Consider the following 55,604-nt stretch of genomic DNA (forward strand, 5'->3'; position numbering starts at 1 on the left):
GTCGCAGATCAATGGCTGCGCTCACTGTATCGACCTCCACACCCGGGATCTTCTGAAGACGATGCCGATCGACAAGGTCGCCCTGGTGCCTGTTTGGGAAGAAGTTCCGCATCTTTTCACCGCGACGTACCGGGCGGCGCTCGCCTGGGCTGAGGAAGTCACCCGCGTGAGCGAGACACACGCGTCGGACGAGGCCTATGCCGCGGCCAGCGCAGCGTTCGAGGCGAAGGATTTGGTGGATCTCACCATCGCGATCGCCGCAATGAATGCGTTCAATCGGCTCGGCGCACCCTTCCGCTTGCCGGTGAAGGCACAACCCTGATCACGTTGGCGGCGCCTCCGGCGGGGGCGCCGCGACCTTCGGAAGTCCGAAATCCGGCTCCGGGCCAATGTCTGCTTCTGGCGCATCTCAGACACTTTCGTCCTACAGCAGCTTTTGCCTTATGGCGGAAGCTCGCACTGTCAGCTCTACGACTGTACACTGCACCATAGCGTCAGCCTGAGCTTCACTTAGTCTTCGCTTGGTCAGCCACACCGCGTGGAGCAAATAGGCACCCGCGCGCACACGCCTTGATCGTGAGGGCGGTGGTCGGGCGGATATCTGGGGCAGGACCGCAGCTGGGCGGCCAGTACCGCACCCGCACCAGCATGCCGTGCGTGGCACCTGTTTTGTCGTAAAATTGCTTAAGGCTGTAAGCGCCATCCTCACAACGCCAGGCACTGCGCATAGTCATCTCTTCAACGTGCACCACCTCCCGAATGCCGCGTTTTGACGGAAACGCGGCTGCCGCACATCGTGACCCATGGGGAACTGGAATTGGCTCAAGGCGGTGGGAAATCAGAACAAGAACGCGTTCGCTGGTTGGGGCGGGAAATCCTGCCCCACGAACAGGACGTTCGTGCTTGGCTGCAGCGACCTCGAAATCCACTTACCGCGGTTCCGCCGCGTTTTTGCCTGAAATGACCGGTCGGAAGTACAAAAGTGGGCGCAACTCTCCGCCAGCATTTTGGGTTGGGCCACGATAAAACCGACACCCGCCGACAACAATCTTACCGCCGAAGGCCTGAAGTCTTGGTCGATCGTCCAGAATCCCCAAACGAACGACAGCAAGCGTTTGAGAATGCCGGCGTCACGGAAATCGTATCGGGACCGAAGGCGACGGCGTTGCGTATCGCAGCGGCGCGTCGGCCCGGCATGGAAGCGTCCTTTCCGTTGCGCGATGATCGACGCTGGTCCGAGGATCGCATGATCGTCGACGCCGCCAACGATCAACCGCACGACACGGCTTTCATCGAGAAGCTTCTGACCGAATTGGCGGCGGCCTGAGGGCAGGGCGGGTTTGAGCCGGTTTCAACGTCTGGAGTCTGTTTTGTTGGGAGCAATTCCGTCGCTGGCGCGCTGATCGACGACCGCCGACCGATCACGGCGGAGCCTCGCGTCTTCGCTTTCTAAAAAGCCCCTGCATGCTCACAGACACCCGCCTTACTGTCGTCTTCCTTCATTCCCTGGGCTCGAGCCGCCACGATTGGGACGCGGTGATCGACCGGCTTGCCGATGAGGTGGTGACCGTCGCGATCGATCTTCCAGGGTTCGGGGACAGGGCGGGGGAAGGCTATGGCGATGTCCAAGCCGTGCTCGACGACCTGAGCCGCCGCCTTACCGATCTTCATCTCCCCCGCTGGATCCTTGTCGGCCACAGCATGGGCGGCAAGTTTGCGACCTTGATCGCCGCGCGGGCACGTGACGGGGCGGCGGGTCTGAGCGGGTTGCTGGGCGTGGTGCTGGTCGCCGGATCGCCACCCTCGTCGGAGCCGATGGACGAGAGCAGGCGTGCGGATATGCTGACCTGGTTCGACGATCCGACCAGGATCGAGGATCGGGGACGCCAGTTCATCGACGCCAATACCGCCGCCGGTCTGCCGCAGGCCGCCTTCGATCGGGCCCTGGCCGATTTCACTCGATCCAGCCCAGAAGCCTGGCGCGGATGGCTGGCCGAAGGATCGCGCGAGGACTGGTCCGATCAGGCCGGCGTCCTACCTTTCCCCGCCCTGATCATCGCCGGCGCAGAGGATGGCGATTTGGGTGAGGCAGCGCAGCGGCGTGTCAACGCCCCCCACTACCGCGTGGCCGATGTGGTGGTCGTGCCGGATGCGGCGCACCTGATCCCTCAGGAACAGCCGGATCGTCTCTCGGGCCTGGTTCTAAAGTTCGTCGAGAAAGTCGGTTCATCCGCGCTGCCTCGACGCTTCGTGGGTCTGGTGGCGTCCGATCGCGTGTCGGATCGCACAAGACGCGCAATACTGGATCGTCATTTCGGTCCGGCGCCAGCTGACGGCGGCGTCCTGGACCCGACCCAGCGCGCCGTGCTGTCGGCGATGATCGCGCGCATTCTGTCTGATGCAGGCGATCCGGATGATCTGACGCGGCGTCTGGATGTGGGGCTCGGCAGCGGACAGGGCGACGGGTGGCGGTTCGCCGATCTTCCCTCGGACGCCGAGGCCTGGCGACGCGGGCTGGATGAGATCGCCGCCATGGCGCCGGAGTTCGCAACTCTGACGCCTAAGCGCCAGGACGACATCCTGCGCACCATCTCACAGGGCGAATGGCCTGAGCCGGGCCGGCTTTCGGCGGACGCCATGAGGCTGTGGTTCGAGGACGTCGTGTCCGAAGCCGCGCGCCTGTGGATGTCGCTGCCGGCGACTTGGGCCCAGATCGGTTACGACGGCTTCGCCACGGGCGGCGAAGGCCGGTTTCAGGGCTACGATCAGACGGCGGCGGACCACACCGAACCTTGGCGTCTGCCGATGGAGGGCGTGGGTTGAGCGCGCCTGCAAGGACGGCCGGCGAAACCGATGTCGTCATCATCGGCAGCGGGGCCGGCGGGGCTCCGATCGCGGCCAGGTTGGCGAATGCTGGTCTGTCGGTCACGGTGTTGGAGGCAGGGCGGGCTTTCGATCCGGCGGAGCATACGCCCGACGAAACGACGGCCGATCTCTATTGGATGGAGGAGCGCCTGAGCGGAGGGCGCGACCCGACCGCCTTTGGGGCCAACAACTCCGGCCAGGGCGTCGGCGGCTCGCTGCTGCACTGGGGCGCCTTCTGCCCACGACCCGATCCCCGTGATCTGACGCTGGCCTCGGAGACGGGACGCGGGCGGGACTGGCCGTTCGGCTGGGACGAACTGAAATCCTATGTCGAGACCGTAGAGACGGTGATCGGGGTTTCAGGCCCGGCCGACTATCCGTGGGGCGGGCGACAGTTCGCCTATCCGCCTGTCCCGCGCAACGCCCCGGCGGATGCGATGGCCCGTGGCGCGACGGCCGTCGGGCTGACCGTCACGGACGCGCCGGCGGCCGTGCTGTCCCGCGATCGCGAGGCGGGGGCGACGCCCCACCGCATGGCCTGCGTCAACTGCGGCGCCTGCCACCAGGGATGCAGAACCGGCGCCAAGGGCGGCGCGGACAACAGCTTTCTGCCGATGGCCGCAGCCAATGGCGCCACGATCATCGCCAACGCGCGGGCGATAGGCGTGGAGCGTGGCGCCAGCGGTCGGATCAAGTCGGTGATCTATCGTCGCGACGGGCAGGATCATCGACTGAACTGTCGAGCGCTGTTCCTCTGCGCGGGCGGTGTCGAGACGTCGCGTCTGCTGCTGAACTGGGGATTAGGCAACTCCGGCGGCGAGGTCGGCCGCAACTTCATGACTCATGTGGCGACGCAAGTATGGGGCCGGTTCGACGCCGACATGTCGATGAACCGCGGCTATCCGTCTTCCCTGATCAGCGAAGAGATGGTGCGTCCGTCGGACGCGAACTTCGCCGGCGGCTATCTAATTCAAAGCCTTGGCGTCATGCCGGTCACCCTGGCGGGTGGGTTCGCGCGCGGCGCGGGCCTATGGGGCGCGCCGCTGGTCGATACGCTACGCAACTATCGCCGGCTCGCCGGGATCGGCATCAATGGAGAGTGTCTGCCGAACGACGACAACCGCCTGACCCTGTCCGATGAGGTCGACGCCGTCGGGCTGCGCAAGGCGCGGATCGACTTCAGCTATGGCGAGAACGAGCGGCGTCTGGACGCCCATGCCCGGCGCGTGATGACGGAGCTTTGGACGGCAGCGGGCGCCGAGGACATCTTCGCGGTGGCCCGGTCGGCGCACACCATCGGCGGCTGCCGGATGGGAGACAAGGCGGACGGGGCGGTCGTCGAAGCCGACGGGTGCAGCGTCGAGATCGACAATCTGTACGTTTGCGACAACTCCGTCTTCCCCAGCGCGCTTTCGGCCAACCCGGCCTTGACCCTCATGGCCGTCGCCCTGCGCACGGCCGATCGCTTCCTCGAACGTCAACGAACAGGAGATTTGTGATGGACCTCGGGATCAAGGGGCGGATCGCCCTCATTTCCGGCGCCGATTCCGGCATGGGCAAGGAGACGGCGCGGCTGCTGCTGGAATCCGGCGTAAGGGTCGCCTTGACCGACAAGCCTGACGGCACGCTGGATGAAGCCGTCCAGGAGCTTTCCGCCTTGGGCGAATGCATCGGCGTGACCGGCGACGTGACCAAGGCCGACGATGTCGAACGCCTGTGGGCGGAGGTCCGAGACCGCATGGGCGATCCGGATATCTATGTGAACGCAGCGGGCGTGACCGGCGCGACCGGCGATTTCCTGGATGTCGATGACGCCGGTTGGCTGGAGACGCTCGACATCAATCTGATGGGCGCGGTGCGGATGTGCCGCCAGGCCATTCCGGCCATGCGGCGTTCGGGCTGGGGCCGCATCGTCCTGTTCGCTTCGGAAGATGCGGTGCAGCCCTACGTCGATGAACTGGCCTATTGCGCCTCGAAGGCCGGCATTCTCAGCCTGGCGAAGGGTCTGTCCAAGGCCTACGGCTGCGACAATGTGCTGGTGAACACGGTCTCGCCCGCCTTCATTGCCACCCCGATGACCGACGCCATGATGAAGAAGCGTGCCGAGGAACGCGGCGAAACCTTCGAGGAGGCGATCAAGAGCTTCCTGAAGGAAGAGCGGCCCGGCATGACGTTGGATCGCAGGGGCAAGCCGGAGGAGGTCGCAGCGGCCGTCGCCTTCCTGTGTTCGGATCGCGCCAGCTTCATCAACGGCGCGGGCATCCGGGTGGATTCCGGCTCCGTCGCCACCATCGCCGGCTAGTCGCCCGGCAGAACGAGAGAGACCGGCGGCGGGATGATCCCGCCGCCGGTTTTGTCTTGTCAGGCGACGCCCATGCCGCCGGTGACGCCGAAGACTTCGCCCGTGATGTAGCTGCCTTCTTGAGAGGCCAGCAGCACATAGACCGGGGCGATCTCGACGGGCTGGCCCGGACGACCCAGCGGCACCTGCTCGCCGAACTTCATCACGGCTTCCTGCGGCTGTCCGCCAGACGACTGCAGCGGCGTCCAGAAGGGGCCGGGCGCCACGACATTGGCGCGTATGCCCTTTTCGATCAGCTGCTTGGACAGGGCCTTCGTATAGGCGACGATCCCGGCCTTGGTGGTGGCGTAGTCCAGCAGGATGGCGGAAGGCTCATAGGCCTGGATCGAGGCGGTGGTGATGACCGAGGCGCCAGCCGGCAGATGCGGGACGGCCGCCTGGGCGATCCAGTGCATGGCGTAGAGGTTGGTCTTCAACGTCTTGTCGAAGTCTTCCGACGTCACCTGCGAGATGTCCTCGCGATATTGTTGGCGGCCGGCGTTGATGACCAGGATGTCCAGTCCGCCCAGCTCAGACACGGCCTGTTCGACCATCTGCCGGCACCAGTTTTCATCGGTGATGTCGCCGGGCAGATCGATGGCCTTGCGCCCTTCAGCCTCGATCAGCGCGATGACTTCGGCGGCGTCCTTGCGCTCGGACGGCAGATAGGAGAGCGCCACGTCGGCGCCTTCCCGGGCGTAGGCGATGGCGGCCGCGCGGCCGATGCCGCTGTCGGCGCCGGTGATCAGGGCCTTGCGTCCTTTCAGCTTGCCGGAACCCTGATAGCTGTCCTCGCCATGATCGGGCTTGGGGTCCATCTCGCGCGCTTCGCCCGGTACGGGTTGGGGTTGGCGCGGGAAGGGCGGCTTTGGATATTGCTCGCGCGGATCCTGAAGGGTCAGGCGATCAGTCATGGAACGTCTCCGTTTCGGGCTGGGGGGAAGAGGTCTGCGCCTTGCCGACGGCGGTCAGGGCGGTCAGATGCGCGAGGTGGCTCAGCCCCTGCGGCATGTTGCCGAGGTAGGCGCCGGTGTCCGGGTCGATCATCTCGGTCAGCATGCCCCAGCGGCCGCTGAGGGCTTCGCGCAGGGCGTCGATGCGGGCGCGCGCCTTGTCCGGTTCGCCTAGCGTCGCCCAGGCTTCGGCGATCCAGAAGGAACAGGCGATGAAGCAGCCTTCCTCGGCCTGCATGCCGGAATAGCGATAGTGGAAGACGCCGGCGCCGAGGTGGCGGTCCAGCGCGTCAAGGGTTGCGCGCAGCCGCGCTTCGCCATCGAACCGGAACCGCACGGCCAGGGCCAGGGCGGCGTCCAGCTTGTCGCTGCCCGGATACATCACGAACGCCTGAAGGTTTTCGGACCAGCAATGCGCCTCGACCCAGTCGGCAATCCGGTCGCGCTCGCGCCGCCAGCGATCCCGGCATGTCGTCGGCAGTTGTCCCGCGTCCGCCAGTTCGACCGCGCGGGCCAAGGCCTGCCAGCAGCTTATCTTGGACATGGTGTAGTGCTGCTGATCCTCCAGCTCCCACATGCCCGCGTCCGTCTGTCGCCAGGCGTCGGCGCACTGGTCCGCCAGTTCGGACAACTGCTGGGCGCTGGCGCTGTCGAGGATGTTGCCGCAGCCGACGAAGCGCGAGGCGGTCTCAAAGATGTCGCCGAATACGCCGTGCTGGGCCTGGTCGGCGGCGCGATTACCCGTGACGACCGGACGCGAGCCTTTATAGCCCGGCATGTCCCAGTGCGTTTCCGGCGGCACGAGTGCGCCGTCCAGGCTGTAGCAGACCTTGGCGCCATGGCGCTTCAGCTGCATCAGCAGCCAGTTGAAAGCGGCCTTGGCCTCCGCCTGCGCGCCGGCCGCCAAAAAGGCTTCGATCGTATAGCCGGCGTCGCGCAGCCAGGCGTAGCGATAGTCCCAGTTCTTGTCGCCGCCCAGACGCTCGGGCAGGGACGTCGTGGCCGCCGCGGCGATGGCGCCCGACGGGGAGTACAGCAGCAACTTCAACGCCAGGGCGCTGCGGATGAAGTCGTCGCGATACAGGCCGGGGCAGTTCAGGCGCGCCGCCCAGTCCCGCCATTCCTGATCCGACAGGTCGATGCGGGCGTCGATCTCTTCGATGGACGGCACGACCAGCGGCTCGTCCCGTCCGGCGACGATGGCCACCGTGCGCCGCTCGCCTGGGCCGACAACGATGGTTCCGACAATGCCCTCGTCGGACCATTCGCATGAGATGCGCGGATCGTGGACGAACAGGCCGAGCACCCGCTCGACATGGAAGACCGTGTGTTCGCCGATCTTCGAATGATACGGATTGGCCGTGTCGCCCCGACGCCCCGGACGCATGTCCAGGGTGAAGGTCACTTCGCCCTCCAGGCCATCGATACGGCGGGCCAGTTCACACCAGGGCAAACGACCGGCCGTGCCGCTGTTCAGGCTCTCGGTCAGGCGCGCGCGTCCGCTGGCGGTGGCGAACTCCGTCTCCAGCACATTGCTGTCGGGGCGATAGCGGCGGGTCGCCGTGAAGGCCTCGGTCGGCGTGATCGAAAACCGGCCGCCTGCCGGATCCAGCAGTCGGTCGAAAAGGGGCGGCGCGTCGATCGCCGGCACGCACCACCAGTCAATGCCGCCATCCAAAGCCGACAGAGCCACCGTCCGGCCCTCGCCCAGAACGCCATAGTCTTCGAGGGCGACGTATCCGTCGGGACGGAGCGCTTGCGACGAGCGCGCCGGATGGGGCGTGAAGGTCGTCTCGGTCATCGTTTGCACGATCCGATCGCAAAGCCAGCCGTTACGGCAAGGCCGGCAAGGACGCCGACCGCCGCGACCTTGAGCGCCGCAAGCTGGTGGCTGGACACGAAACCGATCCAGGGTCTGATCACCCGTTCGGTGTCCGGGCCGTCGATCGCCGCCGGGCCTTCTTCCGGGCGGTCGAGATTGCCCAGGCGGGGCAGTTGGGGGTCGCCCTGTTGTGCCGCGATCATCTTGGCGGCCTGGCGATCCGCCAGCGCCGGTGCGAACTGTTGCGCCAGCGCCATCAGCCATGTCGTGCGACCCACGAAGACCTTGCGGCTGGGCCGCTGCACGGCCGACCAGACGGCTTCTGCACACAGGCGAGGATCGAACAGGGGATCTGGAATGACCTGCGCCCGGTCTGTCCGGTTGCGTGACCACAAGGGCTGGGGCGTGTTGACGGCCGGCAGATAGATGGTGGTCAGGGTGACGTTGGAGGCTGCGGCGATCAGTTCGGCCCGAATGGCCTCGGTGAACCCGTCGACGGCCGCCTTGGCGCCGCAGTAGGCGGCCTGCAGCGGGGCAGGGCGCAGCGCCAATCCCGAGGAAATTTGGATCACCACGCCTTTGTCCGCCGGCCGCATGACCCGAAGCGCCGCGCGCGTTCCGTAGACCTGAGACAGATAGGTCGTCTCGACGACGCGGCGGTAATCGGCGTCGGTCAGATCTTCATCGCGCCCGATGACCGTGGACATGGCGTTGTTGACCCAGACATCGATGCCGCCGAAAGCGTCCATGACATCGCGGCCCGCCTGCTCGACGAAGGCCGGATCGGACACATCACCCGCCATGCCGATCACTCGGTCGCCCGAACGATTCAGCTGTTCGACGGCGTTGAAAAGCCGCTCAGCCTGTCTGGCGATAACCACGACCTGCCATCCGGCTTGGGCGAACCTATCGGCGATTGCGAGACCGATGCCGGCGCTGGCGCCTGTGACGACGATGACCGGCATGGCGATCCTTCTGATCTCGATTGCGGAATGACGATCGCGGTTGCGGCCGAACGGGGAGGCTCTGACAACGACACGTCCGGAGGAAGGTTGCCGATCGGAAGATCGGTGCTGCTACCCTAAACCGCCGTTGGGGCTATCAGCTGGACTGCCTCCGGCGACGACGTACCTAACCCGCCGGAACTCTAAACCGCAGACGCCGCCCACCTCTGTGTGGCGATGACCCGTGGCTCCAAGGGCCTGGTGATCTGCTCGTCAACACTGGTGATCGCGCCATCTAGCTGACTTGGGCAGGGATGGCACTTCAGGCTGGTATGGGTCGGTTGCCAGCCAGATGGGCAGCACGGATGAAAGTCCGGTTTCGGGCTAGACGCCAATATCTCCTTCTGGCGCATTCGCGACGGAGCGAAATGACGGATTTCGAGGCCTTCGGTTAGGCGGGGACAGCAATCATGCCAAATATACTACCAAGGCCAGTGCATGCTCCCGCACCCAAAACACCAAAAAGCCCCACCGCCAAAAGCCGTGGGGCTTTCTGACGTCTGGCGGTCAACACCGAGCCGCAAACCTCGAGATCCGGCAAAACCAACTACGGCGCCCACTTTAACTTCAGGCCGATCGTGCGAGGCCGTAAAGACGTGATGGACTGGGTGTCGGAAAGGCGGAAAGGGTCGCTGTAGGCCAAGGTGTTGGCTTCGGTGTCGAAGAGAGTGTCCACGAAGACGATCGCTGTCCATCCCGCCGTTCCGACACCGAAGGCGCGCCTTCCCGTGGCGTAATCGCCCATTCGATAATGCTGGCGGCCGCCGAAGGTCAGGCGCGAAGCGCCGACGTAGAAAGGGCCGCCGTCGATTAGAAGATCCAAACGCTCGCCCAGCGAAAGACGCCAACTGAAACCCACAGTCGCCGAGACCCAAGGCGCTCCTGGCAAACTCGCGTCTCGGCGGGAATCAAACCTCGCGCTGGGCGAGGTGATACGTGGGTCGGCGACAAGCCCGTTGGCCAATAGCTCAAGCATCTCAGAGGGACGATGAGCAGACGCGGCTTAGCAGGAACTCGGCACGCTGCTGCCGCGCGACTAGATCCCGCCGCTTCGCATGACGACGACCGCGATCAGCGTCAGAAAGACGACGGCTGCGGCCGCTATGGCGAGGGCTGTGATGCGAAAGGCGCCGCGTGTCGGCTTGTCGGGTCGGTCTTCGTAGCCGATAGGGACTTTGCGGGGTTCTTTGTCAGTCATAGGCGATCAACGCACGGAGGGGGTTCGCGTTCGCCGACGCGTGTGAGCTTTCGGCGGAGCCTTGGCTGCGCCGAAAGCTCAAGGTTCGTCAGAAGCGGTAGGCGACGCCGACCCGAAGGTTGCGGCCGGGCAGAGGGGCGATGTCCTTGAGGAAGGACACGTGTTCGCGGGCTTCCTCGTCCGTCAAATTCCGCGCCTCGGCGAACAGGGTGACGTTCTGCTGGGCGAAGGGGCGAACCGCCACTGACGCATTGACCAGGGTGTAGTCGTCGGTCGGCAGTTCGAATTCGTTGGCGATGCGGTCCTGTTCGCCGACGTGACGGACCTCGGCGCTGGCGTCGAACCTGGTCGAGGTCCAGGCCAGACGTCCGGTCACGGAGTAGGGCGGGATCCGCGCGGCAGGACCGAAGTCCGTCTGGGCGTGGACATAGTCGGCCGCGCCTTCCAGCGACAGTTTGCGATCGCCGTCCTGCCAAAGCGCATAGGCGCCTTCCAGCTCGAAGCCATAGAACTTCGCGTCGGTCTGGACGAACCGATAGATGGGGAAGAACTCGTCCTCTTCCTCGAAATAGAACTGGTCGCCCGTCGGCCGTTCGTCGATGAAGCCGTTATACCAGGAGTGATAGACGTGCAGATCGCCGGTGAATCGGCCGCGGTCATAGTGGGCGGTCCCCTCCAGCGTCGTCACCTTCTCGGAGTTCAGCGTCAGGTCGCCGGTCTCGTAGGCGGCGGTGGCGATGTGGACGCCGTCGGCGAACAACTCGACCTCGCTGGGCGCGCGTTCATTGTGGGCTAGGCTAAGGCCCAGGAACAGGCCGGCGGTCGGGCGGATGAAGGCGGCGGCGGACGCCGACCAGTTGTCGAACTCGCGCGTGACTTCGCTGGCGCCGCCGATGGGCGTGCCGCTGAGTTCGCGCCGGTCATAGCGCAGGCCGCCCTCGAAGCCATGGTTGCCGAGGTCCAGACGCTGCACCGTATAGAGGCCCAGTTCGTCGATCTTGACGGAGGGCACGAAGGCCTCCTCGCCGATGGCCTCGAAGTTGCGCGATAAGGCCTGGACGCCGACGGCGCCGTTCCAGCCGTTGCGTTCGCGCTGGACAAGGTCCGCACGGCCTTCCCAGCCGTCGGAGTTGAAGATGGTGCCCGGCTCGCCCACGGCCTCGAACTCGGTGTGGGTGTAGTCGGCATGGCCGTAGGAGCCGCGCAGGGCCGAGAAGGGCCCGCTGTCGAAACGGTATTCGCCGCGCGCGTCCCACCGCTTCTGGTTCAGCTTGATGAAGACCGACTCCTCGGCGACCGTGCCGTATTCGCTGTCGGTGTTCTTGTAGGAAACGCCGGCGAAGCCCTTGTCGCCGATGTAGGAACCGCCGACGCCCCAGGCTTCCAGATCGGTATAGCTGTTAGGCTGGGTTCCGGTGTCGTCGCGCGCAAGGCCTTCGGCGGCGGCGCGCCTGGCGGAAATGGCCGGGGCCGGGATTTCGTAGTCGTCGGTCTTGCGCTTCACCCCATCGACGTTGAAGGCGAAGTTTCCACCGCCGACGGTCACGCGACCGAAGGCGCTGCGGCCGTCATCGACGCTGGAAGCCTGGGTGGAGACCACGCCGGACACGCCGCCCTCGGGGATTTCGGTGGGGATGCGATCGTCCAGAACATTGACCACGCCGCCGATAGCCGAGCCGCCATAGACCAGCGTCGCGGGCCCGCGAATGATCTCGATACGATTGGCCTCGGCCGGATCGGTGGCCACGGCGTGGTCGGGCGAGACAGAGCTCGCGTCGATCAGGCCGATACCGTTGGTCAACACCTGGACGCGCGGCCCGCTAAGGCCGCGAATGACGGGTCGGCTGGCGCCGGGCGCGAAGTCGGTCGAACGAATGCCCGGACGCCCGCTCAGCATGTCGCCGAGCGAGGCCGCCGGCGCCGTGGCCAGGGTCTGTTCGTCCACGACGTCCGTCGCGATTACCGAGGCCCGCTGGCTGATGCCATAGGGCGCGCCCGTGACGATGATATCGCCCAACTCCGCCGGGGCTTGCGGAGCGGACTGCGCGGCGGCGGCGCCTGCCAGAATCGTGGAGCCTGCGGCCGCCATGAGCAGGGATCGCGAGACGCTTGAGGGACGCATGGAAAAACTCTCAGCCTGGGGAGGAAGTGACTTGTTACGAGATAACGTCACATAGGCTTTGCGCAATCAAGAACCCGACGACGATTTTGTGTCGGGCGTGTCTCTAGGGGCGCCGCCGGCAGGAGAAGAGTCGTGGACTATCTTGAAGGGGAAAATGGCGCACCCGACAGGATTCGAACCTGTGACCTCTGCCTTCGGAGGGCAGCACTCTATCCAGCTGAGCTACGGGTGCGTCGGCCGGCGCGACGCCGGAACAGGCCGCTTACAGCATGGCGCAAGCGGCCTCAATCCCGAATGCGCCACACAAGCATGATGACGGCGCCGACCACTGCGTACAACGGCCTCAAGCAGCGCGAAGCGCGATAGGCCCCGAAGGCAAAGCGGTAGGACGCTCGCGCCCTACTGCGCCGTCATGCCGCCGTCGATCTTGAACTCGGACCCCGTGACGAACTTGGATTCGTCGGACGCCAGATAGAGGACGCAGTAGGCGACGTCGTCGGGTTCGCCGATCCGCTTCAAAGGAATGCCACGCGCGAGGCGCTCGTGCGCCTTGTCCTCGTCCCCGCCGGCCATAGCGATGAAGGGATCCAGGATCGGGGTCTTGATGAAGACAGGGTGGACCGAGTTGCAGCGCACGTTCCATTCGGCCTTGGCGGCCTCAAGCGCCAGGGTCTTGGTGTACATCCAGACCGCCGCCTTGGTGGCGTTATAGGCGCCCATGCCGGGGGCGGCCGCGAGCCCTGCGATCGAGGAAATGTTGATGATCGAGGCCGGAGCCGAGGCGCGCAGATGCGGCATGGCGTGTTTGGTCCCCAGCATGATGGAGCGCAGATTGATCTCGTACTGACGCTGCCAGTTCTCGATCGTGTCCTGTTCGACGAAGGCCAGGGGGCCGCCGACGCCGGCGTTGTTGACCAGCACCGACAGGCCGCCGAGATCGGCGACGGCGGCGGCGATCACGCCTTCCCATTCGGCCTCGCTGGCCACATCGTGGGCATAGGGGAAGGCGGCGCCCGGAATTTCCGCATTGATCCGGCTCGCCAGGGCTTGAGCGCGTGCGGCGTCGATGTCGGTGACGGCGACGCGGGCGCCTTCGCGGGCCAGCATGAAGGCCATGGCTTCGCCCAGGCCGCCGGCCGCGCCGGTGATCAGGGCCTTCTTGCCGGCGACGCGGCCGGGACGCGCGGAGCCGCTCACGACTTCACCCCCGTGCCAGCGGCGGCGTCGTCAATGAAGCGGGCCAGGGTCACGTCCTTGTCCGTCACGCCATCGGCGTCGTGGGTGGTGAGCAGGATCTCGACCCGGTCGTAGACATTCGACCATTCGGGATGGTGGTCCATCTTGTCGGCCATCAGGGCGACGCGAGTCATGAAGCCGAAGGCGGCGTTGAAATCCGCGAACGTCAGCGTCCGCGTGATGGCCGGGCGATCGCCGTCATGCGCGCGCCAGGCGGGCAAATCCTTCAGCGTTTCCGCTACGTCAAGCCGTGTGTCGGTCATCGCGTTTCCTCTTTTTCTTTGGCGTAGGGCGCCTGATGGATGGCGGCAAGCGGCGAAGCCGCGCGGATCCGTCCAGGGAACCCATGGTCAAGCTTGTGCATTGATCGAGCAGCGATCGTCGCTCTTCGGCGTCATCGGTCGCCAGCGGGGTTAGGATGGAAAATCTCTGGATCGCCGCTCTGGATGCGGCCGACCGCAAGCGGATCGAACCGCATTTGAAGGAGCGCGAGATCACACGCGGCCAGATGCTCTATGACGCCGGCGAGGCGGTCGATCAGGTCTGGTTTCCGATCAAGGGCGTGGTGTCGCTGATGACCATCCTGCCGGATGACAAGATGGTGGAGACGGCCGCCGTAGGGCGTGAAGGCCTGATCGGCGTGACCTGCGGACCGTTCAACGCCCGCGCCGCCAGTCGGGCCATTTCTCAACGCGACGGGATCGCGGCCCATTGCTCGGCCGAGGTGTTCGGCGAGGCGCTGGAAGACAGCGAGACTCTGCGCTCAGCCCTGTCGCGCTTCACCGAAGGCTTGATGGCGCAGGTGCAGCAGGCGGCCGCCTGCAACGCCCAGCACCGGCTGGACGAACGGTTGGCCCGCTGGCTGCTGATGCTCCACGACCGGGCCGAGGATGACCGGATCGATCTGACGCAGGCCGATATCGCCGGTATGCTGGGCGTGCGTCGCGCCACGGTGTCGGAGGTCGGCACGGTGCTGGAGCGCAAGTCGCTGATCCAGCGGGGACGTGGCTGGGTCAAGGTGCTGGATCGCGACGGCCTGGAGGCGGCGTCGTGCGGCTGTTACGGCCTGATGCGCGACGTGATGAAGGATTTGAAACTGCCGCAGCCCGAAGCGGCCTGATCGGGTGTCTCATTGGATGACGGGGGCGCTGCGACGCGCTAGACGACGACTATGACCGACGCCTCCTCCCACGGCCCGCATTCGTCGGGTGATCGTTCCTCCTTCGGCTTTCGCGACGTGGATGCGCGCGAGAAGGTGAAGATGGTGCGCGGGGTCTTCGATTCCGTCGCCTCCAACTACGACGTGATGAACGACCTGATGAGCGTCGGCGTCCACCGCATCTGGAAGGACATCGCCGCCGCCAAGCTGAACCCGCGTCCGGGCGAGACCATTCTGGACGTCGCGGGCGGCACCGGCGACATGGCGCGTCGCTATTCCAGGATGGCGCGCGCGGCGCAGGAGCGGCGCGGCGGCGAAGACGCCAATGTCATCGTCCTGGACTACAACGCCGAGATGATCCTGGCGGGCGTCCACAAGGGCGGCGAACCAGAGATGCAGTGGAGCGTCGGCGATGCAATGAACCTGCCGCTGCCGGACGCCTCGGTCGACGCCTATTCGATCAGTTTCGGCATTCGCAACGTGGCCCATATCGACAAGGCTCTGGCCGAGGCGCGCCGGGTGCTGAAGCCGGGCGGTCGGTTCCTGTGCCTGGAGTTCTCGCGCCCCACCACCACGCCGATCCGCAATGTCTATGACGCCTGGTCCTTCCACGCCATTCCGCGCATCGGCGGCTGGGTCGCCAAGGATCGCGACAGCTATCAGTATCTGGTCGAGAGCATCCGTCGCTTCCCCGATCAGAATACGTTCAAGGGCATGATTGAGGACGCCGGCTTCCGCCGCGTGTCCGTCACCAATCTGTCGGGCGGGATCGCCGCCATCCATCACGGGTGGGCGATCTGACCAGCCGGATCTATCGCACGGCCCCGCCGCCGCCCGCGACGGTCGCGGTCCAGAACCCGGTTGTGTCCTTCCTGCGCCTGCTGGGCTGGCTGTGGGTCTTGGCGCGTCATGACGCCCTGATCCCGCGCGAGGTGACCCATCTGCTGCCGGCCTGGGCGCGGCCGTTCGCACGGTTCGTGCAACTGTTCTCAGGTCGGGCCGGGCGTCAGGGGCGGCCGGGCCAGAGGCTGGGCAAGGCGTTCGAGCATCTGGGCCCTGTGGCGATCAAACTGGGTCAGGTCCTGGCGACGCGCGCCGATATCTTCGGGCTGGAATTCGCGCGCGATCTTGGCCGGTTGAAGGACGCCCTGCCGCCGTTCTCTCTGGAAGAGGCGCGTCGCGAGATCGAGAAGTCGCTGGGGCGCCCGGCCGAAAGTCTGTTCATCGATCTCAGCCCGCCGGTCGCCGCCGCCTCCCTGGCCCAGGCGCACCGCGCGACCCTGGCTGATGGGCGGGCCGTCGCGGTCAAGGTGCTGCGGCCGGGCGTCGAGCGGCGGGTCGCCAATGGCCTGGATTCGATGCGTCTGGCCGCGCGGCTGGTCTGGCGGCTCGTGCCGATGGCGCGGCGTCTGGAGCCGTCCGCCTTTGTCGAGACCATCGCCAACTCGCTGGATCTGGAGTTGGACATGCGGCTGGAGGCCGCCGCCGCCAGCGAGATGGCCGAGGTGTTGGCCAAGGACGGATATATGTCCGCGCCGGCCGTGATCTGGGACGGGGTGGGCAAGCGCGTGCTGACGCTGGAGTGGGCGCAAGGCGTGCCCATGACGGATCCGGCGCTGCTGGACCTGCCGGGATTGGACAAGGATCAGCTGGCCGACAATGTCGTGCGCGCCTTCCTTGTCCAGGCGTTGGACCACGGGGTGTTCCACGCCGACCTGCATGAGGGCAATCTGTTCGCCAGCGCGCCAGCCCATCTGACGGCGATCGATTTCGGCATCGTCGGGCGGCTGGGACCGGCGGAGCGGCGCTATCTGGCCGAGATTCTGTGGGGCTTCATCAGCCGCGACTACGACCGGATTTCGCGCGTGCATTTCGAGGCCGGCTACGTCCCGCCGCACCACTCGGTCGAGACCTTCGCCCAGGCCCTGCGCGCCGTCGGCGAGCCGGTGATCGGCCGTGCCGCCAGCCAGGTGTCGATGGGCCGGCTCCTGGGCCAGTTGTTCGAGATCACCGCCCTGTTCGACATGCGGCTGCGGCCCGAACTGATCCTGCTGCAAAAGACCATGGTCTCGGTCGAGGGCGTGGCGCGCCGGCTGCAACCCGATCACGATCTGTGGAAGGCCGCCCAGCCGGTGGTCGAACGCTGGATCCGCCGCGAGCTGGGACCGCAGGCCCAGGCGCGTGACGCGATCAACGAAATGATCGCCGCCGCCCGCGCCATCTCGCGCCTGGTTCAGGAGCCGCCGCGCCCGGCGGCGGTGGTCATCGAAAAGTCGGGAACTCCGGCTTGGGTGGCGGCTTCAGTCACGGTCGCGGTCATCGCGGCCCTGGCGGCCTTGGGCCTTTCGCTCTGGCCCTATCTGACCTGACCGGAGCTTTCGCTATGAAGCCGACCTTGATGAAGACCGCCATTGTAGCCGCCGTGCTGCTGGCGCCCGTGCCCGCCTTGGCTCAGGCGGCCGCCGGCGCCGTGCCGAACGCCTTCGACCGCCCGGCTCAAGCCGCAGCACCTCAAGCCCGTCCCGCCGCTGCGCCCGCAGCGGCGTCCGCCGCCCAAGCTCCCGACATCGCCCGTTCGGAAGAGGCTTTGCGCGCCGTGATCGCCAGCGCGCAGGGGACCGGTTTCGACTATTCGGATTTCACGACCGGCCTTGGAACCCAGATCCGTCAGCAGGAAGCCCAGGTGGTCCCACTGATCAAGGGCTTCGGCGCCGTCAAGACGGTCGAATACGTCAAACAGGAAGGCGAGGCCCAGATGTTCAAGGTCACCTTCGACAATCAGGTCACCGAATGGCTGATCGGCTTCGACGCCGAGGACAAGATCGCGGCCCTGCTGTTCCGCCCGGCCGAGCGCTGACCGTTAGTCCAGCGAAGGCTTGCCGCGCCCCGACTTGATCGAGGCGCGGGTCGTCTTGGCCTTGAGGCGGCGTTCCTTGGACGCCTTGGTCGGACGTGTCGGCACGCGATAGACGGGGCGGATCGAGGCCTCGTCCACCATGGCTTGAAGCCGTTCGATGGCGTCGGCGCGATTGCGCTCCTGGGTGCGGTGACGCACGGCGGTGATCAGGATCACGCCTTCCAGCGTCAGCCGGCTGCCGGCCAGCTTCATCAGCCGCGCCTTGACCGGATCGGTCAGCGACGGCGAGTTCTTCACATCGAACCGCATCTGGACGGCGGTCGAGACCTTGTTGACGTTCTGCCCGCCTGGACCGCCCGCGCGGTAGAAGTGAAACTCAAGCTCGTCCTCGGGGATGACGGTGGTCATGTCGCCGCCTTGCGCGCCTTGACCACGGCCTGGTCCAGCGCTTGCAAGAAACGCGAACGGTCGGCGGCCGAGAACGGCGGCGCACCGGATGTGGCCACGCCCATCGACCGCAGATGCTCGCCCACCATCCGTCCGGCAAGGGCCGAGCCGATGGAGTCCGGGGTGAAGGGCTGGCCGTTCGACTTCAGCGCCTGTGCGCCCGACTTCAGACAGCGGTCCGCTAGGGGGATATCGGCGGTGATGACCACGTCGCCTACGCCCGCCCGCTCAGCGATCCAGTCGTCGGCGATGTCGGGGCCGGCGTCCACCACCACCTGTTCGATCAGCGGCTCACGCGGAACCTGCATCCAGGTGTTGGAGACGACATAGGTCTTCAGCCCATAGCGGCGGGCGACGCGATACACCTCTTCCTTTACGGGGCAGGCGTCGGCGTCGATGTAGAGCACGGTGGGCATTCTTGGTTGGGCCTATCGCGCTTCGCGCTACTTGAGGCCCAGCATAGTGAGTTCGCACAGCGTCCCAACCAAAAAGGGCGGGACCGTGCGGCCCCGCCCTTTCCGATCAGACCTAAGCGGTCCTCAGTTGCGATAGGCCGGCGGCATCGGCGTCTGCTGGCGATAGCGGTCGCGCAGCATCAGCGGGCGGCTGGTCAGGGGCTGTTCGACGCCATCGACGAAGACGGCCGACGGCTGGCTGAGCGGCTCCAGCGGATCGCCGGACCAGACCACCACGTCACCCGCTGCGCCCTGAGCGATCTGGCCGAACTGACCGGCCATGCCGAAGATTTTGGCCGGATTGACCGTCAGGGCTGCGATGGCGGCGGCGTAGGGCAGGCCGTGCGAGACGGCGTTGCCGGCGTTGTAACGGGCCTCGCGTGCGCGGTGGGTCGAGCCTTCGTTGCCCTTGATCGCGATCAAGACACCCGCCGCGTTCAGAGCCGCTGCGTTTTCCGCCCGCGCCGCCCGCATCTCGAAATCGCTGGGCAGGTTGGAGATGGGGTTCAGCAGCACCGGCACGCCGGCTGCGGCGATGTCGCCGGCGACCAGCCAGCCTTCCTCGGCGCCGTCCAGGATCAGCTTGATCCCTTCCTCGCGCGCCAGGCGCAGCACCTGCTGAATGTCCGAGGCGCGGTGGACGCTGACGATCAGGGGCATGGTCCCGTTGGCGACAGGGATCAGCGCCTCGAGATCCGCGCGCGACAGGCTGAGGTCGCGCAGGCCCGCCCGCTCATAGGCCGACTTGTTGCGGGCATAAAGGCGGACTTCCGACAGGGTCTCCTTGAACAGGACGAACTGCGCCCCGCGCGCGCCGCCGGCGATGCCGGCTCCGGCCTCGCCGAACGGAGCGACCATGGCCACGCGCGGCTTGACCAGGATGTTCGACCCCTGACCCAAGTTGATGATCGCCGCCTGGCCCGCGAACAGGCCCGGCGTCTGATAGCCGCCGTCGCCGGCGCCGGCCGTCTCGTCCTCATGGACGTGGCCGCCGGACGAGCCGGGATGCTGGGGCACGACGATGGCGCGGGTGATGCCGCCCAGCCGCGCGACCGGCAGGGTGAAGGACCAGGGGTCCAGGCCGTACGAGATGTCGAAGGCGGCGCTGAGCGTATTGGCGCTGTTGCGCAGTTCGTTGGTGCCGCTGACCGAACTGACCTCGGTCCCGGCCAAGCCGGAATCCACGGCGACGAAACCGGGCGCGACCGTCTTGCCCGCTGCGTCGATGACGCGGGCGCCGGACGGCGCGCCGCCTGAGCCCACCGAGACGATCTTGCCGTCGCGAATCACGACCGTGCCGTTCTCGATGACGGCGTTGCCGGTCAGGATGCGCCCGCCGACAATGGCGACGGTTTCCTGCGCAATCGCAGGAACGGCGATAGACAGGGCCGCGACGGCGCCCGCGAGGATGTGAGACAGGCGCATCAGCGGGCTCCTTCCGTGACGTTGGCGGCGGTCAGGCCATAGCCCGGCTGACCCAGTTCGAAGTCGCTGGTCGGCTGATAGGCGGGGTTGCTGCGATCAAAGGTCAGGGCACCGTCAATGAAGACCTGATCGGCGCGGGCGTAGATCGAGAAGGGATCGGCGCTCCAGATCACCACGTCGGCGCGCTTGCCGGGCTCCAGCGACCCGGTCTGGTCGGCGATGCCGATGGCCTTGGCGGCGTTGGAGGTGATCCAGCCGATGGCGTGTTCTTCGGAAATATTCAGCCCGGCGCGACGACCGGCCGAAAGGGCGGCGGCGGCTTCCTGGTTCAACCGCTGGGTCAGTTCGGCGTCGTCGGAGTGGATGACGGCGCACGATCCCTGTTGGGCGTCGACCAGGGCGGCGTTCTCCTCAATGGCGTCCAAGGCCTCCATCTTGAAGCCCCACCAGCCGGTCCACATGGCCGCGCAGATGCCGTTGGCGGCCAGTTGCGGCGCCAACTTGTAAGCTTCGGTGGCGTGGTGGAAGGTCGTGATGCGGTAGCCGAACTCCTTGGCCATATCCATCATCAGCGCCATCTCGTCGGCGCGGTAGCAGTGGTTCTGGATCAGGATCGAGCCGTCCAGAACGCCCATCAGGGTTTCGTTCTGCAGGTTGCGGGTCGGGGCGGCGCCTTCGCCGTCCTCGCGCCACTTGTCCCATTTGGCCTTGTAGTCGCGCGCGGCGATGAACGCGGCGCGATAGCCGGCCATATTGCCCATGCCCGTCGCCGGGCTTTGGTTGCGGCCGCCATAGACGCGCGACGGGTTCTCGCCGCAGGCCATCTTGACCGTATAGGGGGCCGCCGGGAACTTCAGCCCTTGCATGGTGATCGAGGGGACGTTGCGGATCGTCACGCCGCGGCCGCCGAACAGATTGGCCGAGCCAGGCAGGATGTGAAGCGTGGTCACGCCCCCGGCGCGGGCGGTGTTGAAGCCGGGGTCCTGGGGCCACAGCGAATGTTCGGCCCAGACCTGGGCGGTGTTCGGGCTGGTCGCCTCGTTGCCGTCGCTCATGCCGCTGACGCCGGGCGACGGATAGACGCCCAGGTGACTGTGCACGTCGATGACGCCGGGGGTGACATAGCGGCCGCGCGCTTCGACGACGCGATAGCCGGAAGGGACGGGGGTCGAGGCGTCGCCGACGGCGGCGATCTTGCCGTCCGTGACCACGACCACGCCGTTCTCGATCTTGCGATCCGTGCCGGTCAGGACGGTGGCGCCGACGACGGCGAAGTTGTCGCGCGGCAGGGGCTGATAGGTGGACGGATAGGGATCCAGCGTCGTCGCGGGATCCAGACCGGCGGCCAGGGTCCGGTCCTTCGACGGTTTCGCGGCCGTATCGTCAGGGGTCGAGCCGGTGGTGGCGCAGGCCGACAGGCCCAGCACGGCGCATGTAATGGCCGCGAGGCTGACGCCCCGCAGATGATGTCCGATCATCGAAATCCCTCTCCCGCGAAGCGTCAGCCCCGACGCCGCTTGTGACCGTCATAGAAGGGCGTTCGGTCGCGACCGTCAAAAGGTTTCCGCGTTCGTCTTCTGGACGCTAGTTCTGGACGCTTTGGCCGGCGACGGCTAACGGCAGGCGCATGAACGCCGATGACCGTCCCGAGGACGAAAACCCGCATCTCGACCGCCCGCTGCGATCGTTCGGCCGCATCAAGGCCCGCCCCATCAAGCCCCGCCAGGCGGCATTGATGGAGACCCTGCTGCCCGAGATCGCCGTGCGCGATCCCAAGGCCGGACCGCTGGATCCCAAGACGATGATGCCCGAGGCGACCGAGGTCTGGCTGGAGATCGGCTTCGGCGGCGGCGAACATATGGCCGCCCAGGCGGCGACGCGGCCCGACGCCTTGGTGATCGGCTGCGAACCCTTCCTGAACGGCGTGGCCTCGGCCCTGCGCCATGTCGAAGAGGGCGGGCTGAAGAACGTACGGATCCACGCTGACGACGCCCGCGACCTGGTCGACGCCCTGCCGGACGCTTCGATCGACCGGGTTCTGATCCTGTTCCCCGACCCCTGGCACAAGGCGCGCCACAACAAGCGCCGCCTGCTGCAGAACGAGACGGCCCAGGCCTTCGCACGCATCCTGAAGCCTGGCGGGACCCTGCGCTTCGTCACCGATTGGCTGGACTACGCCGAATGGGCTTTGGAACGGCTGAACCGCACGCCGGGACTGGAGCGGATCGGCGCGGCCGGCCAGGACTGGTTCGTCCCGCCTGCCGATCACGTCGTGACGCGCTACGAAGAAAAGAAGCTTGGCGACACGACCCCGGTCTTCCTTGAATATCGGCGCGTCGATTAGCAGCTAAGGGGTCGTTCCAACCGGACCTGACCTCCATGGCCTTTTCGATCTACGACGCCTCGGCGCCCGTCTTTGTGCGTACGCTGAACAATCTGTCGGCCTTGCTCGACAAGGCGCTTGCTCAGGGGTTCGATGAGGCCGCCCTGATGGAGGCGCGTCTCGCCCCGGACATGAATCCGTTCCCAGCCCAGGTGCGCACGGCGGCGTTTTCGGCGCGGGCCTGCGTCGCCCGGTTGGTCGGACAGGAGTGGCCCAAGACGGACGATACCGAAGCGTCGTTCGCCGAGCTGAAGGCCACCATCGCTCTGTCGATCGCCTATATCGAAAGCGTGCCCCGCGATGCATTCGAGGGCGCCGAGACGCGCGAAGTGGTGCTGAAATTCCCCGGCGGGCAGCACGAGTTCAACGGCGTCGATTATCTGACCGGGTTTGCGCTGCCGAACTTCTTTTTCCACGTCACCATGACCTACGCCCTGTTGCGCGCGGCGGGCGTCGAGATCGGCAAGCGCGACTATCTGGGGCCGCGCTGACGGCGCGTTTGATCGCGGGGGGCTGACAACCCCTTTCGGTTGGCCTATATGGCGCTCACATCGTTAGACCGGCGTCCAACGGCGTCGTTCCAAGCGGCGGCCCGGACGGACCGCCGCTTTTGTTTTGGATAGTCGTCGCTTGCGCGCAAGAACCGCCCAGGATCGCCAACTGCTGGACCTGATCGACCCCATCGCGGAGTCGTTGGGCCTGGACATCGTGCGCGTGCGCCTGATGACCGGCTCCAAACGTCAGCGCCTCCAGATCATGGCCGAGCGGCCGTCCGACCACGACATCTCGGTCGAACAATGCGCCAAGCTGAGCCGCGCGGTGTCGGAAGTGTTCGACGCCGCCGACCCCATCCCCGGCGAATATATGCTGGAGGTGTCGTCGCCCGGCATCGACCGGCCCTTGACCCGTCCCATCGACTTCGACCTGTTCGAGGGCGAGGAGGCGCGTCTGGAAACGGACCGGATGATCGAGGGCCGCAAGCGGTTCAAGGGCGTGCTGGCCGGCTATGAGCACGGCAACGTTTTGATCGACCTGGACGGCGAGGACGACACCGCCCTGATCCCCTTCGACTGGCTAAGCGACGCGAAGCTGGTCCTGACCGACGCCCTGATGAAACGGGGCGCCGCCATTCGCGCCGCACGCGGCGAACCCGAAGACGACGGCCTTCCCGAAGGGGAAGCCTCCGACCTGACAACCGACACCCCGACCCCTTCTGAGGACAACGCCTGATGGCCGTCACCGGTATTTCCGCCAACCGCCTCGAACTGCTGCAGATCGCCGAGGCCGTGGCCCGCGAGAAGAACATCGAGCGCGAGATCGTCATCGAGGCGATCGAAGAAGCGATCCAGAAGGGCGCAAAGTCGCGCTACGGCGGGCACCACGACATCCGCGCCAAGATCGACCACAAGACCGGCGAACTGTCGCTGACCCGTCACGTCACCATCGTCGAGGACGACTGGATGCCGGAAGACGAGCTGGAAGAGTTCAATGACAGCGCCATGGTGCGCCTGAAGGACGCCTCCAAGCGCGATCCGGAGGCGGTGGTCGGCAAGGAATACGTCGAGAACCTGCCGCCGTTCGAGTTCGGTCGCGTTCAGACCCAGATGGCCCGCCAGGTCGTGACCGGAAAGGTCCGCGAGGCCGAGCGCGCCAACCAGTACGAAGAGTTCAAGGATCGCGTCGGCGAGATCGTCAACGGCACGGTCAAGCGCGTCGAATACGGCAACACCATCGTCGACCTCGGCCGGGGCGAAGGCGTCATGCGCCGCGACCAGTCCATCCCGCGCGAAGTGTTCAACATCGGCGACCGAATCCGCACTTACATCTACGACGTCCGGCCCGAGGCCAAGGGCCCGCAGGTCATGCTGTCGCGCGCCCATCCGGGCTTCATGGCCAAGCTGTTCGCCCAGGAAGTGCCGGAAGTCTATGACGGCGTGATCGAGATCCGCGCCGCCGCCCGCGACAGCGGTTCGCGCGCCAAGATGGCCGTCCTGTCGAACGACAGCTCGATCGATCCCGTCGGCGCCTGCGTCGGCATGCGCGGCTCGCGCGTGCAGGCGGTGGTCGCCGAGCTGCAGGGCGAGAAGATCGACATCATCCAGTGGAATCCGGATGAGCCGACCTTCATCGTCAACGCCCTGGCCCCGGCCGAAGTCTCCAAGGTCGTGCTGGACGAAGAAGCCGGCCGCGTCGAAGTGGTCGTGCCGGACGAGCAGCTGTCGCTGGCCATCGGCCGTCGCGGCCAGAACGTCCGCCTGGCCTCGCAACTGACCGGCTGGCAGATCGACATCATCACCGAGGCTCAGGACTCCGAGCGTCGTCAGCGCGAGTTCGCCGAGCGCACCGGCCTGTTCCAGGAAGCCCTGGACGTCGACGAAGTCATCGCCCAGCTGCTGGTTACCGAAGGCTTCGCCACGGTCGAGGACTTGGCCTATGTCGATCCGTACGAAGTCTCCGAGATCGAAGGCTTCGACGAAGAGACCGCTGAAGAGCTTCAGGCCCGCGCCCGCGAATATCTGGACAAGAAGGCCGCCGAGCTGGACGCCAAGCGCGTCGAACTGGGCGTCGAGGACGGCGTGCTTCAGGTGCCGGGCGTCACCCTGCCCATCGCCGTCGCCCTGGGCGAAGGCGGCGTGAAGACGGTCGAGGATCTGGCCGACCTGGCCACCGACGAAATCCGCGGCGGCTATGAGGTCAAGAACGGCGAGCGGGTGAAGGTCCCCGGCGTGCTGGAAAGCTTCAATCTGGCGCAGGAAGACGCCGAGCTGCTGATCCTGCAGGCCCGCGTCGCGGCCGGCTGGATCGACGCTTCGGAACTGCCGCAGCCCGAGCCGGAAGAGTACGAAGAAGAGGGCGACTACGCCGAGGGCGAATACGATCCGGACCAGGTGTTCGGCGACGCGCCCGCCGAAGACGACGCGGCCGAGGGCGAAGAGTCCGACGCCGAACCGTCGAACGCGTGATGGGAGACCTGGCCACATATGAGCTTGCGCGACGCAACGATCGATAGAGAACGCCGGGACCTCGTCTCTCACGAGGTCATGGACGAATCTCGCCTGATCCGTTTCGTCGCCGGGCCCGATGGCCAGGTGGTCCCCGACCTGGGCAGGAAACTGCCCGGACGCGGCCTGTGGGTCGAAGCCAGCCGCGCCTCGGTCGAGGCGGCGGTCAAGAAGAACGGCTTCACCCGCGCGGCCAAGACCAAATTGACCGCCCCGGCCGACCTGGCCGATGTCATCGAACGGCTGCTGGCAAGGCGCTGTCTCGACCAGCTGGGTCTTGCCCGGCGCGAAGGCGTTCTTATATCCGGCTTCGAGAAAACCGCGGCGAGCCTGCGTGCGGGCAAGGCCGCCTGGGTGCTGGAAGCCGCCGATGGCTCGGCCGACGGGCGCGGAAAGATCCTCGCCCTGGCCCGTCATCAGACCGCCAAGATCTGCGGCGCGTTCACGGCGGACGATTTGAGTTTGGCCCTTGGGCTGGAAAATGCGATACACGCCGTCCTGCTTGCGGGCGGACGCGCCGATCGGTGGACCATCGAGGTCGAACGACTGGCTGGATTTCGGCCGCTTCGCCCCCCTCACTGGGACGTTTCCAGTGTCGAGGACGGATCGGCGGGAGCACCCCCTACAGGGGCGAGCTGAGGATTTTAGCGGCCGAGGGCCTGTCTCCAAGGGCGGAGACGGGCTCACGGTCGTTCATGGGTATTAGATGAGGACGGCGGGCCTTTCCGCCCCGAGTAAAGCGACCGGATGAGCGACGAAAACGACAAGACCAACCAAGGCCAAGGCAACACGGGCGGCACGCCGTCCCAGACGGGGCCGCGCGCTCCGCTGAGCCTGAAGCCGCGCGTTGTGGGATCGGTGCCGACCGGCACCGTGAAGCAGAGCTTCAGCCATGGCCGATCCAAGACGGTGGTGGTCGAGACCAAGCGCCGCGCCGGCGCCGGCGGACCGCAACGTCCGCAGGGCTTCGATGTCGCACGTCCTCAACAGGCCGCGCAGGCGCCGCGTCCGCAAGGTCCGCGTCCGTCGCAACCCGCCGGCGGCGCCCTGTCGGCCGAGGAGCAGGAAGCCCGCCGTCGCGCCATCGCCCTGGCCACGCAAGCGAACGCCGCCAAGGCTGACGCCGCCGCCGCCGCCAAGGCCGCCGCAGACGCCGCAGCCCGCGAACAGGCCGCCGCCACCGAACGCGCCGCCCAGGCCGCTCGCGACGAGGCCGCCGCCGCCAAGGCCGCTGCAGAAGCTGCACGCGCCGAAGCCGCCAAGCTGACGGCGGCTGCGCCCGTCGCGCCGGCCAAGCCCGCGCCAAAGCCAGCCGCGCCCGTCGCCGCCGCGCCTGCGCCTGTCGCGCCGACCCCGGCGCCTGCGGCCCCGGCCCCGGCTGCTCCCGCCCGTCCGGCCGCTCCGGCCCGCCCGGTAGTCAACTTTGGCCAACGTGTGCCCAAGCCCGGCAATCCCCAACGCGCCGCGCCCGAGCGTCCGGCCTTCGGCGGCCGTTCGGCCCGCGAGCAGGCGATGGGCGGCGGCGATCGCGCCTATTCGGACCGCCCGCAGAGCGATCGCCCGCAAGGCGACCGTCCGCAGGGCGCCCGTTCGGGCCCTAGCGGTCAACGTCCGCAAGGCGCCAAGCCGGCCGAGCCCGTCCGCTATTCGGCCCTGAATCCGCGTCCGGCGCCCGGCGCCGCCCGTCCCGGCGGCGCGCGCACCGGCCCTGGCGGTCGTCCGACCCCGAACGCCCCGCCGGCCGAGGCCAATGTTCTGCGTCCGGCCCGTGCGCCCGGCGCCGGCTTCGGTCGTCCGGCCGGTCGTGACGACGATCGCGAGAAGCGTTTCTCCGACGCCGGCAAGGCCGTCAGCCGCACGCGCGGCGAGCCCAAGCGCCGCGAAGGCCGCATGACCATCCAGTCCGTGGTCGGCGACGGCGACGCCGCCGAGCGGATGCGCTCGCTGGCCTCGGTCCGCCGCGCTCGCGAACGTGAGAAGGAAAAGCGCAAGGGCGGCTCGACCGATGCGCCCAACCGTCCGCGTGAAGTCGTCATTCCCGACGTCATCACCGTGCAGGAGTTGTCCAACCGGATGGCCGTGCGCGGCGTCGACATCATCAAGTTCCTGATGAAGCAGGGCCTGATGATGAAGATCAACGACGTGATCGATTCCGACACCGCCGAACTGGTGGCCGAAGAGTTCGGCATGGCCGTCAAGCGCGTCTCGGAATCCGACATCGAAACCGGCTTCCTGGGCGAGGCCGACGATGCGGACGCCTCCGACACCCGCGCGCCGGTCGTGGCCATCATGGGCCACGTCGACCACGGCAAGACCTCGCTGCTTGACGCCCTGCGCACGACCGACGTCGCAGGCGGCGAAGCCGGCGGCATCACCCAGCACATCGGAGCCTATCAGGTTCGCCTGCCGGACGACCAGAAGGTCACCTTCTTGGACACCCCGGGCCACGCCGCCTTCTCGGCCATGCGGGCGCGCGGCGCCAATGTGACCGATATCGTGGTCCTGGTCGTCGCCGCCGACGACGGCGTCATGCCGCAAACCATCGAAGCCATCCAACACGCGAAGGCGGCCAATGCGCCCCTGATCGTGGCGGTCAACAAGATGGATAAGCCCGGCGCGACGTCGCAGAAGGTCGTCAACGAGCTGCTGCAGTACGAAGTCATCGCCGAAAGCCTGGGCGGCGAAACCCAGATCATCGAGGTCTCGGCCAAGGAGCGGATGAACCTCGACGGCCTGCTGGAAGCCATCCTGATCCAGGCCGAGGTTATGGACCTGCGCGCCAACGCCGATCGCTCGGCCGAGGGTGTGGTCATCGAGGCCAAGCTGGACAAGGGTCGCGGCCCGGTCGGCACCGTCCTGGTCAAGCGCGGCACGCTGAAGCGCGGCGACATCGTCGTCGCCGGCGGATCGTGGGGCAAGGTTCGCGCCCTGCTGAACGAACGCAACGAGCAGCTGACCGAAGCCGGTCCGTCGGTTCCGGTCGAGATTCTCGGCCTGGACGAGGCGCCCTCGCCCGGCGACGTCTTCGCCGTGGTGGAATCCGAAGCCCGCGCCCGCGAGCTGACCGAATACCGTCAGCGGGTAAAGCGCGAGAAGGCCCAGGTTTCGGGCGGCTCGGTCTCGCTGGTCGACATGATGGCCAAGCTGGGCTCCAAGAAGGCCTCGGAACTGCCGGTCGTCATCAAGGCGGACGTGCAGGGTTCGGCCGAAGCCATCATGGGTTCGCTGGACAAGATGAGCACCGACGAGGTTCGCGCCCGCACGGTCTATTCCGGCGCCGGCGGCATCACCGAGAGCGACGTCAACCTGGCCAAGTCGGCCGGTGCGCCGATCCTCGGCTTCAACGTCCGGGCTTCGAAACAGGCGCGCGATCTGGCCGAACGCGAAGGCGTCGAGATCCGCTACTATTCGATCATCTACGACCTGCTGGACGACATCAAAGGCGTGCTGTCCGGCATGCTGGCGCCGCTGCAACGCGAAACCTTCCTGGGCAACGCTGCTGTCCTTCAGGTGTTCGACATCTCCAAGATCGGCAAGATCGCCGGTTGCCGGGTGTCGGAAGGCGTGGTCCGCAAGGGCGCGCGCGTCCGCATCATCCGCGACGACGTCGTGGTGCTGGAGCTGGGCACGCTCAACACGCTCAAGCGCTTCAAGGACGAGGTCAACGAGGTCACGGCCGGCCAGGAATGCGGCATGCAGTTCCAGGGCTTCCAGGACATCAAGGAAGGCGACTACATCGAGTGCTTCACGGTCGAAGAGATCAAGCGCACGCTGGACTAGTTCCCGTCGCGAGCACGAAGAGACCAAGGCCCGGAACTCAGGTTCCGGGCCTTTTTCTTTGCGCGGTTCCTGCGCATGATGCCAAGCGTGGCCGCAAACGCCGCGCGGGGGATCGCTTCATGGCTAGACCACATCTATCCTCCGGTGACTTCTTCGGCGCGGCTTCGCGGACGGTGGAGGCCGGGGGCTTTCGCGTCGGCCTGTGGGTCGCCAGCCGCCCGCCCGAGGGCGTGGAGTTACACGCTCATGACGACGCCCATTTCGTTCTGGCCCTGGACGGCGGATACCGCAGCCTAGCCCATGATGCCCTGACGCCTCAGGGCGGCGCCTTCGGCCCCGGCGCCCTGGTGTGGAACCCGCCGGGCGTCGAACACCGCGACTGTTTCGACGTGGCGGGTGGTCGTTTTCTGTCGATCAGCTTCGATCCGCCTAAGGGGGCCGGGCGCGGCGATCCCCTGCGTCTGCGCGGACTGCGAGCCGAGGGTGCAGCGCGAAGGCTGGTCGGGGTGGCAGGGCGGTTTGCGGCTGGAGACGCGGTCGTGATGGAGGGGCTGACCCTGGACCTGGTGGCCGCGGTCCTGTCGCCGGGCGAACTGGACGAGGATCCGGCGCCGGAGTGGCTGCTCCGCGCCCATGAGGTATTGCACGACCTAACCGACCGGCCAGGGTTGGAGGTGGCGACGGTCGCCCGAATGGTCGGAGTGCATCCCGTCTCTCTGGCCCGCCGCTATCGCCGGCATTTCGGCTGTTCGCCCGCCGTCGCCATTCGCCGGGCGCGGGCGGATCGGGCGGCGGCCCTGATGGTGCGAGGGCGCGATCTGGCCGAACTGGCCCTAGGCGCGGGCTATGCCGACCAGAGCCATATGACGCGCGAGTTCGGCGTCCTCTACGGCCTGACGCCCGCACGCTATCGCGCCCTGTTCGCCTGAAGTCTACGGTTTCACCTGTTCAAGACGCCCCTTAACCGACGTGGGACAAGGTCGTCTTCTCCCCTCCAAGGACCGTCATGCGTCATCTGCTTCTTGCGACCTTCGGGCTCGCGCTTGTCCCCGCACCCGTGATGGCCGAGCCGAACTGGCTGGTCTCCACACCCGAAACCCAGCAGGTTTCGGCCGAGCGCCTGACGGCCATGGACGCCGCCGTCCGCGCCGGGACCTTCCAGAAGATCACCAGCGTCCTCATCGCCCGCCACGGCCGACTTGTGCATGAAGTCTATTTCGATGAAGCGGGCCGCGAGGCCCGACGCAACACCCGCTCCGTGACTAAAACCGTCACCGCCATGCTGGTCGGCGCCGCGATCGCGCGCGGCGACATCGCCAGCGTCGACGCCCCGGTCCTGCCCTTCGTTTCGGACCACGGCCCATTCGACAATCCCGATCCGCGCAAGGCGGCGATCACGGTCGAGGACCTGCTGACCATGAGCTCGCTGCTGGAATGCGACGACGACAATTCCTTCTCGCGTGGCAACGAGGAGCGGATGTATTTGATCGAGGACTGGGTCAAGTTCGCCATGGACCTGCCGATCCGGGGCTTTCCGGCCTGGATTCCGAAACCGGCGGACCAGCCCTATGGCCGGGCGTTCAGCTATTGCACCGCCGGCGTGACCACCCTGGGCGCCGTGGTCCAGTCGGCGACGGGCGAACCGCTTCAGGCCTTTGCGCGCGACGCCCTTTTCGACCCGCTGGGGATCGAGGGCGAGCAGTGGCAGACCTCGCCAACGGGCCTCGCTCAGGGCGGCGGCGGCCTGGGCCTGCGCAGCCGTGACCTGCTCACATTGGGCCAACTGTTGCTGAACCAGGGCCGCTGGGACGGGCGCGAAGTCCTGCCAGAAGCCTTTGCGAAGGCCATGACCGCCCCACATTCCAAGGTCGATCCCGACCGAGGTGACTATGGCTATCTGGTCTGGCTGCCGACCTATCAGGTCAATGGCGTGGCCCACCCCGCCTGGAGCATGGCTGGGACCGGCGGCAATAAGGTAGTGATCGTTCCGGATCTGGACGTGGTCGTGGTGGTGACGACCGAGAACTACAACGTCCGCAATCCGCACGGCATCGCCGACACCCTGATCGCGGACCACGCGCTGGCGGCAATGAAGTAAGGCGTTCGTTCGCGCTTCGCGAATGAACGAGGGTGGTCGTTGGCGAACGGCGGCCGTTCATCGCCGCAAGCGCGGTGGTGAAGGGCGGGGGACGACGGCACGGTCCGGTCATTGAGGGCCGGTCGTCGGTCCTCTCACCGACACAGGATACGCCGTCATGAAGACTGTCGCCGCCATCGCTCCCGTCCTCGCTCTCGCCGCCGCCCTTACCGTTGCGGCGCCGGCCGCGCCCGCCTTCGCCGCCGACCTGACCGTCGCCTTCCCGAGCGCGGCGCCCCAAGGCCAGATCATGGTCGCTGTCTTCAATAGCGAGGCCAACTACGGCGGCGTGGGCCAGCCGGCCCAGGTCGCCAAGCTGGATGCAGCCGCCGGCCAGACCAGCGTCACCTTCGACGGCCTGCCCGACGGCGACTATGCGGTGCGCGCCTTCCATGACCTGAACGGCGACGGGAAGATGAACACCAATCCCTTCGGCATGCCGGTCGAGCCCTTCGCCTTCTCCAACAACGCCGTCGGCAATATGGGACCGGCTTCATGGGAACGCGCCAAGTTCACCGCCGCCGGCGCGACGACCCAGTCGATCGACCTGAAGTAAGCGACGAAAGCCGGAGCTCGATCATGACCCCCTCACGCCGTTCTTTCCTGATGGGCGCCGCCGCCCTCTCGGCCGCGGTCGCTACGCCCGAGATGGTGCGCGCCGCCGCGGCCCTAGACGCCGTCGCCGCGACGAAGGCCGACTGGGCGCTGGCGACCCAGGACGTCGAAGGCGACATCGCGCGCCAAACGATGCGCCTGGTCCACGGCCGGGCGCCGGCGGGGTTGCAGGGCGCGTTGTATCGCAACGGACCGGCCAAGTTCCGGCGGCCAGGCGGGTCGGCGACTCACTGGTTTGACGGCGACGGCATGATGCGCGCCTTCCGCATCCAGGACGGCCAGGCGACGCTGGAGGCGCGGTTCGCCGACACGCCCAAGCGCCGCACCGAAACGGAATTGGGCGCCGTGGTCACGCCGGGCTTCGGCACCAAGGGCGACGACCGCGCCCGCATTGGCTCGAACGACGACGCCAACGCGGCCAACACCGCCGTCATGGTCGCCGGCGATCAGGTCTGGGCGCTGTGGGAGGCGGGATCGCCGCTGGCCCTGTCGGCGTCGGACCTGTCGACGGGCAACTTCGTCACCCTGCGCGATGATTTGAAAGGCATGCCGTTCCAGGCCCATCCGCGCTACGCCCCCGACGGCTCGATCTGGAACGTTGGGTCGGCGGGCGGTCAGGCCGTCATCTGGCATCTGCGCCCGGATCGCAGCCTGAGCGACGCGCAGGTCGTGCCCCTGCCGCGCGCCAGCTATATGCACGACTTCACCGCCACCGCCCGGCACGTGATCTTGGTGCTCCAGCCTTGGGTGTTCGCGACCCACGCCATGCCGGTGACCGCAGGCCTGACCTGGCGACCCGAGATGGGGACGCAGGTCCTTGTGCTGGACAAGGACGACCTGTCGAAGCGCCGCCTTTATGAGTTGCCGGGCTTCTTCCACTTCCACCTGGGCGACGCCTGGGCCGAGCGCGACGGCACGATCCGCTTCGATGTCGCGGCCAGCGGCGATCCGCGCTTCGCGGTCGATGGCGCGCGGGTTCTGGTGGACGGGCATGGGGTCGTTCCGGGCGATCCGGCGAAACTGGCGCTGATCACCCTGCGGCCGGATGGTCGCGCCGACATGACCTACAGCGATGTCGTCGGCGAATTCCCGAAAGCGGACCCGCGTCGTGCAGGACTGAAGCGCAGCCTGACCGCCCATACCTCCGGCGAGACTCGCGGCCGGCCCCTGCCGACGGGACTGGCGGTCCACGACTGGGACAGCGGTCGCTCGCACGCCTTTGAATTCGGCGTGCATCAGGTGGTCGAGGAGGCGGTCTTCGTGCCCAAGCCTGGCGCGACGGCGGAACGGGACGCCTGGCTGGTCGGACCGTCGGTCAATCTGAAGGATGGGCGGACGGAACTGCACGTCTTCGACGTGGCGCGGATCGAGAACGGCCCGGTCGCGACCTGGCAGGCGGACGTGGCCCTGCCGGCCGGCTTCCATGGCGTCTGGGCCGGATAGTTAGGGTGGGCACAACCTTTGCGGGCCTTCACGGTTCGAAAAGGCTGACGTGCCAAGGTGAGACCATGACCCCCGTCCAGACGCCCGCCGATCTTCGCCCCATCACCGCCCTGCGCTTCGGCGCCGCCATGTGGGTCGCCGTCTACAGCTTCTGGGAAAACCTGGCGGGCGCCGGCCAGTCGGGCTTGGTCTCCAAGGGCTACTTGGGGGTCGAGCTGTTCTTCGTCCTGTCCGGCTTCATCCTCAGCCACGTCTATCTGGCGGCGGCGGGCGAAAAGCGGTTCTCGTATCGCGGCTTCCTGTGGGCGCGGATCGCGCGTGTCTATCCGCTGCATATCGCCACGCTGATCGGCGTGGGGCTGCTGGCGGCGGCCGCCCTTTTCGCCGGCATGAGCGTGGACGCCAATGTGCTGAGCTGGGCGTCGCTGCCCGCCAACCTCTTCATGGTCCACGCCTGGGGGCTGGCGCCGGTCGCGGGCTGGAACCATCCGTCCTGGTCCATCTCTGCGGAGTGGTTCGCCTACCTCTGCTTCCCGCTGTTCGCCTTCGTCTTCTGGCGCATGCGTCATCGGCCGATCGCGGCGGTGGTCGGGGCCGCAGCCTTCCTCGTCATCCTCTATTTCGCGTTCGAGCAATTGGCCGGGTTCGCCTTGACCGAGGCGACGATCCGCTGGGGCGCGCTGAGGATCGTGCCGTGCTTCGCCTTGGGCTGCGCTCTCTATCTCGTTTATCGCCGCGCGCCGTTGAAGGCGCCGTGGATGTGCGCCGCCGTCTCGTTCGGCCTGATGGTGCTCAGCGCCGCGCTCGGACTATGGGACGGCGTCACGGTTCTGCTGGCCGGCGCCCTGATCCTGTCGCTGGCCTCGCTGCCCAACGCGCGCGCCGGATGGCTGGCGTCAAAGCCTGCGGTCTACCTCGGCGAGATCAGCTATTCGGTCTATATGGTCTGTGTGCCGTGGAAGCTTCTGGCGGTCGGTCTGGCCGCCAAACTGTTCGACGCGCCCGACAAGCAGCTTCAAATTTTCGTGTGGTTGGCGATCCTGGCCCTTCTGCCGGTTGTCGCGGCCGTCTCCTATCATCTCGTCGAACGCCCGGCGCGTAAGGCTCTGAGAGACATGGCCGACAAGCGCGCCAAGCGTCACAACAAGGTTTCAGAAGGAAATATGAAGCACGGCGATATGCCGAAACAACTTGCGACAGGGCGTGATCCCGTGGCCTAAAGGGCGCTTCCAAGGCGGGTCGGGATACCCCAGCATGACGAAACGGCTCAAAGCCGCCGCGGTTGCGGCGACCCTCGGTTTTTTTGCGCTGGGCGCCGTCCCCTCCACCGCAAAGGCTGATGAGCCCTACTGGCAGTGCGTGACCTTCGCGCGCATGTTCTCTGGCATCAACATCTTCGGCGACGCCTGGACCTGGTGGCGCCAAGCCGCCGCCAACTTCCGCACCGGCAAGGCCCCGGAAACCGGCTCGGTTCTGGTCTTCCGCCCCGAGGGCCGCATGAGCCGTGGCCACGTCGCCGTCGTCTCCGACATCCTGACCGACCGCGTGGTGCGCGTGACCCACGCCAACTGGGGCGGCAGCCGCGGCAAGGTCGAAGAGAACGTCACCGTCGTCGACGTCTCGCCCTCCAACGACTGGTCGCAGGTCAAGGTCTGGTACAATCCGATCAACGATCTGGGCACGACGGTCTATCCGACCTACGGCTTCATCTACAAAGGCGCCCGCGACGCCTTCGACGCCGGCCGTCAGATCGCCGCCAACGTCTCGGCCCAAGGCCAGCATTAAGGACCGGCGCCAAGCTTGCACCGCCCGCCATCGCGGGCGATAGGCGGGCATGACCCAATCCAGCGACATCACCTACGCCGGCTATCTGGCGTTGGACGACCTGCTTTCGACCCAGCACCCGCTGTCGGACCAGCACGACGAGATGCTGTTCGTCGTCATCCATCAGACCAAGGAACTGTGGCTCAAGCAGATCCTGCATGAGACGGCCCTGGCCCAGTCGATGGTGCGCGCGGGCGACCTGGTCCCGGCCTACAAGAGCCTGGCGCGTGTCTCCCGCATCCAGGCGGTGATGACCCACAGTTGGGACATTCTGTCGACGATGACGCCGTCGGACTATCTGCGGTTCCGACGGTCGTTGGGGTCATCGTCCGGCTTCCAGAGCGACCAGTTCCGACGTTTTGAAGCCATGCTGGGCCTGAAGGACGCCAGCTTCCTGAAGTTCCACGAAGACCGCCCCGAGGCACTGGCCGCGCTTCAGGCCGCCATCGCTGCGCCCAGCCTTTACGATGACGCCCTGGCCCAACTGGCCAAGGCCGGTCTGCCGGTGCCCGCCGAGGTGCTGAACCGCGACGTGACCAAGCCCTATGAGCCGTCCGAAGCCGTCGAGGCGGCCTGGCTGGAGGTCTATCGCGACACGGAACGGTGGTGGGTCCTTTATCAGCTGGCCGAGAAGCTGGTCGATCTGGACGACGCCCTGCTGACCTGGCGGCACAAGCATGTCGTCACGGTCGAACGCATCATCGGTCGGCGTCGCGGCACGGGCGGAACCGAAGGCGCGGCCTATCTGGCCTCGACCCTGACCAAGCGCTGCTTCCCCGAGCTGTGGTCGCTTCGCACCAAACTTTGATGTCGCAGGCGGCAACCTTCGCCGCGCCGGACCATTTCGCCGTTTGACCGCAACAGCGGAAGGAATGGACGAGATGAGCAACCCCAACGCCCACGACATCAAGGTTCTGAACGGCCTGATCGAAACGACGCTGGACAGCGCGGACGGCTATCGTGAAGCCGCCGAACAGACGCAAGACCCGCACTACCGCACCCTGTTCGAGCGCCGCAGCAGCGAACGCCAGCAGGTCGTCGATGACCTGTCGGCCGCCGTGCGCGGTCTGGGCGGCGATCCGGAGTCCGATGGATCGATTCTGGCCAAGGCGCACCGTGCGTTTCTGGATGTGAAACACGCCCTGCTACGTAACGACGATTCCGTCGTCGGCTCGATCAACTCGGGCGAGGGGTTCATCGCCAACAAATATGAAAAGGCGCTGGAAGACACCGGCATTTCCGCCACCACGCGCGAGACGATCCGGCGCGCCTATGCTGCGGTGAAGACCGAGCATGAGCAGATGGAAGCCCTGAAACACAGTCTCGAAGGCCAGCGTGACGCGGCCAATCCCTTGTTCCCGCAGTAATCCCGAACTGACGGAATAGAAAAAGGCCCCGGCGTCACCGCCAGGGCCTTTGTCATTTGATCATCTACCTGAAACTAGGCTTCTTCGGTCTTGGCGGCCGAACCGGTCTCCGGAACGACGACGCCCTTGGCGGGACGAACCGTCTGGCGCTCGGCGATACGGGCCGACTTGCCGCGACGATCGCGCAGGTAATAGAGCTTGGCGCGACGCACGACGCCGCGGCGCTTCACTTCGATCGACTCGATGTTCGGCGACAGGATGGGGAAGCGGCGCTCGACGCCTTCACCGAACGAGATCTTGCGGACCGTGAAGGTTTCGCTGATGCCGCCGCCGTCGCGGGCGATGCAGACGCCTTCGAAGGCCTGAACGCGTTCGCGCTCGCCTTCCTTGATCTTCACGTTGACGCGCAGGGTGTCGCCGGGCTGGAATTCCGGGATTTTGCGTTCGCCCAGGACGCGGGCTTTTTCTTCGGCGTCCAGCTGTTGAACGATGTTCATGTCATTTCTCCTCGGGCTTTGCGCCCTTTAGCTGTGAGTTGGCGAGATGCGCCTGCCAGAGGTCCGGCCGCCGCTCCCGCGTAGTCGTCTCCCGCTGCGCCTCGCGCCATCCCGCGATCTTCTTGTGATCGCCCGACAGCAGCACCTCGGGTATCTCAAGCCCCTCGAACGTCCGCGGTCGCGTGTACTGCGGGTGTTCCAGAAGCCCATCCTCGAAGCTTTCGGACCACAGGCTGTCGCCTGAGCCGAGCACGCCGGGGATCAGTCTTACGCACGCCTCGATCGCGACCATCGCCGCCGCCTCGCCGCCGGCGAGAACCGCGTCTCCGACCGAGACCTCCTCGAACCCGCGTGCGTCCAGCACCCGCTGATCCACCCCCTCGAAACGGCCGCACAGCACGACGATCCCGTCGGCTTTCGCCCATTCCTTGACGCGCGCCTGGGTCAGGGGTCGACCCCTGGCGCTCATGTACAAAAGCGGCCGTTTCGGTCCCGGCAGGCTATCCACCGCCCGGGCCACCACGTCCGCCTTCAGCACAGCTCCGGGGCCGCCACCCGCAGGGGTGTCGTCCAGGAAGCCGCGCGTATCTGTGGAAAAGGCGCGAATGTCAACCGTTTCCAGGCTCCACAAGCCCTTCTCGCGCCAGGCCGTGCCGATCAGCGACACCCCGAGCGGGCCCGGAAAGGCCTCGGGAAACATGGTCAGGACGGTTGCGGTAAAGGGCATGGCGGCGGCTCATACACATAAAGTCGGAAAAAACCGACTCCACACCTCTCCCTCCCCGCTCCGGGGAGGGTGGCTGAGCGCGGCGAAGCCGGGTGGGGAGGGCAAGGCGCGTTCTCGGCAATCCTTCCGGCATCAGCAAGTGCGCCCCTGCCGGGCCGCCCCCACCCTGTCGCTTCGCGACATCCCTCCCCGGAGCGGGGAGGGAGAGTCGTTTAGGCCGCCGGCGCCCCGCCGCCCGCCGCGATCCAGCCATCTACCTGGTCCTCCAGCACGTCGAGCGGCACGGAGCCGGAACCCAGGACCACGGCGTGGAAGTCCTTGATGTCGAACCGGTCGCCCAACGCCGTCCTAGCCCGGTCGCGCAGTTCCTCGATCTTCAGCTCGCCGATCTTGTAGCTGGTCGCCTGGCCGGGGTTGGTGATGTAGCGCTCGACCTCCTTTTCTATGTCGCGCTCGGACAGCAGGGAGTTCTGGCGGAAATAGTCCATCGCCTGCTCGCGGCTCCAGCGCTTGGCGTGCAGGCCGGTGTCGGTCACCAGACGCACCGCGCGCCACAGCTCGGTCGAGAGGCGGCCGAAGTCGGAATAGGGGTCCTGATAGAAGCCCATCTCCTTGCCCAACTGTTCGGCGTACAGTCCCCACCCTTCCGCATAGGCGCCGTAGCCGCCGAACCGGCGGAAACGCGGCAGGCCCTCGATCTCCTGCGCATAGGCGATCTGGAAATGGTGGCCCGGCGCGCCCTCATGATAGCTGATGCCCTCGATCTGGGGCTTCAGCACCTGGGTCATGTCCGACAGATTGACGTAGTAGATGCCCGGCCGCGATCCGTCCGGCGCCGGCGAGTTGTAGAAGGCGATCGAAGCCGTCGCCTCGCGGAACGGCTCCACCGCCCGCACCTCCAGCGCCGCCTTGGGCAGGGTCGAGAACCATTGCGGCGCCGCCGCCATCACCTGGGCGATGAAGCCGCGCGCGTCGGTCAGATACTGCTCCTTGCCCTCGGGCGTATTCGGATACTGGAACCGTGGATCCGTCTTCAGGACGGTGAAGAACGCCTGCAGCGAGCCGGTAAAGCCGACCTGGGTCTTGATGGTCTCCATCTCGGCCTGGATGCGGGCAACCTCGGCCAGACCGATCTCATGGATCTGGTCGGCGGTCAGGTCAGTGGTCGTCGAGAGCTGGAGCCGGGCGTTGTAATAGGCCTCGCCCTGCGGCAGGCGCCACACGCCCGCGTCGCTGTCAGCCTTGGGCTGCACCTCGGCCAGCGCCGTCAGAACGGTCTCGAACCCGGCCTTGTAGGGTCCGGTCAGGGCCGCGCGGCCTTCCGCCAGCAGCCGGTCCTTCGTCGCCTGATCCGTCTCCAGCGCCGCGACCTTTTTGTTGAAGTCGGCCCAGACCGGATTGTCCGCGCCATCGTCGAACGGCGCGCCGGTGACGACGTTGCGGGTGTTGGCGATGGATGGGGCGAAGACGAAGCGCGGCGAGACGACGCCCGCCGCCGCGCGCTGACGCAGTTCCTCGGCCACCTGATCCATCTGCGTCTCGGCGGCCTTGATCCGCGCGACATAGGCCTCGGCGTCGGCCACGCCGGAGACCCGGTGGTTGTTGATCAGAAAGACCGGCAGGCTGGTGGTCGGATTGCCGTTGGCGGCGAACTGAAAGCCCCAGTCGCGCCACTGGTTCGACAGTCGCGTCTGCTGGACGCCATATTCGAACATCCGCCAAGACAGCGCCGCCTGCGGCCCCAGCTTCTGCGGATCGAACTGGGCCTTCATCTGCGCCAGCTGCGCCTCCTGAAGCGCCAGGGCGCGGTCGGCGGCGGCGTCCGACACATCGTCCAGCTTGTCGTAGTCGGTCTTGATGCCCAGCGAGGTCATTTGCTGCGGGCTCAGCGCGATCCGCGCCTGGAAGGCCTGCTCAAAGAAGGCGTTCAGCCGCGCGTCCTCGCTTTCGGCCGCGGCTGTCTGTGCGGGGACGGAGGTTTGCGCCAGCGCGGGCGCGGCGGACAGTACCGCCATCATGGCGGCGGACGAGATCAGAAGACGACGCATGAATAACCCCTCGTGAACCAGGGCGCACCTTCGGGGCCGCGTGCGCGCGGCGCAAGCGATCAATGCCGCCGCCGTTGCGGCGATCCGACACGTTGAAAGCAAAATTTTCGATACGGCGTCGCTTGATGCAACCCAAGTTCAGGGTCGGCGTTTCGACGAAACTTGACCATACCAACAAGGGTTCACACCATGCGCAAGATCATCACCCTGTCCATCGTCGCCGCCGCTCTGGCCGTGTCGGCCTGCAACACCATCGCCGGCGCCGGTCGCGACGTCTCGGCCGCCGGTTCGGCCGTCACGCAAGGCGCGAACGACGCCAAGAACTAAGGCTTTTCGAAAGCCGATGTTGGAAAGGCCCGCCGGACCCCGGCGGGCCTTTCTCGTATCCGTCGCATGACGATGTTACGGTGCGCCATCATTCGGGAGACGGCGATGGGCTTTCTGGACAATGTGGCGAAGGGTCTCGGCGACGACGCCGCAGGCAGTCTGAGCGACCTGCTCAAGGGTCAGGGCGGGGTCGGCGGACTGGCCGAGAAGTTTGGTCAGGCGGGCCTGGGTGATGTGATCGGCTCCTGGGTCGACACGGGTCCGAACGCCAACATCTCGCCTGAGCAGATCACGGCCGTCCTCGGCCACGGCCCCATCGCCGACATCGCCGCCAAGATGGGCGTGACCCCCGAACAGGCTGGCGAGACCCTGGCCGGTCTTCTGCCCGAAGCCATCGACCGCTTGACCCCCGGCGGTCAGATCGACGGCGCCGACGACCTGCTTGGCAAACTGCCGGGTGGCCTGGGCGACATGATCGGCGGTTTTCTGAAGCGCTGAAGCCTCAGGACGGCTGGCCTTCGGTCGCCGCGATCGCAGCATCTCCTTCCAACGCGGCCTTCTGGCGCGCCTGCAAGGCGGTTTGCTTGCTGGCCACGATGAAGGCCAAGACGATGGCGAACACGCCGATGATCGTCGAATAGAGGAAGAAGACGACGTAGCCCGCGCCCAGCGCCGCCGGCGTCACGCCGCTCGTCGCCGCTCCCGCCGCCAAGGACCCTTCGGGCAATCGCGCGAACAGCGCCCGCAAACCCGCGAACGGTCCTGTCCCCTCCGCAGCCCGCGCCGACGCCTCGACGATCCGGCCAGACTGCGATGCGATCAGCTTGCCCGGGAGCGCATAGAGCGAACTGAACAGGGCGTACTGCGTCGCGGTGAAGCCAATCGACGTCAGGCTGGACATATAGGCGATCAGGGCGGTGCCGGCGTAGCCGGTGGCGACGTTATCCACCCCGATGGCGACGGTCAGGGCCGGGATGCTGGGGCCCTGGGTCGCCAGCCAAGCGAAGACCAGGTTCGACACCGGGCTCATGAAGGCGCCGATCACCATGGTGCGGATCAGGCCCAGCTTGGCTACCGACCAGCCGCCGACGAAGACGCCCAGGGTGGTCATGACCACGCCAAACACCTTTCGCACCTCGGCCAGTTCCGTCTTGGAGAACCCAAGATCCAGATAGAAGGGGTTCATGATGTTCAGCACGAAATCGGCCAGGCGATAGACGCAGATCAGCGCCAGGATCAGCGTGGCGACCCCCGCGAACCGCTTGTAAAAGTCCACCACGGGTTCGCCGAACGACCCTGCCAGATAGGCGCCAGGTCGGGTCTTCACGCCAGGCACGGGCCAACACGCCAGCACCATCACCGCCAGGCCAAGGAAGACCAGGCCAACCTGCAGATAGACGCCCTCGGGCTTGGCCGAGAGGGCCGACGCCACCGCCGCCTTGCCTTCCGCGCCCACGCCGAACAGTCCAAACATCGCATTCAGCGGGCCCGACTGGCCGGTCAGGCCTGACCCCAGCACCATCGCCGCCACACCGATGACGGCCAGGCGCACGATCCATTCGATCACCTCGAAGCCAGGGCGAGACGGCACGTCACCGACCGGGATGGCGCGGATGGAATGGGCCTTTTCACGCGGGGCGAACAGAACGCCGGCGATGCCAAAGCCCATCAGAGCGGCCATCACGGCGTAGGACAGGTTCCAGTTATAAAGATCAGCCAAGACCAGCGGCACGGCGCCCGCGACGATCATGGCGACCCGGTAGCCCATCTGATAAGCGGCGGCCATGGCGCCATGCCGGCTGTCGTCGGCGGCCTCGATCCTCCAGGCGTCGATGACGATGTCCTGCGTCGCCCCGAAGAAGCCGACCAGGGCGGCGAATCCAGCCACCGCGATCAGGGCGTTGGCGGGGTTCAGCGTCGAGATCGACCACAGGCCGAACACGATCACGGCCTGCGTCACCAGCATCCAGGCGCGGCGATGACCCAACAGCCGCGTCAGTCCAGGCACGGACGTCCGGTCGATCAGCGGCGCCCAGACGAACTTCAGCGAATAGGACAGGGTGGCCAAGGCGAAGAAGCCGATCACTTCGAGCGTCTGGCCGCTCTCGCGAAGCCAGGCGGACAAGGTGTCGAAGATCAGCAGGTTCGGCAGGCCCGCCGAAAAGCCCAGCAACAGCATGATGAAGACGCGCCGCTCGCCATAGACGGCGAGGCCGCCGAAACGGCCGGCGGGCTTGCCGTTGGCGGGGGGATGGGCTTGGTCGGTCATGCACGGCTCCGGCGCGGCGGCCGGAAACGCGGGCGCCTGTAACTCAGCCGACCTTGGCGCGGATGTCGCGCTTCGTCCAGCGGGCGAGGGCGGCGCGCAGGGCTTCGGCGTCCAGCGGCTTGACAATATGGTCGTCCATGCCGGCTTCCAGACAGGCGCGTCGGTCCTCGGCGAAGGCGTTGGCGGTCAGGGCCAGGATCGGCGTCGTGTCGCCGGCCGCGCGGATGGCGCGGGCGGCGGCGGGGCCGTCCATGCCGGGCATCCGCATGTCCATAAAGACCACGTCGTATCGCGCGCGTTTCAGCGCCGCGACGGCTTCATCGCCGGTGGCGGCCGTCTCGACGGTGCAGCCCTCGCGGCGCAACAGGGTGCGGGCCAGAAGCGCGCCGACGGGATTGTCCTCGGCCAGCAGGACGCGAATGCCTGCGAACTGCACGGGGGCGACGCGGTCGTCTTCGACATGGGCCGCGACGGGAGCGGCGCTTCTGTCGCCCGTCTCGGCGCCGATGGCCGCCAGGACCCGTTCGGCCAGGGAGGCGCGACGCAGGGGCTTGATCAGATAGCCGTGGAAGCCGGCGGACCGATACCGCGCGATCAGATCGCGCTCCGACGGTTTCAGAAGGACGATTCCACGGCCGGTGGCGGGCAGGGCGGCCAGGCTTCCCGTCGAGGCGCCGGCGTGATCGATCAGGGTCACCGGCGCCTGGTCGGCGATCGTGCCGCCAGAGGCCTCGATCTGGGCGCTGGCGGCGGACTGGACGAAGGGGTCGGGCGAGCGCACCGAGACCTTATGATTTCGCAGCGGCTTGTCCCGCGCCACGGCGACGGCGGCGAAGGCAGCCTCGAAGCGGAAGCGGGCGCCCCTGCCGGATGTGGCGCCGTCGGGCCGGTCCTCGACCCGCACCGAGCCCTCCATGGCGGCGGCCAGTTTGCGCACGACCGCCAGCCCCAGGCCGGCGCCGTCATGCCGCACGGCGTCGGAGGAATCGGCATGCCCGAACTCCTCGAAAATGCGCGCGCGGGCCTCGGGCGCGACGCCCGGCCCGGTGTCGTCGACCAGGAAGGCCAGGCGCGGGCGGGCCGCGCTGCCGCCGGCGCGTTCGACTGTGATCCGCACGCCGCCGGTCTCGGTGAACTTCACGGCGTTGCCGGCGAGGTTGAACAAAACCTGACGCAGCCGGCCCTCGTCGGCCAGGACATCGGGCGCGTCGGCGGCCACCGACCAGACGATCTCCAGGCCCTTGTCGTGGGCGCGCGGGCTGAGAAGTTCGGCGACGCCGCGCACCAGCCCTTCCAGATCGACCGGCGCCAGGTCGAACTCCAGCGCCCCGGCCTCCAGCCGCGCATAGTCCAAGAGATCGTTGACCAGACCCAGCAGATGTTCGGCCGACTGACGCGCGTTTTCGGCATAGGCGCGCTGGGCGCCGTCCAGCCGGGTCCGTTGCAAGAGGTTGATCATGCCGATGACGCCGTTCAGCGGCGTGCGCATCTCGTGGCTCATCAGCCGCAGGAACTGCTGGGCTGGGTCGATAGGCGTGCTCGCCCGCTCCTCAATCCGCTTCGTCGCCGTCCGTCGCGTCATGGCCGTCTCCCCAACGACACGGAGCCTAAAGGTCGACGGTTAAGGATGTCTCCACCATGACGCGGGCGCGTCACGCGTGCAGGAAGGGAGTCTGCTCGTCGTCGCCCTCGCGCAGGCCGAACCCTTCATGGCGCTGCGCCACGCGGCGGTCGAAGTCGGCTTCGGCGCCGATGGTGGTGCGGCGGTAGATCAGGGCCTCGGCGATGTGGCGACGCAGAACGCCGGTGCTGCCGTCGAGGTCGGCGATGGTGCGCGCCAGGCGCAAGGTGCGGGTCCAGCCGCGCGCGGTCAGGCCGCCGGCCTCGCCCGCCCGCATCAGCAGCATCCGCCCCGCCTCGTCCGGCGTGGCGAACCGATCCAGCGTGCCGCCGGAGGCGCGGGCGTTCAGGCCTTGGGCGGCGTCCAGCCCGGCCTCGCGCACCCGGTTCTCCTGCATGGCGCGGGCGGTCGCGACGCGCGCCCGGGCTTCGGCCGTGCCCTCGGCGGGCGGGGGCAGGGCCATGTCGGCGGCGGTGACCGGCGGCGTCTCCACCGTCAGGTCGATACGGTCGAACATCGGACCCGAGACGCGGTTCTGATAGTCGCGCTGGCAACGCGGAGCCTTGCCGCATGCCCCGCGTCCGGCCCCGCCCATGCCGCAGCGACACGGATTCATCGCCGCCACCAACTGGAACCGCGCGGGATAGCGAATGTGGGCGTTGGCGCGGGCGACGACGATTTCGCCCGTCTCCAGCGGCGCCCGCAGCGAGTCCAGGGCTTGGGCCGAGTATTCCGGCAGCTCGTCCAGGAACAGCACGCCATTGTGCGCCAGCGACGCCTCGCCCGGCTTGGCGCGCAGACCGCCGCCGGTCAGGGCCGCCATCGAGGCGGAATGGTGCGGGCTGCGGAACGGGCGATCGCGGGTCAGGGCGCCGCGTTCGATCAGGCCGGCGACCGACCAGACCATCGAGGTCTCCAGCAACTCCTGCGGGGTCAGGGGCGGCAAGAGGCCGGGCAGGCGCTGCGCCATCATCGACTTTCCCGACCCCGGCGGGCCGATGAAGAGCAGGTTGTGGCCGCCGGCCGCCGCGATCTCCAGCGCGCGCTTGGCGCTTTCCTGACCCTTGACCTCGCGCAGGTCGGGCACAGCCTTGCCGTCCGCCAGCGGTCCGGGCTCGGGCGCGCGCAGAACCTGGGTTCCCTTGAAATGGTTGACCAGGCTGATCAGAGAGCGCGGCGCGAGGATGCGGGCGCCGCCGGCCCAGGCCGCCTCCGGTCCCGTCGTCTCGGGGCAGATCAGACCCAAGCCCATCGCGTCGGCGGCGACGGCGGCGGGCAGGGCGCCGCCGACCCGCGCGATCTGGCCGTCCAGCCCCAGCTCGCCGATGGCGGCCCAGCCGTCAAGCGCATCGGGCGCGATCACCCCCATGGCCGCCATCAGGGCCAGGGCGATGGGCAGGTCGAAATGGCTGCCCTCCTTGGGCAGGTCGGCCGGCGCCAGATTGGCGATGATCCGTTTGGCGGGCAGGGCCAGACCGATGCCGGCGAAGGCCCCGCGCACCCGCTCCTTGCTTTCGGCCACCGCCTTATCCGGCAGGCCCACGATGTTGAAGATGGTCGGCCCGTCATTGCCGATCAACTGGACCTCGACGTCCACGCGCCGGGCTTCCACCCCGTCAAAGGCGACCGTGACAACCCGCGCGACCATGTCGTTCTCCCACCTGAGTGGGAGAACGAACCATGAACTGAAATCTAATTCAAGTGGTGATCACGCAACCTGTGCAGCGCGTTTGGCTTCGATGGTGTCCCACATCAGGGCTGTGGCGTCGATGCCGGTGAAGGCCTTCAGCTGCTGGGCGCCGGTGGGGGAGGTGACGTTGATCTCGGTCAGATAGTCGCCGATCACGTCTATGCCGACGAAGATCAGGCCGCGTTCCCTCAGCGTCGGGCCGATGGCGGCGCAGATTTCCCGGTCGCGCGGCGTCAGCTCGACCGGCATGGCCGTGCCGCCGACATGCAGGTTCGAGCGCACCGCGCCTGCCGCCGGGACACGGTTGATGGCGCCGACGGGCTCGCCGTCGATCAGCAGGATGCGCTTGTCGCCCTTGGACACGGCGGGAATGAATTTCTGGATCACCAGCGGATCGCGGCTGCCGGCGGCATGGATCTCGATGAGGGCGTCCAGGTTGGGGTCGTCGGCGCGCAGCTTGATGACGCCCGAGCCGCCGTTGCCATGCAGGGGCTTCAGGACCACCTCGCCATGCTTCTTGTGAAAGGCGTCCAGGGCGACGGGGTCGGCCGAGATCAGGGTCGGCGGTTGCAGGCCGGGGAAGGCGGTGACCATCAGCTTTTCGGGGGCCGACCGCACCTGGGCCGGGTCGTTGACCACCAGGGTCCGGGGATGCACCGTCTCCAGCAGATAGGTGGCCGTCACATAGGCCATGTCGAACGGCGGATCCTGGCGCATCAGGATCACGTCCACGTCCTCGGCCAGATCCAGCTTTTCCCAGTCGCCGAAGTCGACATGGTTGCCGACCTCGCGCCGCACGGTGATCGGGCGCGCGCGGCAGTAGAGGCGGCCCTCTTCCAGCGCCAGGGTGCGGAAGTCATAGACCCACTGTTTGTGACCGCGCGCCTGGGCCGTCTCGGCCATCAGGAAGGTGGTGTCCCCGGCGATGTCGACGGCCTCGATCGGGTTCATCTGAATGGCGACTTTAAGCATCGAGGCTTTCCTTGCTTTGGCAGGCACGAATGGAATGGGAGCGAAGAAGCTCCACCGCAACCCCATCCGCTCATCCCCGCGAAAGCGGGGACCCAGTTCTTTCGCCCGTCAGCGCATTGGATCGATCAAGGGCATCCATCGGACACGCCTTATCGCCCAAAGCGCTGGGTCCCCGCTTTCGCGGGGATGAGCGGAGTATGAAATCAGTCCAACTGACGCGCTTCTTCGGCCAGCATGATCGGCACGCCCTCGCGGATCGGATAGGCCAGTTTGGCGCCCGCCGAGATCAACTCGTTGGCGTCGCGGTCATAGGTCAGCTTGCCGCGCGTGACGGGGCAGACCAGCACCTCCAGAAGGCGGGGATCGACCGAGACCGGGGTGTTGAAGGCGTCACTCATGGCGGGTTCCTGAAAGCGTGGCCGCTTATTGCATGGACGGCGCGGCGTCGTCACCGCCGTCAGCGGCGTCGATGCGCATCAGGGCGGTCAGGGCCTCGGCGCGGGGCATCAGGCCCATGGCCTCCAGCAGCGCCTGTTTCTCGGCGGGTTCGAACGGCAGAGCCATCGACAGGCTGTTGACCAGGGCCTCCATCGGCGCGGTCTCGGCCGTCTCCCAATCGATGTCCAGGAGCCGGTGGGCCATATAGGCGCGCAGGGCGTCGAGGAAGGCGTCCCTGTCGAAGTCCGGCTCCTCAGGCGGGGAGACCAGATCGTCCTCATAGGCCTCGAAGGCCGCGCGAACCTGGCGGTAGGGGGTCTTGGACGGCATTTCGGCGGCGATGCGGAACCGCGATACGCCGGTCAGGGTGATCAGATAGCGCCCGTCGGAAGTCTCGGCGAAACTGGTGATCCGACCCGCGCAGCCGACCGGCGACAGGCCGGGCAGGGCCGGCGTGCCGCCCTTGGGCTGGACCAGGCCGATGATCCGGTCGCCGGCCATGGCGTCGTCCACCATGTTCAGATAGCGCGGCTCGAAGATGTTCAGCGGCAGCTGTCCGCGCGGCAGCAGGATGGTCCCGCCCAGCGGGAACACCGGGATCACCTGGGGCAGGTCGATGGCGCGGACATAGCCTTGAGGCATCACTTCTCCTTGGCCTATCGCCTTTCGGGCGACTTGAGGCCGGTGGTATCGCGCTTACGAAAACAGAATGGACGACAGGCGGCGACGGCCATCCTTGGACACGTCCGAGGTCAGGCCCGCCGCCTCGAAGATGACAAGCAACTGTTTGCGGGCCGCCTGATCGTTCCACTCGCGGTCGGCCTGGATGATGGCCAGCAGATTGTCGACCGCGCCCTTGAAGTCGCCGGCCGCGCTCTGGGCCTCGGCCAGGTCGAAACGCGCCTGATGATCGTTCGGATCGGCGGCGACCTTGGCCTCAAGTTCGGCCGAGGCGCCGGCCAGATCGCCGGTGGGCACCTTGGACGCGAGGGCCAGCTGAGCGCGCACGCTCTGGACCGTCGGCTCCTTGGAATCCTGCGGCGCCATGGCGATGGTCTGCGCCGCCTGTTCGGGGTCGCCGCCCGCCAGATAGACCCGCGCCATGCCGGCGATCGCCTTCTCGTTCTCAGGCTCGATCGACAGAACGTGGGCGAAGGCCTGGGCCGCGCCGCCGAAGTCGTTCAGGCCCAGCGATTCCTCGCCCAGCTCCAGCAGTTGCGCCGTCTCGGTCGAGCCGCCCTGACCGCCGGTCAGCTTGTCGATGAAGGCCTTGATCTGACTGTCGGGAATGGCGCCCTGGAAGCCATCGACCGGCTGGCCGTTGACGAAGGCGTAGACCGTCGGGATCGACTGCACCCGCAGCTGGCCCGCATAGGCCGGGTTGGCGTCCACATCGATCTTGACCATCTTCACCGCTCCCTTGGCGGCGCGCACGGCCTTCTCCAACGCCGGGCCCAGGGTCCGGCACGGCCCGCACCAGGTGGCCCAGAAGTCGACGATGACCGGCTGATGTTTCGACGCCTCGATGACGTCGGTCATGAAGGAGGCGTCGGTGCCTTCCTTTATCAGGTCGCCGGCGGCGTCGGGGGTCAGGGTCGGGTCGAGCAGGGTCATGGGCGAGGTCCGCGCAGAGATCGGTCAGGTTCAACGGTTCAGATGGCGTCGGGATGCGTCGGCATCAAGCCGGGAAAAGATCGCGCCGGGATTTCAGACGGCAGTCGTGAAAAACACCGTCTAATTCGTCTAATTCGTCTAATTCGTCTAAAATCGCCTCTCGTCGCCGCGCGCTCGATCCATGATTTGCGAGATGGGGCTTAGGCCGCGAGGTTCAAGCGGTTGGCGTCAAGCGGTGACTACCGCGCAAACGCAAGGCTAGCCGGCCTGCCAGAAATATGACGCTAGGCCGATCAAGATGGCTAGGCTTAGGCAGGCTCTCAGCGCCAATGAGGGCTTGTACCAATCATTGCGTCCCTGAAGCACTGCCGTTTGATGTTCACGCACTCCGCGTTGCAACATGACGAAGGTTGATAGCCCGACGAGCGGCAACCATGCGTACGAAGACGTGACCCAGACCCAAGTCTCTTGGATCAGGTTGTTCACTCCCAAGAAAGATAGCATCGCGACCACAAGTGAGATTATCGCCAGCGCCCACATTGCTACTGTCCAACGATCTGGCATCAAATATCCCTCAAAGCCTCGAAATCCACAACGACCGGCTCACGCCCCAGCAGCGCCAGCACCCGCCGGAAGGCCGACTGATCCAGGGCGGTGGTCGCCGTATTGGTCAGGGGGTGGAAGTTGACGACGGCGGCGTCCCACAGGCGCTGGTCCAGCACGAAGGTGACGCGGCGGTCGGTATCGTTGATCAGGCCCAGCGCCGTGACCGAGCCGGGGCGGACGCCCAGCGTTTCCCACATCAGCGTCTCGTTGCCGAACGACAGGCGGCCCGACCCCATGACGGCGGCGGCGCGTTTCAGGTCGATCACCGTGTCCTGACGCGCCGAGATCAGCCACAGCCGGCCTTTGTGATCCTTGAGGAACAGGTTCTTGGTGTGGGCGCCGGGCAGGTCGGCCTTGAGGTCCAGCCCTTCCTCGACCCGAAAGACGGCCGGGTGGTCGTGGGTGAGGTGATCCACGCCGTTCGCCTTCAGCCAGACGGTCAGGGTCTCGCGGTCGAAAGCGGGTGCGTCAGTCATGGTTGAGCCGTCGGGTTTCGGGCGTTAGGAAATGGTCATGGTCGATACCGTCAACACGCGCCCGCTGGAACTGGAATGCTATCCGATGACGGCCCGCCCGCCGGACCTCGTGCCCGGCCGCCAGTCGCGTAACTGGATGGACGCCTTCATCAGCCGCCACCCCTATCGCTGCCTGCCGCTGAACATGGCCAACACGACGGGGTGGGAAATCCTGTGCCCGTTCGGCTTCTCGGCCGAGTGGAACGGCGGTCCGCGCCAGGAAGACATCGTCATCACGCCGGATCGGCCCCAGCACGATCTGGCCCATTTCGTCACCTCGCACTTCTCGCGCGGGGTGCTGACCATGCATCCGCAATATCTGTTCCGCACGCCGCCCGGCTGGGGGATGATGTGTTCGGGGTCGCCTAATCATGTGAAGGACGGCATCCAGCCGCTGGTCGGCCTGATTGAGACGGACTGGCTGCCCTTCCCCTTCACGATGAACTGGATCTTCACCCGGCCGGGGCGGATCACCTTCGAGAAGGGCGAACCCTTCTGCTTCATCAATCTGATCGAGCACAAGAAGGTCGAGCAGTTCCAGCCGATCATCCGCACGCTGGAATCCAACCCGGTGATGAAGGGTCAGTTCGAGGCCTGGAACCGCGCCCGCACCGACTTCAACCAGCGTCTGGCCGGAGGCGACCCGGATGCGGCCAAGGAGGCGTGGCAGCGCTACTATTTCAAGGGCGAGGTGCCGGAAGATCTGGGCACGGCGCCGGCGACCCACTCCAACAAGCGCCGGCTGAAGTCGCCGCGCGTGGGATGAAAGAAAAAGCCCCTCTCCACGCCGTGGAGAGGGGCTTTCAGCATCAGGCCGCCGGGCGGGTGACCTGCGGACCCAGGTTCTGGATCACCTCGCGGGCGTCGAAGGCGTTGGGGTCGTTGGCGGGTTTGGGGCCGCGGCCCAGGACGATTTCGGCATTGGCCTCGAAGCGGTCGACCTGGCGGACGTCGAAGTCGTTAACGCCCCACGGGCCGTAACGGTCCCATGGGCTCCAGAAGCCGCTGCGGTAATAGCGCCACGACGGACCCCAGTAGGGGCTGTAGAAGCGGTTATAGCCCGAATAGAACGGATCAGGCGTACCCACGAAGCGGGTGTCGCGGTCGGTGGCGCGATTGACGGTGGAGAACCAGTCGTAACCGCTCTCGACCGTCAGTTCGGCCGAACGCAGCAGCAGCGACTGTTCGACCTGTTCGCGCGACGTCAGCGAATTGCCCGAGAAGCTGACCCGGAAACGGTTGTTTTCCAGGCGCTGCTCAGCATAGCCGCCACGCTGGCCGTTGAAGCCTGCGGGTTGATACGGGGTGGCGGTGGCGCAGGCCGCCAGAGCCAGACCGGCGGCGACGGTCACCGCCAGGGTCTTCAGGGGGAGGGTTTTCATGACATCAAACTCCTTGATCGCCCATTCGGGCGCTCTGACGGCTGAACGGAGCATGAACGAAGGCGTTCCCGACCACTGTATGACGAAGCGTCGCGGCGTCTAGAGCCGATGAACGATCAGCACGGCGGCGACCATCAGCAAAAGGCCGACGAAGACGCCAAAGCCTTTGCGAAAGCGCGGTTGCTGCATGCGGCGCGACAGGGCGGCGCCGGACAGGGCGTAGGTGCTCATCGACACCATATCCATGCCGATGGCCGCCATGGCGAACATCGCCATCTGCGGCGCGACCGGGCGGTTCACGTCGATGAAGGGCGGCAGGACGGCTGTGAAAAACAGGATGGCCTTGGGGTTGGCGATCTGGACGGCGAACCCGTCGATCAGGGCGCTGCGGCCCTTCTTGACGACGACCGCGTCGGGATCGGCGGCAGTGGCGAAGGCGCCGCGCAGCGCCTTGATCCCCAGCCAGGCGACATAAAGCGCGCCCAGCACGGCGATGACCTTGAAGGCGGCGGGGAAGGCCTTGACCAGGGCGCCGAGACCCAAGGCCGCCGCGCCGAACCACACCAGGGTCGCGGCGTTCATGCCCAGCACGCCGATCAGGGCCGAGGCGCGGCCCTTCTCAACGCCGGTCGCGACGGCGAACAGATTGGCCGGGCCGGGCGTGATCGCCATCACCGCCATGACGCCGAGGAAGGTCGAATAGAGGTGCGGATCGACGGGCAAGGCGGGCATGCGGCGCGATGTCGCTGCTTAGTCTGTCGCGGTCAAGGCGCTCTGTCTCCTCCCCGCGTCGCGGGGAGGTGGCGCGGCGCATCTTCGCGCCGTGACGGAGGGGTTCTTCACCGCCAGTACGCATCCGGGCGATTACAAGAGCCCCTCCACCGCTGCGCGGTCCCCCTCCCCATTGCATGGGGAGGAGATAAAGACGTTAGGCGGCCGGACGGGCCGGCGGCGCCGGCGGTTCGGGCGCTTCCGGGGCCTCGGGCGCTTCGACGCCCTCCTCGACGACGGCGTCGGCGGCCTGGTCCAGCGCGTATTGGGCGACCAGGCTGTAGGTCTCCATCTGCTCGGGCGTCGGATTGGTCCAGGCGCTGTTGCGGGCGATGCCTTCGGCGGTGACGACGCCTTTCTGCATCCCCTCTTCCATCGCCTGTTTGACCTCGGGGTCATTCAGCGCCTCAGCGACAATGGCGTCGACGTCGATGTCCTTCAGGGCTTGGGCGGCCATTTCGGTGGCGTGTTTCGTGGTCTCGGCGGTGAAGGCGGCGACATCGGGCGCATAGTCCGACCACAGGGCGGCGATGCGACGGCCGCGTTCGGCCTCGCTCAGGCTTTCGTCTTCGGAAATCGCCTCGGCGCGTTCGCCAAAGGTCTCCATGCGCGCTTCGAAAGCCTCGGCGGCGGCTTCCATGCGGGCTTCGGCGGCTTCAGCGGAAGCCGGAGCCGAAGCCGGCGTGGAGGCAGGCGCGGGGGTCTGCGCCAAGGCCGAGGAGAGGGGCGCGAGCGCCAGGGCGGCGGTCAGGCTGAGCAGGCGGATCATGGGACGGCTCCCGTTGAATGACCCGCTCAAACTCCGCCCTCAGCCGCCCCGTCTCAAGTGAAATCGCGGTAAGGCTCGGCTTACTGCGGTTGGGCCGGGGCTGCGGCCGCCGCTGCAGCGGCGGCGTCGATCTTGCCTCGAACATCGGCAGGAATGCCCTTGATCTGCTGGATCGCCGGCGCGAGCTGCTCGGGCGTCGCCTGGCCGCTGCTGACGGCGAACGTCTGGACATCTTGGGCGAAGGCGTCGACCTCGGGCTGATACTTGGCCTGCACGGCGTCCAAATCGGACTTGGCCTTGGCCTTGTCGGCTTGAGCGGTAGCGGCCTGCATTTCGGTCGCCATGGCTTCCATGCGCTCCTGGAAAGCTTCCGCCTTGGCCTCGAAGGCGGCTTCCTCGGGGCTGTCCGCTTCTTGGGCGGGCGCCGGAGCGGCCTGCGGCGCAGGCGCAGCGGCCTGACCGGCGGCGAAGGCGGGGGTGGTCAGGGCCAGGACGGCGACGGCCGCGGCGGAAGACAGAAGGCGCATCGGAAACTCCACGACGGGCCGCCTTGCGGCCCCGAACGAGGCTGCATCCCAGCCCCGGCCGCACCCTCCTACAGTCCGGTCAGATTTCAAAGACCCGATAAGGCTTGTCGCCCAGGGTCTTCAGTACCGGCAGGGCCACATTATAGACGGGCGTGCCCTTGGTGGTGCGTCCCTCCGGTCCGCCGCGATGGGCATGGCCGTGAACGACCAGACGGACGTTGTCGTAGCGATCAATGGTCTCGGCCAGGCGCGACGACCCCAGGAAGGCGTGGATTTCGGGCGGCTCGCCCATCACCGTCTCGACCACGGGCGCATAGTGCAGCAGCACGACCGAGCGTTCGGTGCGCAGCATGCGGATCGAGTTTTCGATCAGATTGGCGTCCTCGACGGCCTCCTGCACGAAACGCTTGATCGAGGCCTCGCCAAACGAGGAGAGCATGTAGCGGCCGAAGCCGCCGACGAACCCCTTGCCGCCCGCAAAGCCGACGCCGTCGATCTCATAGGCCTCGCCGGTCAGCATCTTGACCCCGGCGTCGGTCAGCATCTTGGTGACGACCTCGGGCTGGCCGCACTCGTGCTCATGATTGCCCAGCACGCCGACCATCGGGATTTTGCAAAGCTTGAGATCCTCAAGCAGCCGCTCGACCTCGGGCGTCTTGCCGTAGTTGGTCAGGTCGCCGCAAAGGCACAGCACGTCCGCATCGTCCGACACCCGTTCGAACAGGTCGCGATAGCGATGCTCGGTGGTCTCGCCGACATGAAGGTCGCCGACGGCGGCGACGCGCAGCGTCTTGGCGGGGCCGGGCTCCAGGCCGGGTTGGGTCGTCTGGGGATCGGGGACGGCGTCGGTCATGGCGGCTTACCTTTCAGTGGCCCAGGTTGACGGGGTCGTGGCGTTCCTCCAGCCCCTTGCCCACCACGTCGCCAAAGCCCCATTCGGCGACGTCGGCGACATAGTCGCGCGGGCTGAACAGCCGGCCGCGACAAACCTTCACACGCGGCGCCGGCAGATCGATCTGGGCCGTCAGTCGCTGGACCAGTTCTTCCATCAGCCAGCGCGGAATCCGGTCGCGCTCGGTTGGATAGGCGAAGCGGAAGTTCAGCAGATGCGCCGCCAGCACCTCCCAATACAGGTCCATCTGGTCCAGCAGGCTCTTCCAGTCGATGGCGTCGGACTGTTTCAGGATAACGTGGTTCACATCGGCCCCGTCATAGCGGTAGCGGTCCTGAATGAAGACCTTGGACAGGATCAGCGCTGTGGGCGGGGTGATCTGGACCTGATGGCCATAGACGGTGATCCGGTCCTCGCTGAACCAGCTGTCGGACACGGCGATGGTGCCGTTGGACATGGCGAAGATGACGTCGAAGAAGTGTTTCTCGTCCTTCCAGACCTTGGCGATCCAGCGCTCGTCCTCGACGTCGGTGCGGTAGCCGTGCTTCTGGAAGAAGGCCAGGATGCGGGGGTAGTCGCCAGGCTTGCAGAAGACGTCCAAATCCTTGGTCGGACGACGGATGCCGGTGTAGGCCGTGACCGCATAGGTGCCCGACAACAGGAAGGGAATGCCGCTCTCTTTGAGCAGGCGCAGGCTCTCTTCATAGAAGGCCAGGGCGTCCGCCGGCGGCTCGAAGGTCGGTTCGGCGATCACGTCTGACATTGGCTGGGGCCCTTCGCTGGCAAGGGCGAGTAAACGGCGACGCTGAACGGCGGTTCCGCAATCCTACCTAGGTCGGCCGCTACAGGATCCTTAACCCCTGCGTGTCACCGTTACGTCATGGGACTGAAGTGGGTGAACGCAGAAGGCGGGCGCTGGCGGTTTTTCCGTCACGAGGCCGGCCGCGCGGCTGGACCGTCGCCCTACGCCTATGTGGCGCTGTTCGCCCTATGCCTGTCGGTCGCCCAGTGGAGCATGCATGCCTTCGGCGCCACGGTTCTGTGGCCGGCCAATGCGGTGCTTCTGGCCGCCGTCCTTCAGCTTCATCGTCGCCAGGCCATCGGAGTCATGCTCGCCTGCGCCGCCGTCAATCTGGTCAGCAACATCGTGCGCGGCGATCCCGGCGTGATGATGTTCACCAATGTCGCCCTGAACCTGACGCAGGTCTGCGTCGCCGCCGTGTTGGCGCGCCGGGTCTGCGGGGCCGCGCTGGACATGCGCCGGCCTTGGCGTCTGTTCCGTTTCGCCGTCTTCGCCGCCGTTCCGGCCGTCTTGATCAGCACCCTGCTGGCGGGCGCGTTCGCTGTGCTGATGAGCTGGAAGGTGCCGGGAACTCTGGCGTTCCGGATGCACCACCTGTTCGACATGGAGCTGCTGGCGATGATGATCGTCACGCCGTCCCTGCTGCTGCTGGCGCGCAATCACCGTTTCCGGGACGACGCCCAGGCCACGATGACGGAGGCG

General features: G+C 66.8%; 56 protein-coding genes and 1 tRNA gene (2 of these 57 only partly in view). 27 read left to right on the forward strand and 30 right to left on the reverse strand.

The features are described from left to right. The 5 genes from AC3WRC_RS10660 to AC3WRC_RS10680 form a co-directional block, all read left to right on the forward strand. On the forward strand, positions 1-322 hold the 3' portion of the coding sequence (locus AC3WRC_RS10660) for a carboxymuconolactone decarboxylase family protein (protein ID WP_492303830.1). Its footprint begins 209 nt before the window's first position; 322 of the gene's 531 nt are visible here — the last part of the coding sequence; its start codon lies beyond the left edge, outside the window; it ends in the stop codon at positions 320-322. A 750-nt stretch (positions 323-1,072) separates the two neighbouring features. Beyond that, entirely contained in the window at positions 1,073-1,327 is a 255-nt protein-coding gene (locus AC3WRC_RS10665) for a hypothetical protein (protein ID WP_199060705.1), read from the forward strand. Positions 1,328-1,464: 137 nt separating this feature from the next. Then, the gene (locus AC3WRC_RS10670) at positions 1,465-2,823 is read left to right on the forward strand and encodes an alpha/beta hydrolase (RefSeq protein WP_199060704.1); all 1,359 of its coding nucleotides are present in this window, start codon (positions 1,465-1,467) and stop codon (positions 2,821-2,823) included. Then, entirely contained in the window at positions 2,820-4,364 is a 1,545-nt protein-coding gene (locus AC3WRC_RS10675) for a GMC family oxidoreductase (protein ID WP_492303831.1), read from the forward strand. Before AC3WRC_RS10670 ends, AC3WRC_RS10675 begins: the two co-directional genes overlap by 4 nt. Continuing rightward, a complete protein-coding gene (locus tag AC3WRC_RS10680) occupies positions 4,364-5,167 on the forward strand; it encodes an SDR family NAD(P)-dependent oxidoreductase (RefSeq protein WP_091745755.1) in 804 nt (267 codons plus the stop codon). The genes AC3WRC_RS10675 and AC3WRC_RS10680 overlap by 1 nt, the downstream gene beginning before the upstream one ends. Before the next feature lie 59 nt (positions 5,168-5,226). Here AC3WRC_RS10680 and AC3WRC_RS10685 read toward each other — a convergent pair whose 3' ends face one another. The 9 genes from AC3WRC_RS10685 to AC3WRC_RS10725 form a co-directional block, all read right to left on the reverse strand. Further along, positions 5,227-6,120: an SDR family oxidoreductase gene (locus AC3WRC_RS10685; RefSeq protein WP_091745758.1), complete on the reverse strand. Its 894-nt coding sequence runs from the start codon at positions 6,118-6,120 to the stop codon at positions 5,227-5,229. Further along, positions 6,113-7,960 carry a glycoside hydrolase family 15 protein gene (locus AC3WRC_RS10690; protein ID WP_492304043.1) on the reverse strand — a complete coding sequence of 616 codons (1,848 nt, stop codon included), beginning with the start codon at positions 7,958-7,960 and terminating at the stop codon, positions 6,113-6,115. The genes AC3WRC_RS10685 and AC3WRC_RS10690 overlap by 8 nt, the downstream gene beginning before the upstream one ends. Beyond that, positions 7,957-8,946 carry an SDR family oxidoreductase gene (locus AC3WRC_RS10695; protein ID WP_492303832.1) on the reverse strand — a complete coding sequence of 330 codons (990 nt, stop codon included), beginning with the start codon at positions 8,944-8,946 and terminating at the stop codon, positions 7,957-7,959. Before AC3WRC_RS10695 ends, AC3WRC_RS10690 begins: the two co-directional genes overlap by 4 nt. Before the next feature lie 586 nt (positions 8,947-9,532). Further along, entirely contained in the window at positions 9,533-9,844 is a 312-nt protein-coding gene (locus tag AC3WRC_RS10700; protein ID WP_492303833.1) for a hypothetical protein, read from the reverse strand. Between the two features lie 177 nt (positions 9,845-10,021). Then, positions 10,022-10,183: a hypothetical protein gene (locus tag AC3WRC_RS10705; protein ID WP_153923917.1), complete on the reverse strand. Its 162-nt coding sequence runs from the start codon at positions 10,181-10,183 to the stop codon at positions 10,022-10,024. Between the two features lie 88 nt (positions 10,184-10,271). Then, positions 10,272-12,305: a TonB-dependent receptor gene (locus AC3WRC_RS10710; protein WP_492303834.1), complete on the reverse strand. Its 2,034-nt coding sequence runs from the start codon at positions 12,303-12,305 to the stop codon at positions 10,272-10,274. A 155-nt stretch (positions 12,306-12,460) separates the two neighbouring features. Further along, positions 12,461-12,537: transfer RNA gene (locus AC3WRC_RS10715), tRNA-Arg, on the reverse strand. A gap of 167 nt (positions 12,538-12,704) precedes the next feature. Then, positions 12,705-13,502: an SDR family oxidoreductase gene (locus tag AC3WRC_RS10720; protein ID WP_492303835.1), complete on the reverse strand. Its 798-nt coding sequence runs from the start codon at positions 13,500-13,502 to the stop codon at positions 12,705-12,707. Then, positions 13,499-13,804, reverse strand: coding sequence for a 4a-hydroxytetrahydrobiopterin dehydratase (locus AC3WRC_RS10725; protein ID WP_492303836.1), 306 nt, complete (start codon positions 13,802-13,804; stop codon positions 13,499-13,501). The genes AC3WRC_RS10720 and AC3WRC_RS10725 overlap by 4 nt, the downstream gene beginning before the upstream one ends. Positions 13,805-13,959: 155 nt before the next feature. On the opposite strand from AC3WRC_RS10725, the gene AC3WRC_RS10730 reads away from it, so the two are divergent. From AC3WRC_RS10730 to AC3WRC_RS10745, 4 genes are read left to right on the forward strand one after another with little or no spacing between them, the layout of a single operon-like run. After that, a complete protein-coding gene (locus tag AC3WRC_RS10730; protein ID WP_055809492.1) occupies positions 13,960-14,661 on the forward strand; it encodes a Crp/Fnr family transcriptional regulator in 702 nt (233 codons plus the stop codon). Between the two features lie 51 nt (positions 14,662-14,712). After that, positions 14,713-15,501: a class I SAM-dependent methyltransferase gene (locus tag AC3WRC_RS10735; protein WP_492303837.1), complete on the forward strand. Its 789-nt coding sequence runs from the start codon at positions 14,713-14,715 to the stop codon at positions 15,499-15,501. After that, a complete protein-coding gene (gene ubiB, locus AC3WRC_RS10740; RefSeq protein WP_492303838.1) occupies positions 15,489-17,069 on the forward strand; it encodes a 2-polyprenylphenol 6-hydroxylase in 1,581 nt (526 codons plus the stop codon). The genes AC3WRC_RS10735 and ubiB overlap by 13 nt, the downstream gene beginning before the upstream one ends. A 14-nt stretch (positions 17,070-17,083) precedes the next feature. Then, positions 17,084-17,557, forward strand: coding sequence for a hypothetical protein (locus tag AC3WRC_RS10745; RefSeq protein ID WP_174085385.1), 474 nt, complete (start codon positions 17,084-17,086; stop codon positions 17,555-17,557). Positions 17,558-17,560: 3 nt separating this feature from the next. Here the strand turns inward: AC3WRC_RS10745 and arfB are convergent, their stop codons facing one another. The 4 genes from arfB to AC3WRC_RS10765 all read right to left on the reverse strand — a co-directional run bounded on the left by arfB (position 17,561) and on the right by AC3WRC_RS10765 (position 21,362). Continuing rightward, positions 17,561-17,965: an alternative ribosome rescue aminoacyl-tRNA hydrolase ArfB gene (gene arfB / locus AC3WRC_RS10750; protein ID WP_017505001.1), complete on the reverse strand. Its 405-nt coding sequence runs from the start codon at positions 17,963-17,965 to the stop codon at positions 17,561-17,563. Next, positions 17,962-18,420 carry a YaiI/YqxD family protein gene (locus tag AC3WRC_RS10755; protein WP_492303839.1) on the reverse strand — a complete coding sequence of 153 codons (459 nt, stop codon included), beginning with the start codon at positions 18,418-18,420 and terminating at the stop codon, positions 17,962-17,964. The genes arfB and AC3WRC_RS10755 overlap by 4 nt, the downstream gene beginning before the upstream one ends. A 123-nt stretch (positions 18,421-18,543) precedes the next feature. Next, entirely contained in the window at positions 18,544-19,884 is a 1,341-nt protein-coding gene (locus AC3WRC_RS10760) for an amidohydrolase family protein (RefSeq protein ID WP_492303840.1), read from the reverse strand. Then, positions 19,884-21,362 (reverse strand): amidohydrolase, encoded by a 1,479-nt coding sequence (locus AC3WRC_RS10765; protein WP_492303841.1) that lies wholly within the window; start codon positions 21,360-21,362, stop codon positions 19,884-19,886. Before AC3WRC_RS10765 ends, AC3WRC_RS10760 begins: the two co-directional genes overlap by 1 nt. 149 nt (positions 21,363-21,511) lie before the next feature. On the opposite strand from AC3WRC_RS10765, the gene trmB reads away from it, so the two are divergent. The 14 genes from trmB (at position 21,512) to AC3WRC_RS10835 (ending at position 36,435) form a co-directional block, all read left to right on the forward strand. Further along, positions 21,512-22,228 carry a tRNA (guanosine(46)-N7)-methyltransferase TrmB gene (trmB, locus tag AC3WRC_RS10770; RefSeq protein WP_174085389.1) on the forward strand — a complete coding sequence of 239 codons (717 nt, stop codon included), beginning with the start codon at positions 21,512-21,514 and terminating at the stop codon, positions 22,226-22,228. A 35-nt stretch (positions 22,229-22,263) separates the two neighbouring features. Beyond that, positions 22,264-22,758: a DUF1993 domain-containing protein gene (locus tag AC3WRC_RS10775; RefSeq protein ID WP_055754677.1), complete on the forward strand. Its 495-nt coding sequence runs from the start codon at positions 22,264-22,266 to the stop codon at positions 22,756-22,758. A 139-nt stretch (positions 22,759-22,897) separates the two neighbouring features. Then, entirely contained in the window at positions 22,898-23,497 is a 600-nt protein-coding gene (gene rimP / locus AC3WRC_RS10780) for a ribosome maturation factor RimP (protein WP_492303842.1), read from the forward strand. Beyond that, positions 23,497-25,230: a transcription termination factor NusA gene (gene nusA, locus AC3WRC_RS10785; protein WP_492303843.1), complete on the forward strand. Its 1,734-nt coding sequence runs from the start codon at positions 23,497-23,499 to the stop codon at positions 25,228-25,230. The genes rimP and nusA overlap by 1 nt, the downstream gene beginning before the upstream one ends. A gap of 18 nt (positions 25,231-25,248) precedes the next feature. Then, positions 25,249-25,908, forward strand: coding sequence for an RNA-binding protein (locus AC3WRC_RS10790; RefSeq protein ID WP_292079705.1), 660 nt, complete (start codon positions 25,249-25,251; stop codon positions 25,906-25,908). Between the two features lie 108 nt (positions 25,909-26,016). After that, a complete protein-coding gene (gene infB, locus AC3WRC_RS10795) occupies positions 26,017-29,049 on the forward strand; it encodes a translation initiation factor IF-2 (RefSeq protein ID WP_492303844.1) in 3,033 nt (1,010 codons plus the stop codon). Positions 29,050-29,168: 119 nt separating this feature from the next. Beyond that, positions 29,169-29,978 carry a helix-turn-helix domain-containing protein gene (locus tag AC3WRC_RS10800; RefSeq protein ID WP_055754672.1) on the forward strand — a complete coding sequence of 270 codons (810 nt, stop codon included), beginning with the start codon at positions 29,169-29,171 and terminating at the stop codon, positions 29,976-29,978. A gap of 77 nt (positions 29,979-30,055) precedes the next feature. Next, positions 30,056-31,147: a serine hydrolase domain-containing protein gene (locus AC3WRC_RS10805; protein WP_055754671.1), complete on the forward strand. Its 1,092-nt coding sequence runs from the start codon at positions 30,056-30,058 to the stop codon at positions 31,145-31,147. 157 nt (positions 31,148-31,304) lie between these two features. Then, positions 31,305-31,742 (forward strand): DUF2141 domain-containing protein, encoded by a 438-nt coding sequence (locus AC3WRC_RS10810; protein WP_492303845.1) that lies wholly within the window; start codon positions 31,305-31,307, stop codon positions 31,740-31,742. A gap of 23 nt (positions 31,743-31,765) precedes the next feature. Next, positions 31,766-33,244, forward strand: coding sequence for a carotenoid oxygenase family protein (locus AC3WRC_RS10815; protein ID WP_492303846.1), 1,479 nt, complete (start codon positions 31,766-31,768; stop codon positions 33,242-33,244). Between the two features lie 65 nt (positions 33,245-33,309). Next, positions 33,310-34,464, forward strand: coding sequence for an acyltransferase family protein (locus AC3WRC_RS10820; RefSeq protein WP_492303847.1), 1,155 nt, complete (start codon positions 33,310-33,312; stop codon positions 34,462-34,464). Between the two features lie 34 nt (positions 34,465-34,498). Next, positions 34,499-35,029 (forward strand): CHAP domain-containing protein, encoded by a 531-nt coding sequence (locus AC3WRC_RS10825; protein ID WP_055754667.1) that lies wholly within the window; start codon positions 34,499-34,501, stop codon positions 35,027-35,029. 49 nt (positions 35,030-35,078) lie between these two features. After that, positions 35,079-35,876, forward strand: a complete 798-nt coding sequence (locus tag AC3WRC_RS10830; protein WP_492303848.1) for a tryptophan 2,3-dioxygenase — start codon at positions 35,079-35,081, stop codon at positions 35,874-35,876. Positions 35,877-35,949: 73 nt separating this feature from the next. Then, positions 35,950-36,435 carry a PA2169 family four-helix-bundle protein gene (locus AC3WRC_RS10835; RefSeq protein WP_039247171.1) on the forward strand — a complete coding sequence of 162 codons (486 nt, stop codon included), beginning with the start codon at positions 35,950-35,952 and terminating at the stop codon, positions 36,433-36,435. Positions 36,436-36,509: 74 nt separating this feature from the next. Here AC3WRC_RS10835 and rplS read toward each other — a convergent pair whose 3' ends face one another. The 3 genes from rplS to AC3WRC_RS10850 all read right to left on the reverse strand — a co-directional run bounded on the left by rplS (position 36,510) and on the right by AC3WRC_RS10850 (position 39,707). Beyond that, positions 36,510-36,932, reverse strand: a complete 423-nt coding sequence (gene rplS / locus AC3WRC_RS10840; RefSeq protein WP_017505017.1) for a 50S ribosomal protein L19 — start codon at positions 36,930-36,932, stop codon at positions 36,510-36,512. Position 36,933: 1 nt separating this feature from the next. After that, on the reverse strand, positions 36,934-37,659 hold the full coding sequence (gene trmD, locus AC3WRC_RS10845; RefSeq protein ID WP_316409002.1) for a tRNA (guanosine(37)-N1)-methyltransferase TrmD: 726 nt from the start codon (positions 37,657-37,659) through the stop codon (positions 36,934-36,936). Positions 37,660-37,871: 212 nt separating this feature from the next. After that, complete coding sequence (locus tag AC3WRC_RS10850) at positions 37,872-39,707, reverse strand: DUF885 domain-containing protein (protein WP_492303849.1); 1,836 nt, start codon at positions 39,705-39,707, stop codon at positions 37,872-37,874. A 189-nt stretch (positions 39,708-39,896) separates the two neighbouring features. On the opposite strand from AC3WRC_RS10850, the gene AC3WRC_RS10855 reads away from it, so the two are divergent. After that, entirely contained in the window at positions 39,897-40,034 is a 138-nt protein-coding gene (locus AC3WRC_RS10855; RefSeq protein WP_039247129.1) for an entericidin A/B family lipoprotein, read from the forward strand. 66 nt (positions 40,035-40,100) lie between these two features. Beyond that, complete coding sequence (locus AC3WRC_RS10860) at positions 40,101-40,532, forward strand: YidB family protein (protein WP_492303850.1); 432 nt, start codon at positions 40,101-40,103, stop codon at positions 40,530-40,532. Between the two features lie 4 nt (positions 40,533-40,536). On the opposite strand, the gene AC3WRC_RS10865 is transcribed toward AC3WRC_RS10860, so the two are convergent. The 8 genes from AC3WRC_RS10865 to AC3WRC_RS10900 form a co-directional block, all read right to left on the reverse strand. Further along, on the reverse strand, positions 40,537-42,303 hold the full coding sequence (locus AC3WRC_RS10865; RefSeq protein ID WP_492303851.1) for an AmpG family muropeptide MFS transporter: 1,767 nt from the start codon (positions 42,301-42,303) through the stop codon (positions 40,537-40,539). A 43-nt stretch (positions 42,304-42,346) separates the two neighbouring features. Then, entirely contained in the window at positions 42,347-43,885 is a 1,539-nt protein-coding gene (locus AC3WRC_RS10870; protein WP_492303852.1) for a response regulator, read from the reverse strand. A 70-nt stretch (positions 43,886-43,955) separates the two neighbouring features. After that, positions 43,956-45,572 (reverse strand): YifB family Mg chelatase-like AAA ATPase, encoded by a 1,617-nt coding sequence (locus AC3WRC_RS10875; RefSeq protein WP_492303853.1) that lies wholly within the window; start codon positions 45,570-45,572, stop codon positions 43,956-43,958. Positions 45,573-45,632: 60 nt separating this feature from the next. Next, positions 45,633-46,586, reverse strand: a complete 954-nt coding sequence (gene gshB / locus AC3WRC_RS10880) for a glutathione synthase (protein WP_492303854.1) — start codon at positions 46,584-46,586, stop codon at positions 45,633-45,635. A gap of 203 nt (positions 46,587-46,789) precedes the next feature. Continuing rightward, entirely contained in the window at positions 46,790-46,984 is a 195-nt protein-coding gene (locus AC3WRC_RS10885) for a Trm112 family protein (RefSeq protein ID WP_055754657.1), read from the reverse strand. A gap of 25 nt (positions 46,985-47,009) precedes the next feature. Further along, a complete protein-coding gene (locus AC3WRC_RS10890) occupies positions 47,010-47,666 on the reverse strand; it encodes an LON peptidase substrate-binding domain-containing protein (protein ID WP_492303855.1) in 657 nt (218 codons plus the stop codon). A gap of 54 nt (positions 47,667-47,720) precedes the next feature. Next, positions 47,721-48,638: a thioredoxin gene (trxA, locus tag AC3WRC_RS10895; protein WP_492303856.1), complete on the reverse strand. Its 918-nt coding sequence runs from the start codon at positions 48,636-48,638 to the stop codon at positions 47,721-47,723. 563 nt (positions 48,639-49,201) lie between these two features. Continuing rightward, a complete protein-coding gene (locus AC3WRC_RS10900; protein ID WP_492303857.1) occupies positions 49,202-49,720 on the reverse strand; it encodes a prolyl-tRNA synthetase associated domain-containing protein in 519 nt (172 codons plus the stop codon). A gap of 37 nt (positions 49,721-49,757) precedes the next feature. Between AC3WRC_RS10900 and AC3WRC_RS10905 the strand changes: the two genes are divergently transcribed. Continuing rightward, positions 49,758-50,525, forward strand: a complete 768-nt coding sequence (locus tag AC3WRC_RS10905; RefSeq protein WP_156146787.1) for a DUF6065 family protein — start codon at positions 49,758-49,760, stop codon at positions 50,523-50,525. 43 nt (positions 50,526-50,568) lie between these two features. On the opposite strand, the gene AC3WRC_RS10910 is transcribed toward AC3WRC_RS10905, so the two are convergent. The 6 genes from AC3WRC_RS10910 to AC3WRC_RS10935 form a co-directional block, all read right to left on the reverse strand. Further along, a complete protein-coding gene (locus AC3WRC_RS10910) occupies positions 50,569-51,141 on the reverse strand; it encodes a CC0125/CC1285 family lipoprotein (protein WP_026108394.1) in 573 nt (190 codons plus the stop codon). Between the two features lie 99 nt (positions 51,142-51,240). Next, complete coding sequence (locus tag AC3WRC_RS10915) at positions 51,241-51,873, reverse strand: LysE family translocator (protein WP_492303858.1); 633 nt, start codon at positions 51,871-51,873, stop codon at positions 51,241-51,243. Positions 51,874-52,069: 196 nt separating this feature from the next. Beyond that, positions 52,070-52,681 (reverse strand): hypothetical protein, encoded by a 612-nt coding sequence (locus AC3WRC_RS10920; protein ID WP_492303859.1) that lies wholly within the window; start codon positions 52,679-52,681, stop codon positions 52,070-52,072. Positions 52,682-52,761: 80 nt separating this feature from the next. Further along, positions 52,762-53,208, reverse strand: coding sequence for a translation initiation factor IF-2 (locus AC3WRC_RS10925; protein WP_492303860.1), 447 nt, complete (start codon positions 53,206-53,208; stop codon positions 52,762-52,764). A 79-nt stretch (positions 53,209-53,287) separates the two neighbouring features. Then, the gene (locus AC3WRC_RS10930; protein WP_185225515.1) at positions 53,288-54,061 is read right to left on the reverse strand and encodes a metallophosphoesterase family protein; all 774 of its coding nucleotides are present in this window, start codon (positions 54,059-54,061) and stop codon (positions 53,288-53,290) included. A 13-nt stretch (positions 54,062-54,074) separates the two neighbouring features. Beyond that, complete coding sequence (locus AC3WRC_RS10935) at positions 54,075-54,863, reverse strand: nucleotidyltransferase family protein (RefSeq protein WP_055754649.1); 789 nt, start codon at positions 54,861-54,863, stop codon at positions 54,075-54,077. A gap of 117 nt (positions 54,864-54,980) precedes the next feature. On the opposite strand from AC3WRC_RS10935, the gene AC3WRC_RS10940 reads away from it, so the two are divergent. Next, positions 54,981-55,604 carry the 5' end (the start) of a response regulator gene (locus tag AC3WRC_RS10940; RefSeq protein WP_492303861.1) on the forward strand. The gene runs 1,515 nt beyond the window's last position, so 624 of the gene's 2,139 nt are visible here — the first part of the coding sequence; the start codon lies at positions 54,981-54,983; its stop codon lies beyond the right edge, outside the window.

Source organism: Brevundimonas sp. EU05-FHT14B07 (assembly GCF_058790795.1).

Bases quoted from the DNA above. Each gene is read 5' to 3' on its own strand.
- AC3WRC_RS10670 (WP_199060704.1), top strand. From the start codon at position 1,465: ATGCTCACAGACACCCGCCTTACTGTCGTCTTCCTTCATTCCCTGGGC.
- AC3WRC_RS10680 (WP_091745755.1), top strand. From the start codon at position 4,364: ATGGACCTCGGGATCAAGGGGCGGATCGCCCTCATTTCCGGCGCCGAT.
- AC3WRC_RS10685 (WP_091745758.1), bottom strand. From the start codon at position 6,120: ATGACTGATCGCCTGACCCTTCAGGATCCGCGCGAGCAATATCCAAAG.
- AC3WRC_RS10690 (WP_492304043.1), bottom strand. From the start codon at position 7,960: ATGACCGAGACGACCTTCACGCCCCATCCGGCGCGCTCGTCGCAAGCG.
- AC3WRC_RS10695 (WP_492303832.1), bottom strand. From the start codon at position 8,946: ATGCCGGTCATCGTCGTCACAGGCGCCAGCGCCGGCATCGGTCTCGCA.
- AC3WRC_RS10705 (WP_153923917.1), bottom strand. From the start codon at position 10,183: ATGACTGACAAAGAACCCCGCAAAGTCCCTATCGGCTACGAAGACCGA.
- AC3WRC_RS10710 (WP_492303834.1), bottom strand. From the start codon at position 12,305: ATGCGTCCCTCAAGCGTCTCGCGATCCCTGCTCATGGCGGCCGCAGGC.
- AC3WRC_RS10725 (WP_492303836.1), bottom strand. From the start codon at position 13,804: ATGACCGACACACGGCTTGACGTAGCGGAAACGCTGAAGGATTTGCCC.
- AC3WRC_RS10730 (WP_055809492.1), top strand. From the start codon at position 13,960: ATGGAAAATCTCTGGATCGCCGCTCTGGATGCGGCCGACCGCAAGCGG.
- AC3WRC_RS10735 (WP_492303837.1), top strand. From the start codon at position 14,713: ATGACCGACGCCTCCTCCCACGGCCCGCATTCGTCGGGTGATCGTTCC.
- AC3WRC_RS10745 (WP_174085385.1), top strand. From the start codon at position 17,084: ATGAAGCCGACCTTGATGAAGACCGCCATTGTAGCCGCCGTGCTGCTG.
- arfB (WP_017505001.1), bottom strand. From the start codon at position 17,965: ATGACCACCGTCATCCCCGAGGACGAGCTTGAGTTTCACTTCTACCGC.
- AC3WRC_RS10755 (WP_492303839.1), bottom strand. From the start codon at position 18,420: ATGCCCACCGTGCTCTACATCGACGCCGACGCCTGCCCCGTAAAGGAA.
- AC3WRC_RS10760 (WP_492303840.1), bottom strand. From the start codon at position 19,884: ATGCGCCTGTCTCACATCCTCGCGGGCGCCGTCGCGGCCCTGTCTATC.
- AC3WRC_RS10765 (WP_492303841.1), bottom strand. From the start codon at position 21,362: ATGATCGGACATCATCTGCGGGGCGTCAGCCTCGCGGCCATTACATGC.
- trmB (WP_174085389.1), top strand. From the start codon at position 21,512: ATGAACGCCGATGACCGTCCCGAGGACGAAAACCCGCATCTCGACCGC.
- AC3WRC_RS10775 (WP_055754677.1), top strand. From the start codon at position 22,264: ATGGCCTTTTCGATCTACGACGCCTCGGCGCCCGTCTTTGTGCGTACG.
- nusA (WP_492303843.1), top strand. From the start codon at position 23,497: ATGGCCGTCACCGGTATTTCCGCCAACCGCCTCGAACTGCTGCAGATC.
- AC3WRC_RS10790 (WP_292079705.1), top strand. From the start codon at position 25,249: ATGAGCTTGCGCGACGCAACGATCGATAGAGAACGCCGGGACCTCGTC.
- infB (WP_492303844.1), top strand. From the start codon at position 26,017: ATGAGCGACGAAAACGACAAGACCAACCAAGGCCAAGGCAACACGGGC.
- AC3WRC_RS10800 (WP_055754672.1), top strand. From the start codon at position 29,169: ATGGCTAGACCACATCTATCCTCCGGTGACTTCTTCGGCGCGGCTTCG.
- AC3WRC_RS10805 (WP_055754671.1), top strand. From the start codon at position 30,056: ATGCGTCATCTGCTTCTTGCGACCTTCGGGCTCGCGCTTGTCCCCGCA.
- AC3WRC_RS10810 (WP_492303845.1), top strand. From the start codon at position 31,305: ATGAAGACTGTCGCCGCCATCGCTCCCGTCCTCGCTCTCGCCGCCGCC.
- AC3WRC_RS10815 (WP_492303846.1), top strand. From the start codon at position 31,766: ATGACCCCCTCACGCCGTTCTTTCCTGATGGGCGCCGCCGCCCTCTCG.
- AC3WRC_RS10820 (WP_492303847.1), top strand. From the start codon at position 33,310: ATGACCCCCGTCCAGACGCCCGCCGATCTTCGCCCCATCACCGCCCTG.
- AC3WRC_RS10825 (WP_055754667.1), top strand. From the start codon at position 34,499: ATGACGAAACGGCTCAAAGCCGCCGCGGTTGCGGCGACCCTCGGTTTT.
- AC3WRC_RS10830 (WP_492303848.1), top strand. From the start codon at position 35,079: ATGACCCAATCCAGCGACATCACCTACGCCGGCTATCTGGCGTTGGAC.
- AC3WRC_RS10835 (WP_039247171.1), top strand. From the start codon at position 35,950: ATGAGCAACCCCAACGCCCACGACATCAAGGTTCTGAACGGCCTGATC.
- rplS (WP_017505017.1), bottom strand. From the start codon at position 36,932: ATGAACATCGTTCAACAGCTGGACGCCGAAGAAAAAGCCCGCGTCCTG.
- trmD (WP_316409002.1), bottom strand. From the start codon at position 37,659: ATGCCCTTTACCGCAACCGTCCTGACCATGTTTCCCGAGGCCTTTCCG.
- AC3WRC_RS10850 (WP_492303849.1), bottom strand. From the start codon at position 39,707: ATGCGTCGTCTTCTGATCTCGTCCGCCGCCATGATGGCGGTACTGTCC.
- AC3WRC_RS10855 (WP_039247129.1), top strand. From the start codon at position 39,897: ATGCGCAAGATCATCACCCTGTCCATCGTCGCCGCCGCTCTGGCCGTG.
- AC3WRC_RS10860 (WP_492303850.1), top strand. From the start codon at position 40,101: ATGACGATGTTACGGTGCGCCATCATTCGGGAGACGGCGATGGGCTTT.
- AC3WRC_RS10865 (WP_492303851.1), bottom strand. From the start codon at position 42,303: ATGACCGACCAAGCCCATCCCCCCGCCAACGGCAAGCCCGCCGGCCGT.
- AC3WRC_RS10870 (WP_492303852.1), bottom strand. From the start codon at position 43,885: ATGACGCGACGGACGGCGACGAAGCGGATTGAGGAGCGGGCGAGCACG.
- AC3WRC_RS10875 (WP_492303853.1), bottom strand. From the start codon at position 45,572: ATGGTCGCGCGGGTTGTCACGGTCGCCTTTGACGGGGTGGAAGCCCGG.
- gshB (WP_492303854.1), bottom strand. From the start codon at position 46,586: ATGCTTAAAGTCGCCATTCAGATGAACCCGATCGAGGCCGTCGACATC.
- AC3WRC_RS10885 (WP_055754657.1), bottom strand. From the start codon at position 46,984: ATGAGTGACGCCTTCAACACCCCGGTCTCGGTCGATCCCCGCCTTCTG.
- AC3WRC_RS10890 (WP_492303855.1), bottom strand. From the start codon at position 47,666: ATGCCTCAAGGCTATGTCCGCGCCATCGACCTGCCCCAGGTGATCCCG.
- trxA (WP_492303856.1), bottom strand. From the start codon at position 48,638: ATGACCCTGCTCGACCCGACCCTGACCCCCGACGCCGCCGGCGACCTG.
- AC3WRC_RS10900 (WP_492303857.1), bottom strand. From the start codon at position 49,720: ATGACTGACGCACCCGCTTTCGACCGCGAGACCCTGACCGTCTGGCTG.
- AC3WRC_RS10905 (WP_156146787.1), top strand. From the start codon at position 49,758: ATGGTCGATACCGTCAACACGCGCCCGCTGGAACTGGAATGCTATCCG.
- AC3WRC_RS10910 (WP_026108394.1), bottom strand. From the start codon at position 51,141: ATGAAAACCCTCCCCCTGAAGACCCTGGCGGTGACCGTCGCCGCCGGT.
- AC3WRC_RS10915 (WP_492303858.1), bottom strand. From the start codon at position 51,873: ATGCCCGCCTTGCCCGTCGATCCGCACCTCTATTCGACCTTCCTCGGC.
- AC3WRC_RS10920 (WP_492303859.1), bottom strand. From the start codon at position 52,681: ATGATCCGCCTGCTCAGCCTGACCGCCGCCCTGGCGCTCGCGCCCCTC.
- AC3WRC_RS10925 (WP_492303860.1), bottom strand. From the start codon at position 53,208: ATGCGCCTTCTGTCTTCCGCCGCGGCCGTCGCCGTCCTGGCCCTGACC.
- AC3WRC_RS10930 (WP_185225515.1), bottom strand. From the start codon at position 54,061: ATGACCGACGCCGTCCCCGATCCCCAGACGACCCAACCCGGCCTGGAG.
- AC3WRC_RS10935 (WP_055754649.1), bottom strand. From the start codon at position 54,863: ATGTCAGACGTGATCGCCGAACCGACCTTCGAGCCGCCGGCGGACGCC.